The sequence below is a fragment of the Rhodococcus sp. 06-156-4 genome, assembly GCF_002259345.1.
Lineage (GTDB): Bacteria > Actinomycetota > Actinomycetes > Mycobacteriales > Mycobacteriaceae > Rhodococcoides > Rhodococcoides fascians_E.
This window is the reverse complement of sequence record NZ_NPGB01000025.1, coordinates 1-57,671: the sequence shown is the minus strand read 5'-3', so window position 1 is coordinate 57,671 and position 57,671 is coordinate 1. Positions and strand designations below refer to the sequence as shown.

Annotated in this window: 45 protein-coding genes (1 of these 45 running past the window's edge); 17 read left to right on the top strand and 28 right to left on the bottom strand. The window is 64.7% G+C overall.

Translation table 11 applies throughout. From position 1 onward, the window contains the following. Together CH290_RS16020 and CH290_RS16015 are read right to left on the bottom strand one after the other, a co-directional pair. Positions 1–1,269, bottom strand: partial view of an FAD-dependent oxidoreductase gene (locus CH290_RS16020; RefSeq protein WP_033187993.1) — the 5' portion only. It extends 171 nt beyond the left edge of the window; only the first 1,269 of its 1,440 coding nucleotides appear in the window; it begins with the start codon at positions 1,267–1,269; its stop codon lies beyond the left edge, outside the window. Then, on the bottom strand, positions 1,262–2,086 hold the full coding sequence (locus tag CH290_RS16015) for an SDR family NAD(P)-dependent oxidoreductase (RefSeq protein ID WP_033187817.1): 825 nt from the start codon (positions 2,084–2,086) through the stop codon (positions 1,262–1,264). Before CH290_RS16015 ends, CH290_RS16020 begins: the two co-directional genes overlap by 8 nt. A gap of 196 nt (positions 2,087–2,282) precedes the next feature. Here CH290_RS16015 and CH290_RS16010 point away from each other — a divergent pair, with 196 nt between their 5' ends. Beyond that, positions 2,283–2,945 carry an IclR family transcriptional regulator gene (locus tag CH290_RS16010; RefSeq protein WP_052060039.1) on the top strand — a complete coding sequence of 221 codons (663 nt, stop codon included), beginning with the start codon at positions 2,283–2,285 and terminating at the stop codon, positions 2,943–2,945. Here CH290_RS16010 and fahA read toward each other — a convergent pair. The 5 genes from fahA to CH290_RS15985 all read right to left on the bottom strand — a co-directional run bounded on the left by fahA (position 2,942) and on the right by CH290_RS15985 (position 7,219). Next, on the bottom strand, positions 2,942–4,117 hold the full coding sequence (gene fahA, locus CH290_RS16005) for a fumarylacetoacetase (RefSeq protein ID WP_033187815.1): 1,176 nt from the start codon (positions 4,115–4,117) through the stop codon (positions 2,942–2,944). The two genes, CH290_RS16010 and fahA, sit on opposite strands and share 4 nt — an antisense overlap. Before the next feature lie 55 nt (positions 4,118–4,172). Beyond that, the gene (locus CH290_RS16000; RefSeq protein ID WP_033187814.1) at positions 4,173–4,970 is read right to left on the bottom strand and encodes a hypothetical protein; all 798 of its coding nucleotides are present in this window, start codon (positions 4,968–4,970) and stop codon (positions 4,173–4,175) included. Then, the gene (locus CH290_RS15995) at positions 4,967–6,160 is read right to left on the bottom strand and encodes a homogentisate 1,2-dioxygenase (RefSeq protein WP_033187813.1); all 1,194 of its coding nucleotides are present in this window, start codon (positions 6,158–6,160) and stop codon (positions 4,967–4,969) included. The genes CH290_RS16000 and CH290_RS15995 overlap by 4 nt, the downstream gene beginning before the upstream one ends. Positions 6,161–6,235: 75 nt before the next feature. Next, the gene (locus CH290_RS15990) at positions 6,236–6,763 is read right to left on the bottom strand and encodes a MarR family winged helix-turn-helix transcriptional regulator (protein WP_020113024.1); all 528 of its coding nucleotides are present in this window, start codon (positions 6,761–6,763) and stop codon (positions 6,236–6,238) included. Between the two features lie 42 nt (positions 6,764–6,805). Next, positions 6,806–7,219 (bottom strand): nuclear transport factor 2 family protein, encoded by a 414-nt coding sequence (locus CH290_RS15985; protein ID WP_052082938.1) that lies wholly within the window; start codon positions 7,217–7,219, stop codon positions 6,806–6,808. Positions 7,220–7,336: 117 nt separating this feature from the next. Between CH290_RS15985 and recC the strand changes: the two genes are divergently transcribed. Genes recC through recD form a run of 3 tightly spaced genes read left to right on the top strand, consistent with a single transcriptional unit; the run spans position 7,337 to position 15,824 of the window. Then, the gene (gene recC, locus CH290_RS15980; RefSeq protein ID WP_080748561.1) at positions 7,337–10,612 is read left to right on the top strand and encodes an exodeoxyribonuclease V subunit gamma; all 3,276 of its coding nucleotides are present in this window, start codon (positions 7,337–7,339) and stop codon (positions 10,610–10,612) included. Beyond that, positions 10,609–13,929, top strand: a complete 3,321-nt coding sequence (locus CH290_RS15975) for a UvrD-helicase domain-containing protein (RefSeq protein ID WP_033187812.1) — start codon at positions 10,609–10,611, stop codon at positions 13,927–13,929. Before recC ends, CH290_RS15975 begins: the two co-directional genes overlap by 4 nt. After that, the gene (gene recD, locus CH290_RS15970; protein ID WP_033187811.1) at positions 13,926–15,824 is read left to right on the top strand and encodes an exodeoxyribonuclease V subunit alpha; all 1,899 of its coding nucleotides are present in this window, start codon (positions 13,926–13,928) and stop codon (positions 15,822–15,824) included. The genes CH290_RS15975 and recD overlap by 4 nt, the downstream gene beginning before the upstream one ends. On the opposite strand, the gene CH290_RS15965 is transcribed toward recD, so the two are convergent. From CH290_RS15965 to CH290_RS15940, 6 genes are all read right to left on the bottom strand, one after another. Further along, positions 15,786–16,676 (bottom strand): TY-Chap domain-containing protein, encoded by an 891-nt coding sequence (locus CH290_RS15965; protein ID WP_033187810.1) that lies wholly within the window; start codon positions 16,674–16,676, stop codon positions 15,786–15,788. The genes recD and CH290_RS15965 overlap by 39 nt on opposite strands. A gap of 101 nt (positions 16,677–16,777) precedes the next feature. After that, complete coding sequence (locus CH290_RS15960) at positions 16,778–17,833, bottom strand: ChuX/HutX family heme-like substrate-binding protein (RefSeq protein WP_020113030.1); 1,056 nt, start codon at positions 17,831–17,833, stop codon at positions 16,778–16,780. 53 nt (positions 17,834–17,886) lie between these two features. Further along, positions 17,887–19,674: a sulfite reductase subunit alpha gene (locus CH290_RS15955; protein WP_020113031.1), complete on the bottom strand. Its 1,788-nt coding sequence runs from the start codon at positions 19,672–19,674 to the stop codon at positions 17,887–17,889. Positions 19,675–19,694: 20 nt separating this feature from the next. Further along, the gene (locus CH290_RS15950) at positions 19,695–25,163 is read right to left on the bottom strand and encodes a glutamate synthase-related protein (RefSeq protein ID WP_033187809.1); all 5,469 of its coding nucleotides are present in this window, start codon (positions 25,161–25,163) and stop codon (positions 19,695–19,697) included. Positions 25,164–25,341: 178 nt separating this feature from the next. Beyond that, positions 25,342–26,796: a DUF2079 domain-containing protein gene (locus tag CH290_RS15945; RefSeq protein ID WP_020113033.1), complete on the bottom strand. Its 1,455-nt coding sequence runs from the start codon at positions 26,794–26,796 to the stop codon at positions 25,342–25,344. Between the two features lie 77 nt (positions 26,797–26,873). Then, complete coding sequence (locus CH290_RS15940; protein WP_019666676.1) at positions 26,874–27,842, bottom strand: GTP pyrophosphokinase; 969 nt, start codon at positions 27,840–27,842, stop codon at positions 26,874–26,876. A 172-nt stretch (positions 27,843–28,014) separates the two neighbouring features. Here CH290_RS15940 and CH290_RS15935 point away from each other — a divergent pair, with 172 nt between their 5' ends. Next, a complete protein-coding gene (locus CH290_RS15935) occupies positions 28,015–28,989 on the top strand; it encodes a sigma-70 family RNA polymerase sigma factor (protein WP_020113034.1) in 975 nt (324 codons plus the stop codon). A gap of 38 nt (positions 28,990–29,027) precedes the next feature. Here CH290_RS15935 and CH290_RS15930 read toward each other — a convergent pair whose 3' ends face one another. After that, positions 29,028–29,435, bottom strand: a complete 408-nt coding sequence (locus CH290_RS15930; protein ID WP_027499038.1) for a VOC family protein — start codon at positions 29,433–29,435, stop codon at positions 29,028–29,030. A 186-nt stretch (positions 29,436–29,621) separates the two neighbouring features. On the opposite strand from CH290_RS15930, the gene CH290_RS15925 reads away from it, so the two are divergent. Continuing rightward, positions 29,622–30,359 (top strand): SDR family oxidoreductase, encoded by a 738-nt coding sequence (locus tag CH290_RS15925; RefSeq protein ID WP_019666672.1) that lies wholly within the window; start codon positions 29,622–29,624, stop codon positions 30,357–30,359. A gap of 94 nt (positions 30,360–30,453) precedes the next feature. Here CH290_RS15925 and CH290_RS15920 read toward each other — a convergent pair whose 3' ends face one another. The 7 genes from CH290_RS15920 to CH290_RS15890 all read right to left on the bottom strand — a co-directional run bounded on the left by CH290_RS15920 (position 30,454) and on the right by CH290_RS15890 (position 36,483). Next, a complete protein-coding gene (locus CH290_RS15920; protein WP_019666671.1) occupies positions 30,454–30,720 on the bottom strand; it encodes a hypothetical protein in 267 nt (88 codons plus the stop codon). Positions 30,721–31,129: 409 nt separating this feature from the next. Next, complete coding sequence (locus tag CH290_RS15915) at positions 31,130–31,891, bottom strand: HpcH/HpaI aldolase family protein (protein ID WP_020113036.1); 762 nt, start codon at positions 31,889–31,891, stop codon at positions 31,130–31,132. 14 nt (positions 31,892–31,905) lie between these two features. Further along, entirely contained in the window at positions 31,906–32,862 is a 957-nt protein-coding gene (locus CH290_RS15910; protein ID WP_020113037.1) for an aldo/keto reductase, read from the bottom strand. Next, the gene (locus CH290_RS15905; RefSeq protein WP_020113038.1) at positions 32,859–33,698 is read right to left on the bottom strand and encodes an ATP-binding cassette domain-containing protein; all 840 of its coding nucleotides are present in this window, start codon (positions 33,696–33,698) and stop codon (positions 32,859–32,861) included. Before CH290_RS15905 ends, CH290_RS15910 begins: the two co-directional genes overlap by 4 nt. Beyond that, positions 33,695–34,528: an ABC transporter ATP-binding protein gene (locus CH290_RS15900; protein ID WP_052082937.1), complete on the bottom strand. Its 834-nt coding sequence runs from the start codon at positions 34,526–34,528 to the stop codon at positions 33,695–33,697. Before CH290_RS15900 ends, CH290_RS15905 begins: the two co-directional genes overlap by 4 nt. Before the next feature lie 3 nt (positions 34,529–34,531). Beyond that, on the bottom strand, positions 34,532–35,464 hold the full coding sequence (locus CH290_RS15895) for an ABC transporter permease (protein WP_052060042.1): 933 nt from the start codon (positions 35,462–35,464) through the stop codon (positions 34,532–34,534). After that, a complete protein-coding gene (locus CH290_RS15890) occupies positions 35,464–36,483 on the bottom strand; it encodes an ABC transporter permease (protein WP_020113041.1) in 1,020 nt (339 codons plus the stop codon). The genes CH290_RS15895 and CH290_RS15890 overlap by 1 nt, the downstream gene beginning before the upstream one ends. A 284-nt stretch (positions 36,484–36,767) precedes the next feature. Here CH290_RS15890 and CH290_RS15885 point away from each other — a divergent pair, with 284 nt between their 5' ends. The 7 genes from CH290_RS15885 to CH290_RS15855 all read left to right on the top strand — a co-directional run bounded on the left by CH290_RS15885 (position 36,768) and on the right by CH290_RS15855 (position 44,537). Further along, positions 36,768–38,342: an ABC transporter substrate-binding protein gene (locus CH290_RS15885; protein ID WP_020113042.1), complete on the top strand. Its 1,575-nt coding sequence runs from the start codon at positions 36,768–36,770 to the stop codon at positions 38,340–38,342. A 21-nt stretch (positions 38,343–38,363) separates the two neighbouring features. After that, entirely contained in the window at positions 38,364–39,581 is a 1,218-nt protein-coding gene (locus CH290_RS15880) for a sialidase family protein (protein ID WP_033187987.1), read from the top strand. Next, entirely contained in the window at positions 39,578–40,252 is a 675-nt protein-coding gene (locus CH290_RS15875) for an SDR family NAD(P)-dependent oxidoreductase (protein ID WP_033187808.1), read from the top strand. Before CH290_RS15880 ends, CH290_RS15875 begins: the two co-directional genes overlap by 4 nt. A 91-nt stretch (positions 40,253–40,343) precedes the next feature. After that, positions 40,344–41,537 carry a four-carbon acid sugar kinase family protein gene (locus CH290_RS30735; RefSeq protein WP_170947457.1) on the top strand — a complete coding sequence of 398 codons (1,194 nt, stop codon included), beginning with the start codon at positions 40,344–40,346 and terminating at the stop codon, positions 41,535–41,537. After that, the gene (pdxA, locus tag CH290_RS30730) at positions 41,534–42,547 is read left to right on the top strand and encodes a 4-hydroxythreonine-4-phosphate dehydrogenase PdxA (protein WP_033187807.1); all 1,014 of its coding nucleotides are present in this window, start codon (positions 41,534–41,536) and stop codon (positions 42,545–42,547) included. The genes CH290_RS30735 and pdxA overlap by 4 nt, the downstream gene beginning before the upstream one ends. A gap of 16 nt (positions 42,548–42,563) precedes the next feature. Continuing rightward, on the top strand, positions 42,564–43,325 hold the full coding sequence (locus tag CH290_RS15860; protein WP_033187806.1) for a DeoR/GlpR family DNA-binding transcription regulator: 762 nt from the start codon (positions 42,564–42,566) through the stop codon (positions 43,323–43,325). Between the two features lie 51 nt (positions 43,326–43,376). Continuing rightward, the gene (locus tag CH290_RS15855; protein WP_020113046.1) at positions 43,377–44,537 is read left to right on the top strand and encodes an NAD(P)/FAD-dependent oxidoreductase; all 1,161 of its coding nucleotides are present in this window, start codon (positions 43,377–43,379) and stop codon (positions 44,535–44,537) included. Between the two features lies 1 nt (position 44,538). Here CH290_RS15855 and CH290_RS15850 read toward each other — a convergent pair whose 3' ends face one another. After that, a complete protein-coding gene (locus tag CH290_RS15850) occupies positions 44,539–46,206 on the bottom strand; it encodes an alpha-keto acid decarboxylase family protein (protein ID WP_033187805.1) in 1,668 nt (555 codons plus the stop codon). A 170-nt stretch (positions 46,207–46,376) separates the two neighbouring features. Here CH290_RS15850 and CH290_RS15845 point away from each other — a divergent pair, with 170 nt between their 5' ends. After that, positions 46,377–47,468 carry a hypothetical protein gene (locus tag CH290_RS15845; protein WP_020113049.1) on the top strand — a complete coding sequence of 364 codons (1,092 nt, stop codon included), beginning with the start codon at positions 46,377–46,379 and terminating at the stop codon, positions 47,466–47,468. 12 nt (positions 47,469–47,480) lie between these two features. Here the strand turns inward: CH290_RS15845 and CH290_RS15840 are convergent, their stop codons facing one another. From CH290_RS15840 to CH290_RS15825, 4 genes are read right to left on the bottom strand one after another with little or no spacing between them, the layout of a single operon-like run. Then, positions 47,481–48,914 carry a GntP family permease gene (locus tag CH290_RS15840; RefSeq protein ID WP_019666664.1) on the bottom strand — a complete coding sequence of 478 codons (1,434 nt, stop codon included), beginning with the start codon at positions 48,912–48,914 and terminating at the stop codon, positions 47,481–47,483. Beyond that, positions 48,911–49,540 (bottom strand): bifunctional 4-hydroxy-2-oxoglutarate aldolase/2-dehydro-3-deoxy-phosphogluconate aldolase, encoded by a 630-nt coding sequence (locus CH290_RS15835; RefSeq protein ID WP_019666663.1) that lies wholly within the window; start codon positions 49,538–49,540, stop codon positions 48,911–48,913. The genes CH290_RS15840 and CH290_RS15835 overlap by 4 nt, the downstream gene beginning before the upstream one ends. Then, positions 49,537–51,129, bottom strand: a complete 1,593-nt coding sequence (locus tag CH290_RS15830; protein WP_020113050.1) for an N-acyl-D-amino-acid deacylase family protein — start codon at positions 51,127–51,129, stop codon at positions 49,537–49,539. The genes CH290_RS15835 and CH290_RS15830 overlap by 4 nt, the downstream gene beginning before the upstream one ends. 9 nt (positions 51,130–51,138) lie before the next feature. After that, entirely contained in the window at positions 51,139–52,422 is a 1,284-nt protein-coding gene (locus CH290_RS15825) for an alanine racemase (RefSeq protein ID WP_020113051.1), read from the bottom strand. A 103-nt stretch (positions 52,423–52,525) separates the two neighbouring features. On the opposite strand from CH290_RS15825, the gene CH290_RS15820 reads away from it, so the two are divergent. From CH290_RS15820 to CH290_RS15810, 3 genes are read left to right on the top strand one after another with little or no spacing between them, the layout of a single operon-like run. Beyond that, a complete protein-coding gene (locus tag CH290_RS15820; protein WP_080748559.1) occupies positions 52,526–53,524 on the top strand; it encodes a sugar kinase in 999 nt (332 codons plus the stop codon). Next, positions 53,521–54,279 carry an IclR family transcriptional regulator gene (locus CH290_RS15815; protein ID WP_019666659.1) on the top strand — a complete coding sequence of 253 codons (759 nt, stop codon included), beginning with the start codon at positions 53,521–53,523 and terminating at the stop codon, positions 54,277–54,279. The genes CH290_RS15820 and CH290_RS15815 overlap by 4 nt, the downstream gene beginning before the upstream one ends. A gap of 12 nt (positions 54,280–54,291) precedes the next feature. Continuing rightward, a complete protein-coding gene (locus tag CH290_RS15810; protein ID WP_019666658.1) occupies positions 54,292–54,693 on the top strand; it encodes a RidA family protein in 402 nt (133 codons plus the stop codon). Positions 54,694–54,789: 96 nt separating this feature from the next. Here the strand turns inward: CH290_RS15810 and CH290_RS15805 are convergent, their stop codons facing one another. Together CH290_RS15805 and CH290_RS15800 are read right to left on the bottom strand one after the other, a co-directional pair. Beyond that, complete coding sequence (locus CH290_RS15805) at positions 54,790–55,914, bottom strand: T3SS (YopN, CesT) and YbjN peptide-binding chaperone 1 (protein ID WP_033187804.1); 1,125 nt, start codon at positions 55,912–55,914, stop codon at positions 54,790–54,792. 73 nt (positions 55,915–55,987) lie between these two features. Then, complete coding sequence (locus tag CH290_RS15800) at positions 55,988–57,145, bottom strand: alkaline phosphatase family protein (protein ID WP_230620819.1); 1,158 nt, start codon at positions 57,143–57,145, stop codon at positions 55,988–55,990. Positions 57,146–57,671 lie beyond the last annotated feature (526 nt).

Below are 57,671 nucleotides of genomic sequence, written 5' to 3'. Positions count from 1 at the left end.
GGTGTTCAGTACGGCCGAGTTCCGGTCGATCTGCAGTCCTGCGTGTGTGCAGACCAGTTCCGCGGGGAGGATCCGTGCTGCGTAGAACGGGCCCTGGTCGACCGGGTCGGGATTCTCGGTGCTCCCCTTGTTCGACAACGTCCGATGACGCAGGAAGTCGGGGTCCTCGCCGCGCGGCAGGTTCGCATTCCATCGCGCGACGGTAGCGTTCAAGGCCGTCACGGGGACCTGCATCAGGTCGGCAAGCTGATCGAGGGTGTCGGCCCGCAGGGTGCGGCCGGCGTCGGCCTCCTCGGTGACACGATCGGCTGCCCAATCCGCATACCCCACAGGCAGATTCACCCGTGCGTTCTCGTCGAAGACGATCCACGCCGAACCGCCCTGGTGATCGATGATGCCGGTAGAGACGGCGTAGGAAGCGTCCTCGTCCATGAATCGTCGTCCTGCGGCGTTGACGTAGATGCGTGACTTCGGCGGGAATCCGGACTGCCAGTGGTGGTACCGCTGGAAGTAGACAGTGGGAAGCATCAGGCCCCATCCGTCACCGGCGATCGACGCGTCCACCGCCTCGGCGAAGCGAAGATGGTCACCGCGACTGCCTTCGGCGGCAACGACGAACAGCGAGTCGCCTGCCTTGTTCGCGACGGGATAGTGGCGATCGACGAACGTCGGGTCCTGAGCGAAGCCTCCCGACGCGACGACGACAGCGCCTGCACTGAGCTCGACGTCGTCGGCGACGACACCGACGACGCGTCCGTTCTCGGAGAGCAGGGACTGAACGCGGGTATCGAGGACGACGTCGATGCCGTGCTTACGGCGAGCGGCGTCGAGAACCTGCACCAGTCCGTATCCCTGATCCTTCGGTACGTGTCCGCGCCATACGTCTTCGACTCCCGCCTGACTCAGCCCCGGCTGATGAGCGTTGCCGGAGACCCTGACGGGAATCTCGACACCGAGCTCGATGAGCCATTCGAGTGTCGGTCCGGCGTTCTCGCAGAACGCGCGAACGAGTCCGGGCTCCAGCATCCACTGGTTCAGGTCCATGTAGTGCTGGAAGTACTTCTCGGCGCTGTCCTCGATGCCGAGACCGCGCTGGACGGACGTCCCCGCCGCAGTGAACAGGCCGGCGGACAGAGCCGTCGAACCGCCGAGTTCCTTCAACGCCTCGAACAGAATCACCGACGCGCCGTTCTCGGCTGCGGTTACAGCTGCCGCGAGTCCTGCACCGCCACCACCGATCACCACGACGTCGTAATCGTTGTCAGACATGGCGCGAGCCACCGTCGACGGCGATGCTGTGCCCGGTCACGTAGCGTGCGCTGTCCGACAACAGGAACAGGAGTGGACCGAAGACCTCCTCGGGTGCGCCGAGGCGGTGCAGCGGTACGGCGTCGAGCGCCTTTGCGAGGGCTTCGGGGTCTTCTTGGACCCAACGGGTCATCTCGGTGTCGATGTAGCCGGGTGCGATGGAGTTGACGCGAATGCCGATGTCGCCGAATTCCACAGCGAGGGACTCCGTCAGATGTGCGACGGCCGCCTTCGAGGTGCAGTAGGCGCCACGGCCCTTGCGGACACGCAGTGCGGACACCGAGGACATGTTGACGATGGCGCCGCCCTCGCTCACGTGCCTGCCTGCTGCCTGAGAACCGAACAGGACTCCCTCTACGTTGACGCTCAGCGTCGCATTGATCTGCTCCGGCGTGATGTCGGCAGCAAGGGCGAACGGGAAGATGCCCGCGTTGTTGATCCAGAAGTCGATTCGGCCGAACTCTGAAAGAGCGGTCTGCGCCAGGGCTTCGTGATCGTCGGCGACGGTGACGTCGATGCGCGCGCCGACGACCTTTCCGGGCTGGGCGACGAGCTTGTCGGTGGCCAGCTGGCGGTTCAGCTGCTCGGCTGTTTCCTTCATCTGCGCGTCGTTGATGTCGGCGCCTATGACGTTCACACCGCGAGCCGCAAGACCTTTGGCGAACACCGAGCCCATTCCGCGCGCGGCACCGGTGATGACGGCGACCTTGCCCGCGAGTTCCGGGTAGACCGCGGTCATCGTGCGGTCTACGACGCGTCCAGGATTGGTGGTGGTCATGAAATCTCTCCTTGCGAAAAAGTCTCTCGATCGGGCTGACCGGAGCAGAGCTTGCGGTGGCCCGGGAGGTGTGCGATAATCGCACGCAGTGTGCGATACATATCGAACTGTAGGTGGTCCACCTCACAAACGTCAACAGGGGCGACAAGTGACTCATGGTTTCTCGGGTAAAGATGCTGTTCAGCTCGATTCGGGCATGTCGAAAACCCTTCATCACGGCCTGGTGGTTCTGGAGCTTCTGGCCGAGTATCCGAACGGACTGTCCATAACCGAGATCGCCGAAGGCATCGGCGTGCATCGCACTGTCGCGCACCGACTGGTGCGGACCCTGGAGGCGCATCACCTGTGCCGTCGGGACGACTTCAAACGAATTGCACTCGGGGCAGGACTCGTAGCGCTTGCCGAGCCCGTCGAGCAAGATCTCCGAACCGTGGCGCGTCCGGTGTTGGAGGAGCTCGCTGATCAGCTGGGTGCGACGGTGCATCTCGTCGTACGCGAGAACGACCACGAGGTGCGAGCTTTGATGGTCGTCGAACCCCGCGGCGCGAAGGTACACGTCGCCTTTCGCGGCGGACAGGTGGATCCTATCGACCGCGGATCCGCCGGACTTGCAATGCTCGCCGCTCTGCCCGAGGTGGAAGGCGAGCGCGCAGAAGTGACCCGGGCCCGCGCCGTCGGCTATGCGGTCACCCAGGGTGAGGTCATTCCGTCTGTAGGTGGTGTGTCAGCGGTGATTCCAGGCCGCCGCGGTGATGCGCTGGCAAGTCTCGGCGCGTCCGTCTTCGAGATCGACGACGAAAAGCGCCTCGGCGCAGCGGTGGTCGCCGCGGCGGCACAATTGGGTCGGCTGTTGCGTTAGTCGTTCTTTGCCGGGACGATGCGGCCGCGGACGTCGCCGAAACCGATGCGGGTGCCGTTCGGTCCTGGTGCGTTGGCAGCGATGACTACCTCATCGCCGTCTTCGAGGAAAGTTCGAGTCTCGTCGCCCAGTATCGCGGGTTCCGCTCCGCCCCAAGTCAGTTCGATGAACGCCCCGCGCTGGTGCTTCTCCGGCCCGGAGATCGTTCCCGACGCGAACAGATCACCGGTGCGCGAGGTGGCTCCGTTGATGGTCTGGTGAGCGAGCATCTGAGCGGGTGACCAGTACATCTCGCGGTACGGCGGGTACGAGACGTCGTGGCCGTTCCAGGAGACGGTCAGGTCGATATCGAGTGCCCAGGACTGAGTTTCACGCAGATATTCGAGGGGTTGCGGCTCTTGGATCGGGGTGATGGTTCGCGCTGACTCGAGGGCGAGCAGCGGCACTACCCACGGCGAGATCGACGTCGCGAAGCTCTTGCCGAGATTGGGGCCGAGGGGCACGTATTCCCAGGCTTGGATGTCGCGGGCCGACCAGTCGTTGACGACTACGGCACCGAAAACGTGTTCTGCGAATCGGTCCGGTGTGATCGGGTCGTTCGACGGGATTCCGACGACGAAGCCCATCTCTGCCTCGATGTCGAGTCGAGTGCTCGGCCCGAAGGACGGCATCGCCTGATCGGGCGCCTTGCGTTGACCGTTCGGTCGCGCGATGTCCGTTCCGGAGACGACGACGGTACCTGAGCGACCGTGGTATCCGACCGGAAGGTGTTTCCAGTTGGGCAGCAACGGTTCTGCGTCGGGACGAAACAGACGACCGAGATTGGTGGCGTGATGTTCCGAGGCGTAGAAGTCCACGTAATCGGCCACGTCGAACGGCATGTGCATCGTGACGGTGTCGAGCGGGTGAATTGCGTCGGTTGGGACGGAGTCTGTCGTGACGGCCTCGGTGAGCGTGGTGCGGACCTCGATCCAGCGCGCGCGGCCCTGAGCCATGAAGGGGTTGAGAGACGCGTGGTCGAACACGTCGTCGTGCAAAGCTTGCACGAGGTCGACGACGTTGTTGCCGAGCCGGACTCCGACGCGCTTGTCGGTCGTACCGGTCGAAAAGATGCCGTACGGGAGGTTGTCGATCCCGAACTCGGAATTGAAAGGGACGTCGATATGTGTCACGTGGGGCTCCTTCGGAGCTGTGAGCAGAAATGTGCACCCTGGTGCACATTTCTACTCACAAGGGGTTGATGAGTCCTAGCGAAATCAGGTCGTCGAGCGGTTCACTGATACTGCAGGTCCCGAACGACAGGAATGCGCGGTCGGTGTCGATCGCGGCGACTTCTTTCGCCACGACATCGGGATCCCGGATCGCGAGGATGCGTTCGAGATCACGAACTGAACTACCGTCGGCCGCGGCCTGAGCTGCAAGCAGCACATTCAGATAGCCGTGCTGCTCGAAACCGTTGTCCGCGGCGGTGTTCCGGATCGCGTGATGAAGCCCTGCGGTGGCTTTGAACCGAACACCACGACGGGAGGCCTCGGCAATGCCCGCCGCCAGTTCCGCCTCGTCCGGATACAGGTCCGCTGTGACGCCTCCCGTGCGGAACTTCGCCCGGTAACCGCGCCGCTCGACGGCGTCGAAGATGTCGTGTCGGCGATCGTCGCGGGGGATCTCGACGTAGACGTCGACGTTGTCGGCGACGGTGCGCAGTGCAGTCAGGTCGGTGCCGTCCGGAATTGCGACCTCGACGGCTACGACCGAAACGCCTGGGATCGACTGCGCTGCTTCGAGTCCTGCAGCGACGCTCGACGGGCCTCCAGGAGCGGTCAACGACAGGTCGATCTTCTTGGGCGTCAGCTCATGTAGTCGCGGGATCGGGAAGACGAACGGCCCGACGAGATGTGCGTAGGCTGCGTCGCGGTAGCCGAGGTGCTGCGGCACCGCGTGGCCCAGAGGTGCGTTGCCGGGCGGGAACAGGGCTGCGTCGTCGCACAGTCCGTGGAAGAGCTCCGGTATCGAGGATGCGGTCACGACGCAGGTCCTCGCCCAGCCCAGCTCCAGGCATAAGCCGGGTCTTCGCAGGCGAGCGCGCCCTCGCCGAGTTCGAGGGGGCGGAACGTGTCGACCATGACGGCGAGTTCGTCGAAGAACTCGGCGCCGATACTACGTTCGTACGCGCCGGGCTGGGGACCATGAGCATGTCCGCCAGGATGGATGGAGATCGAGCCCTGCCCGATGCCCGAGCCCTTACGGGCTTCGTAGTCGCCGCCGACGTAGAACATGATCTCGTCGGAGTCGACATTGGAGTGGTAGTACGGCACCGGAATCGACAGCGGGTGGTAGTCGACCTTGCGCGGCACGAAGTTGCAGATGACGAAATTGTCGCCCTCGAACGCCTGGTGCGCAGGCGGGGGCTGGTGCACACGACCGGTGATGGGTTCGTAGTCGGAGATGTTGAACGTGTACGGATACAGGCATCCGTCCCAGCCGACGACGTCGAACGGGTGGTTCGGATACACGTAGCGGGTGCCGACGATTCCAGTGGATCCACGGTGTTTGACGAGGACCTCGACATCTGTGCCCTCGGCAAGCAAAGGGGCGGCCGGACCGTGAAGGTCACGCTCGCAGAACGGTGCGTTCTCCAGGAGCTGGCCGAACTTCGACAGGTACCGCTTGGGCGGGACGATGTGGCTGTTCGCCTCCATCGCGTAAGCGCGTATCTCGCCGTCGGGGACCCAGCGATGCGTCGTCGCGCGGGGGATCAGTACGTAGTCGCCTTGGCGTGCCTGCAGTGCGCCGAACACGGTTTCGACTGTAGCGCTGCCGGATTCGACATAGACCATCTCGTCGCCGGTCGAATTACGGTACAGCGGCGACGGCTTCGTGGCGACGACGTACGAGATTCGGACGTCACCGTTTCCGAGGATCAGTCGGCGGCCGTCGACCACGTCGGTCTCTGCGACGACGTCCGGCGGGAACAGATCGTGCAGCTTCAGGTGTCGTGGTTTTAGTGGGTGATTCGGCGTCGTCGACTGGTCGGGTAACTCCCAGACGGTCGCGTCGACGATCGCCGATGGGATGTGGCGGTGATAGAGCAGCGACGAATCCGAGGAGAAGCCCTCCTCGCCCATCAACTCTTCGTAGTACAAGCCTCCGTCGGGTGTCCGGTGCTGAGTGTGACGCTTCGGCGGTACCGAGCCGAGTTGCCGGTAGTAGGCCACGAGATCTCCTAGATGTGTCCTGAGCTGATAGTAAACACATTAACTAGTTTGGAGTGATCTGTGCAACCCTGGCCGTCAATTGCGCCCGCGAACGTCGAACTGGCTGCGGTTGGTGATCAGCTTGTTCAGCAGCATGACGAGAATCCGCTGCTCGGGTTCGGTGAGGACGCTTGCCCACGCCTGTTCGCGCTCGTTCTGTTCGGCGAAGGACTCGACCATGCGGGTGTGTCCGTCGTCGGTGAGGGCGAGTCGGACCGATCGGCCGTCGACCTGGTCGGGTGTCCTGACGAGCAACCCGTCGGCAATGAGTGTCTTGGACAGGTTGGATACCGCGGCTCGGCTCATTCCGCTCAGTTCGGCCGCGCGCTTCGGTTCGATCGGTCCGGCGAGCCAGGTCACGAAGAGCAGGCGGAACGAGGACCACGACCAGCCGCGCGGCCGATGGATCGAGGATTCGAGGTCGTAGGTGACGATGTTCGACGCGCGGTTGAGCGTCAGGAGTACTTCGGTTGCCAGTTGATGTTCGAAGCCGTACTCGCCCGCGAGCTTGGAGTTGGCTGCGGCGATGAACGACCAGAAGTCGGGTTCGTCGGAATCGGTCACGTCAGTAACCCTAACGACCGTGCTAGACAATAAATGTATGTATCAAATATCGTCGCGGGACACCGTTCGGCAGGCGACACGCCAACTGCCGTTCTCGTGGACTACTCGGTCGTGGACCACGGTGAAGCGTACGAGTCGAGTGGCGCCACCTCGAGGAGTCGCCATGATCTGCAGATAGCAGTCCACGTCCAGTGAGCCGTCCTGGCGATCGTCGACGGAGAGATTCGTGATCACATGGCGGCGCTTTTCCCGTGCGGCAGTGGCATCGGCGAAGAACTGCTCCGCAAACGCCGTCAGCGCGGCCGTGCCGACTGCGGGCTGCGGGTAGCTCGGTGAATCGAATACCCCGTCCTGGGTGAACGTGCGCGCCCATTCGTCCGCGCGTCCCGAGTCGATCGCATGACTTTGGCGGCCGTAGAGATGTTGTATCGCAGTAGCAGTCTCCGCGTCGATCATGAAGCTCCCTCAGCCGTGCGATAAACGCACATAATGTGCGATTCGTAGTCGCGAGAGTATGTCGGTCGCTCGAGTAGGGTCAAGTCAGATTTCCGCCGCCGGCGACGAGCAAGGGGAGTGACGTTGACGCTGCTGATCCATCGTGCGACACGCACGAGTGTTCTCGCGTCCGCTCTGGCCGATGTTCTGGCCACGCCGTTGTCGGATCCGTTCGCGGCCGAGGTCGTCTCCGTCCCCGCACGTGGTGTCGAGCGGTGGTTGACGCAGCGGCTGTCGGTTTCCCTCGGCGGTGACGGGGGCGACGGCGTTGCCGCCAACATCGAGTTCCCCTCTCCGGCAAAGCTCGTCGACGAAGCCCTGGCAGATGCTGCGGGCTTCGACCCGGTGGACGACGCGTGGTCGACGGATCGAGTTCTCTGGGCGACCCTCGCGGTCCTCGACGAGTCGATGGACCAGCCGTGGTGCGCGGTGGTGGCGCACCACCTCGGGCACGGTGCCGACGACCATCGCGCCGGACGTCGGTGGTCCACGGCGGCCCATCTGGCGGGTCTGTTTCGCACCTACGGAGCGGACCGGCCGCTCATGCTCGTCGACTGGCAGCGCGGCGTCGACAGTGACGGACTCGGTGGCGACCTGCCGGAGGATCTGCGCTGGCAAGCCGAGCTGTGGCGCGCGGTCCGTGAACGTATCGGCACGCCGAGTCCGGCGGAACGGCTCTCGGAAAGCTGTGACGTCGTGCGGAGCCGTCCCGATCTTCTCCGGCTTCCGGACCGATTGTCGATCTTCGGCGCTACTCGTCTGACGACCGATCAACTGCAGGTGGTCGCAGCCATTTCAGCGCATCGAGACGTGCACTTCTGGCTTCCGCATCCCAGTCGTGCGCTGTGGGACGAGAGGGCGCGGTCGAATTCCATCGTCAAGCGTGCGGACGACCGATCGATCCTGACGATCGATCACCCGCTGCTCGCCAGCCTGTCCCGGGACGTCCGAGAGCTCCAGTCGAGACTCCTTGCTCTGGACGCTAGGATCGTCGATCGCGCCGAGGAAGAATCCTTCGAAGTACCCACCCTGCTCGGACGTGTCCAAGCCGATATCGAAGCTGCACGCGCGCCGGTGCATTCGGCGACACCCGACGGAACCATCGCCGTGCACGCGTGCCATGGCGCGGCCAGGCAGGTGGAGGTCCTCCGCGAGGTGTTGCTCCACGCCTTCGAGGAGGATCCGACACTCGAACCGCGTGACGTGGTGGTGATGTGTCCGGACGTCGAGACCTACGCACCGTTGATCAGAGCGACGTTCGGACTGGGTTCGCTGGATCATCCCGGGCACTCGCTCAGGGTGCGCCTCGCCGACCGCAGTCTCCGTCAGACCAACCCGATGCTGTCCGTCGTGGCGACAGTGCTCGATCTCGCCGTCGGGCGGATCACCGCGAGCGAAGTTCTCGACTTGCTTGCCGCCGAACCCGTTCGACGGCAGTTCTCGCTCACCGACGACGATCTGGAACGACTCCGCGAGTGGACGCAGGTGGCTGGCGCACGTTGGGGCCTGAACTCCCGGCAGCGACGCGACGTCGGCTTGGACGACTTCACCGAGAACACGTTCTTCGCCGCCGTCGATCGACTGCTTCTGGGAGTATCGGCCGACGAAACCGCGCACCACTGGCTCGGACGTGCCCTGCCCGTCGACGACGTCGACGGCAGCGACATCGATCTGACCGGGCGTCTGGCGGAATTCATCGACCGCCTTGCCAGCGTCGTACGCGACATGCAGGGAACCTCCACCACGTCCGAGTGGCGTCGTGCCCTGGTTCGAGCACTCGACCTCCTCGCCGACGTGGCACCGGCCGACGCGTGGCAGCGAGCGCAGGCACTGCGTGAGATCGCGGCCGCCACACGTCACGGCGATGCGGCACCGCTCCGGCTCGCCGACGTCCGGGCCATGCTCGCCCGAGCGCTCGCAGGCCGCCCGTCTCGAACGAATTTCAGGACGGGCGAGCTGACGGTGTGCACCATGGTTCCGATGCGTTCGGTTCCGCATCGGGTGGTAGTACTTCTCGGCCTCGACGACGAAGTGTTCCCCCGCACGGGCGGCATGGACGGGGACGACGTGCTCGCCAGGGATCCAGCACCTGGTGAACGGGACGTCCGCAGCGAGGACCGTCAGTTGCTGCTCGACGCGGTGATGTCCGCCGGGCAGAAATTGTTGCTGTTCTACACCGGCGCCGACCCCGTGAACGGATCCACCAAACCTCCGGCGATACCGCTGAGCGAGCTGCTCGACGTCGTACGCACCACCGCAGGCGCCGACGTGGTCCGCCGACATCCGTTGCAGCCGTTCGATGCGCCAAACTTCGATGCCGAGAATCCGTTCAGCTTCGACGCCGTGTCGTTGAAGGGTGCGCTCGCCGCCCAGAAGGACAGCGTCCCCGCCGACGAGTTCCTGCCGAGTCGCCTGCCGGCCCGCACGCCGACCGATGTCGCGCTCGCCGACCTGGTGTCGTTCTTCGAGAACCCGATTGCGGGTTTCCTGAAGCAACGCCTCGGTGTGCGGATTCCCGAGACCGACGACGACATCGCCGATTCGCTCGACATCACCCTCGACGGCCTTCAGCGGTGGGAAGTCGGGGACCGGATGTTGAACGAGATGCTCTCCGGTACCGAGCTGGACGACTTCCGTGCGGCGGAAATGCGTCGTGGAACGTTGCCGCCCTTCGAATTCGGAGCCCGGTCCCTGAGAGACATCGTCACCGGCGTCGACACTCTCTACGAGGCCTCGCGAGAGATACACCTCGTTCCTCCCCGCGTGGTGGACATCTCGGTGGACCTCGGCGGTGGACGCAGGCTCACCGGGACGGTCACCGGAATTCACGGTGACGTCATCGCGCGCACGTCGTACTCCAAGCTCGCTCCCAAGCACCGGATCGCTGCGTGGATCAGACTTCTGGCCGTTGCTGCGCAGGACGGTTCGCGTCCCTGGCTGGCCGTGACGACAGGCCGCGGGATGGGATATCACCCGATGCGATCGACGATGAACGCGCCGACCGACGCTCTCGCGGTGTTGGCGGAGTTGGTTGCGCTGCGCGACACGGGCCTCGACGCACCACTGCCGATCGGGCCCATCGCGTCGTCGGTCTACGCGGAGAGGAGAACGGCGGGACTGCCTGCCGAGGACGCGTGGAAGGACGCGAGCGACAAATGGTCCGACAGGTTCGGTGACCACACCGACCGCAGTATCGCGTACGTACTGGGCCCCTCCGCGCCCCTCGCGGCTCTGACCCGAGGCCACTGGAACGAGTTCCCCTCCGGCGCAGGTGCCGAGAAGACGATGTTCGAATCGCTCGCCGGGGTGGTCTGGCGCCCACTACTGGCGAACGAGGAGGTACGGCGACCATGACGGACTTCGACCTCTACGGTCCGCTCCCCACCGGCACCACAGTGCTGGAAGCCAGTGCGGGCACCGGAAAGACCTACGCGATAGTCGGATTGGCCACGCGCTACGTCGCCGAGGGCTTGTGCGACATCTCGCAACTGCTACTCGTCACGTTCTCCCGAGCCGCCACGCGGGAACTGCGTGATCGAACCCGCGCGCGGTTCGCCTCGGTGGCAGCACAACTCGCGTTGCCCGGTCCGCACGACGACGGCCTGGTGGCCTTTCTGGCCGACACCACCGACGAGGAAGTTCTGGCGAGACGGCAGCGTCTGCTGCAGGCACTGTCCGAGTTCGACTCCGGCACCATTGCGACGACGCACAGCTTCTGCCAGCGGATGCTCGACAGTCTGGGCATCGCGGGGGAGAACGAGCCGGACGCCGTGCTGGTGGAGAACGTCGAGGACCTGACGATGGAGGTCGTCGACGACACCTTCCTTCGTCGCTACGCCAAGGTCGCGGACCGTGATCCGCCGATGACGCTCACGGAGGCACGCGAGCTTGCGCGAAAGGCCATCGCCGACAGGCAGTCTGTCCTGGCACCCGAGACGGATGTCGATCCTGCCGTCGGACATCGAGTGTCGTTCGCCGAGGAGGTACGCACCGAGGTCGGCCGACGCAAGCGGATCGCAGGAATCCGAGACTTCGACGATCTGCTGGAGCTACTGCACGGGGTCTTGGCGGATCCTGAGCTCGGCGAATTCGCGTGCGCACGTGTCCGTGAACAGTTTCAGGTCGTCCTCGTGGACGAATTCCAGGACACCGACCCGTGGCAGTGGGGAATCCTGGCCCGCGCCTTCCACGGAAACTCGACGCTGCTTCTCGTCGGAGACCCGAAACAAGCGATCTATGCGTTCCGCGGCGCCGAGGTGTTCAGTTACCTGGACGCGGTGTCCGTTGCCGATCACCGGCTCGAGCTGACCACCAACTGGCGAAGCGACGCGGGCCTGCTCGCGGCACTGGAACACGTGTACGGCGGCGCTGCGCTGGGCCACGAGGGCATCGTCGCTCACCGGGTCGGCGCCACGCACGAGTACTCCAGGCTCAGCCACGGCGAGCCGCTCCAGGTGAGGTACCTCCCACGCACGGGTGCGGGCCCGTTGAACCGGTCCGGATTCCCTGCTGTCGACAGAGTGCGAGGCATCGTCGCCGCCGATCTCGCCGCGGACATCGCCGAGTTGATCGCCGGCGGCACGACCATTCGACTGAACGGCGTGGAACGGCAGGTCGAACCAGGAGACATCGCGGTCCTCGTCCGATACAACGCGCAAGTTCCGCTCGTTCGTGACGCTCTCGATCGGGTAGGCGTTCCGTCGGTGCTGACCGGGGGATCCTCGGTGTTCGAAACGCCCGCGGCAACGCAGTGGCTGTGGCTGCTTCAAGCGATGGAACAACCTCACCGAGCCGATCGCGTCCGGATGGCTGCGCTCACACCGTTGCTGGGTCGTACGGCAGAGCAGCTCGACGCCGGTGCCGACGACATCGTCGCCGGGCTGAGCAGCAGCCTACGAGAATACGGAAACCTCTTCGGTCGAGCGGGATTCGCGGCCATGTTCGAGAAGCTGAGCGGAGACACGGCATTGGAGGCGCGCCTCCTGGCACTCGATTCGGGGGAGCGCGCGCTGACCGACATTCGCCACGTCGCACAGCTGTTGAACAAGGCGGCCGTCGAAGACCTGCTCGGCGCAACCGAACTCGTCCGGTGGCTGACCGAGCGCATCAGCCATCCGCATGCGGTGAACACCGGTGAACGCAGCCGCCGACTGGACAGCGAGGCTGCAGCAGTGCAGATCGCAACGATCCACGCGACCAAGGGACTGGAGTTTCCGGTCGTGTACGTGCCGTTCGCGTGGCACGCGACATCGCCGCAGAAGCCCGCGACGCTGGTCTACCACGACGACGAACACCGACGAATCCTCGACGTCGGTGGTGGGCGCGGTCAGGGGTGGGGTGCGAGAAAAGCACTGTCCGACAAGGAACAGGCAGGCGAGGAGCTACGCCTGCTGTACGTGGCGCTCACGAGAGCCCAGTGCCGAGTCGTCCTGTGGTGGGCGCCTGCGATCACGACGGCCGGGTCACCGCTGCACCGAGTGCTGTTCGGCCGAATGCCGGGAACGGCGGAACTGGAGCCGAGACCGAAGGTGCTCGACGACGCTGCCGCCGCGAACCGGCTGGAATCATGGGCAGGGGCCGCGAACGGGACAGTCGCGGTCGAACCGGCCGAACGCCGCGATGCGCGTGCGCCGGTCGACTCGACGCCCCGTGTGCAGCCGGCGCTCGGCGCAGCGGTCTTCGGACGCTCGCTCGACATGCTCTGGCGCCGCACGTCCTACTCCGCCATGACCGCGGCGGCCCACGAGGGGCCAGGAGTGCGCAGCGAGCCCGAGCAACCGGGGATCGAAGACGAACCCGACGAGCCTGCGTCGGGTCCGGTGGTCGGACCAGACGACGACATGCAGGGCATCCCGTCCCCGATGAACGGTTTGCCCGCCGGAGCGGCATTCGGAACCCTGGTGCACGAGATTCTCGAGCACCTGGACACGTCCGCCAATGACGTGGAGGCCGAGCTGCTGAGCCGATGCACCGACGCGATCGAGGAGAACGTCGCGGACATCGAGCCGCAGGCGCTGGCCGACGCGTTGCTACCGGTATTGCGCACACCCCTGGGTTTCGGAACCCTGGAGGATATTGCACCGTCGGATCACTTGGCGGAGCTGAACTTCGAACTTCCTCTCGCGGGCGGTGACAACCCGACCGCGCAGGTCGTGACCATCCGGGGCATCGCTCGGCTCCTTCGCAGCCATCTGCCCGCGGACGACGTCCTGGCCTCGTATGCCGACCGTCTCGAAGCCCTCGAATCACCGCCGCTGCGGGGGTATCTGACCGGAAGCATCGACTCGGTCCTGCGTGTTCACGAAGCAGACCGGACGCGCTACGTCGTCGTCGACTACAAGACCAACAGAATCACCAGTGGTGACCTCACCGTCGAACACTTCACTCGCGAGCGCATGGCCCAGGAGATGATGCGCTCGCACTACCCGCTGCAGGCATTGTTGTATGCCGTTGCGCTGCACCGGTATTTGCGCTGGCGTCAACCGAACTACGACCCCCGCACCCACCTCGGCGGTGTGCAGTATCTTTTCGTGCGCGGCATGGCAGGCCCGCACACACCGGCCGGCTGCGGAGTCTTCGACTGGTACCCGCCACCGGCACTGGTCACCGACGTGTCCGATCTTCTCGCGGGACACGATCCGAGATCCGGTCGACCAGGAGGTCCGTTGTGACCGATGCGTCGTTGGTGAAGCGAGCGGACGGGCTGCTGAAGACGTTCAACGAGGTCGGCGTTCTGGCTCCGGCCGATGTTCACGTCGCCCTCCGGCTCGGTGCGCTCGGCGGAGAATCCGATCCGAATGTTCTGTTCGCCGCTGCTCTTGCGGTCCGGGCTGTGCGGTCGGGGTCGGTGTGTCTGGATCTGCGGAGGTTGAGGGACGTGACCGTCGACGAGGAGTCCGACGTCGACCTCGGTTCGTTGCCGTGGCCGGAGCTCGGGGATGTGTTGGCTGCGTTGCGGGCCAGTCCGTTGGTGACGGGAGGAGATCGCGGGCCGTTGGTCCCACTGCGTCTCGTCGACACCGACGACGGTGAACTGCTGTACCTGGATCGGTATCACCTGCAGGAGCGCACGATTCGGACGGTTCTGGAGACACGCGAATCGTCGAGGCCCGATGTGGACGTCGACGAGGTGAGGTCGCTGCTGCACGAGCTGTTCCTCGACGAGAACGGGCAGCCGACGATGGCCCCGGATCGGCAGAGGATCGCGGCGGCACTGGCTGCCACACAGTGGACAACAGTCATCGCGGGTGGCCCCGGCACGGGCAAGACGCACACGGTGGCCCGGGTGCTGGCGATGTTCTCTCGACAGTTCGGTCCGGGGATTCGGATCGGCCTCGCTGCTCCCACCGGCAAAGCGGCGGCGCGGCTCCAGGAATCGGTGACCGAACAGTCTGCAGCCCTCGGGCTTCCGCCGGGAATCACTGCCATGACGGTGCACCGGTTGCTGGGTTGGCAGCGGGGGAGCAAGAGCAGGTTTCGTCACAACGCAACCAATCGCCTGCCGTACGACGTCATCGTCGTCGACGAGACGTCGATGGTGTCGCTGACCATGATGTGCAGGCTGCTCGAAGCCGTTCGTCCGGAGACCCGGCTCGTGCTCGTCGGTGACCCGGATCAGCTGACGTCCGTCGATGCCGGTGCCGTCCTCGCGGACCTGGTGGCTCGTCCGATCCGAAGCATTGCTGCTGCCGACGGCGGACATTCGGACGGACGGCACGCCTCGCCGCTGACCGCGTTGATCGAGGACGACCTCGACGCCGTCAGCGATCCGCACGAGGCCGCGTTGTCGGCGAAGGAACGGGCCCGTCTGGCAGGCGGGGTCGTGCGGTTGAGCCGAGGCCGACGGTTCGGCGGTGCCATCGCGGAACTTGCCGTCGATGTTCGCGACGGGCGAGCGGACGACGCAATCGCGTTGCTGAAGGACAGACCGGACGAGCTCTCCTTTCATTCACCGTCGGAGCTGTCCGAACTTCAGGCGGATGTTCTGTCCACCGCCGCGTCGGTGACGGACGCAGCCCGCGCCGGTGACGCATCCACGGCCTTGGCGGAGCTGGAATCGCACCGACTTCTGTGCGCACACCGTCAGGGCCCGTACGGGGTGCAGACGTGGGCGCGCCGAGCAATGGACTGGGTGGGCGAGTCGTCCGGCACCTTTCTCGATCCTTCGCGCTGGTACCCGGGCCAGCCGTTGCTCGTCACCGCGAACGACCACGACGCACGCATCTACAACGGCGACACGGGAGTGGTGATCGATACCGGAGGGGGCGCGTTGATGGCCGCGTTCCAGCGGGGACGCACGCCTCTGTTGGTGCATCCGAATGTGCTGTCGTCGGTGCAAACGGTGTACGCGATGACCATTCACCGCAGCCAGGGCAGCCAGTACGACACCGTGTCCGTGCTGTTGCCCGCGGAAGCCTCGTCACTGCTGACGCGTGAACTGCTGTACACGGCCATCACGCGAGCACGGAAACATGTGCGGATCATCGGTACCGAGGACGCATTGCGCGCCGGCGTGGAACGTCAGGTGCTACGAGCCAGCGGACTTCGCCGGACGATCGTCGAGTGACGACGCGGAGCCGAGGTGGCGACGCAGACTGACTGCGGTGTCCGACCACGACCGCGCCTGTTGTTCCCAGACGCGCGCCCGAGCCGGCGTACCCCGGCGACGGAGCTCGAACGCCCGAGCGGTTGCCCGGTCGGCGTGCACGCCCGCAGTGGCAGCCAGTTCGTCCAACCGGTCGGCGCCGCAGAGGGACGCCACCGTCACACTGTCCAACGGACCGCCGGCGAGCTCGCAGAACGTGTGCAGTGATCGGAGGCCCTCCGGCACTTCGGTGGACGCCTGCCGTTCGGTGGATGCTGCCGCGACGGGGTGTGGCTCGTGAGCAAGCGCTACCGGTCCGCCGGCGCCGTCGGCCAGACCGACCGTCCACGCACTGAGGAACGACGGATGGGGCACGTCCCACACTTCGCGGAACGTGGCAACCGCGACCGTGGCGAGCAGATCCGCCTCGTCCCGCGGTCCGTCGACGGTGAAGTCCATCACCGTGCCGTCGAGCATCGGCTTCCCGGCCTCCGACCAGCCGAGACCGTGCAGGCGCCGATCGGCGGCCGTCATGTCGACGTCGTCGGGGTACAGGTAGGACGGCAACGACGCGACGCCGACGATGACGTCTCCGTCGATCGCCACGAGGTCCACATACGGCCGCTGGCCTCGTTGTCCATGAGATGCCTGGGCCGAGGTGATGGTGACGTAGCTTCCCGTGGGCATCGCCGCGACATGAGCGGTGAGGTTCTTCTCGAACCGCTGCCACGCACCCGCGACATCGGCATCGAACACCCCGGCATCGAACACCCCGGCATCGAAAGCACCGGCATCGAACGGACCGTGCTCGATACCACCCTGCTCGGTAGACACATGCGCTCCTTCGTCGAACCGGATTCTCGAAGTTTCACCCGGCTGTAACCGCCGCCCTCGAAAGATATCGGCTGGGTCCGACAAAGTTGGTGAGGCACGAGTCAGAGAGAGTGAACGATCTCCTGCCACACGCCTGCTACCACGGAGTCCGTCGCGCCGGTCTGGGTGAACAGCACGGGGCAGTGGCCTCGTCGGTCGTAGAGTTCGATGGACGCTGTCGGGCCGCGTACGCCGGAGGTGACGGTGGCCCAGCATTCGGTGACGTGGGTCAGGTCCACCATCATGCGGCACAGTCCGGACGCGAGTGTCAGGTTGCCGCCGGTCATGCGTGCGGCGATGAGATGATCGTGATGTATCTGCATGCATCCCGCGCCCGCGGTGACCATCGTCATGGGAAGTTCGAGGTAGGCGAGGTGCTCGAGCGCGCCCGCGATTGCCGTCGGATCGATCTGCCGCGTGCCGAGCGAGGCCAACGCCGGAAGCGCAGCCTGCCGAGCCACGCCGCCGTCGGCGAGGATCGAGTCGAACTGTTGAATCTGGTCGGCGCCCTCCCACTCGGCGAGAGCGTCCGCGTCGGAGACAGGGGTGCGGGGTCGTGGCACCACCGCGTACGACGGCCGCGTGCGCACCGATCTCAGTGCCTCGAACGCCAACCTGTCCGATCGGGGCGTCAGATAGCTTGCGTGCGCCGCGAACCCGGTGGTGTCGAACATCCTCAAGGTCGGAGGGAGGTACTGATCGGGGTCGGTGGCAACCGCGGCGTGGAGGCGAGACATGTTCATACGCAGCGAGATTCGATTTTTCGCAGTTCGGATCGGTCCGCCGATCTCGGTGGGGACGTCGTAATGACCGACGTCGTTCATCACCGCCGGTCCCGAGACCGTGATGGCCACGGTCTCGTCGAGCAGGGGCAAGAACTCGGCAACTCCTGCGGCGCCGCCGCCGATCTGCTCGCCCGAGAAGTCCGGCTTGGTCAGCAGTGCGTCAAGGTCACTGATGGCGGCCGAGTCACCCGCGTCGGTGGGTGCTGCAGCCGCGCAACGGCATTCACTGTGGCGGCCGCAGGGTCTGCGTGAGCCGCTTGGCAGAGCCGGCGGGCCGGGGGTGGATGTGGGATCGTCGGACCGATCCCCATCCGAACTGGATGGCGCGGACATGGTGATACTCCTGAGGAAGTACTGCTGTGACGATTTTTTCGGCCCGCGAGGGGTCAGTAGACGTCGCGCAGGTAGCGCTTGGCGCGCTTGAGCTCGGACACGTAGTCCTCGGCCTGATCCGCGGAGCGTCCCCCGTGTTCGGCAATGACGTCGTGCAGCGCGGCGTCGACGTCCTTGGCCATACGAGTGGCGTCACCGCACACGTAGAAGTGACCGCCCTCCTCCAGCCACGCGTACAGCTCCTTGCCGTTCTCTCGCATGCGGTTCTGCACGTAGACCTTCTCGGTCTGATCGCGCGAGAAAGCCAGGTCGAGACGGGACAACACGCCGTCGCGAGACAGCGCGTTCAATTCGTCCTCGTAGATGAAATCCGACGCGCGGTGCTGATCACCGAAGAAGAGCCAGTTGCGGCCCGATGCGTTGCGCGCGCGCCGTTCGTGAAGGAACGCACGGAACGGCGCGATACCGGTACCGGGTCCGACCATGATGACCGGCGCGTCGTCGTCCGACGGTAGCCGGAACGATTTGTTCGCAGAGAGAAACACCCCCGCGCCGTCGCCCTCTCCGACACGGTCCGCGAGGAACGTCGAGCACACACCGCCGCGGTCACGTTCTGCGGAGCGGTACCGAACGCTGGCGACCGTCAGGTGGACGGTGCCCTCGTGCGCCAGCGGCGACGACGAGATCGAGTAGACACGATGCTGCAACGGGCGGAGCAGTTCGAGCAGCTCGGCGGGCTCGATCGTCAGCGCCGGATCGAGCGCGAGAACGTCGAGGACATCTTTGCCCCAGGTCCAGGCGTCGAGAGACTCGCGGTCACCCGTCTGGAGGACGTGCTGGAGTTCGTCGTCGCCCGATCGTTCGGCGATGGCCTCGATGAGGTCCATCGACGGCACGCCGATCTCGTAGGAATGCGTCAAGAGTTCGTCGAGACGCTGCTCGGAGCCCTTGACCGTGACCGTCGTGTCCGGGTCCACGCTGAGCCGCCCGATCAGTGCGTCGACGAGTTCCGGGTGGTTGACCGGCTTGACGCCCAGTCCGTCGCCTGCCTCGTACGTCAGGCCGCTGTCACCCAACGAGAACGCGTAGTGACGGACTTCCTTCGACGACTGCGGCCCGGAGAGAACGCGATTGGCGAGGACGGTGGCGCGGTACGGGTTCTTCCGGTTCCACGGTGACCGCTTGGAGGCACTTTTCGCGGGCTTCGCTGCAGGTGCTTCGGGCGGTGCAGATGCAGGAGCTCCGCCGCCGTCGACCGATGCGATGGAGGGGACTGCGCCGGCCAGCCATGCTGCGGCCGCGTCCTCGTAGTCGACGTCGCAATCCAGACGGTCGGCCGTCCGGGTCGCCCCGAGTGCTTCCAGTCGTGAGTCGATGTCTCGTCCCGCCTTACAGTATCCGTCGTAGCTCGTGTCGCCCAGTGCGAGGACCGCGAAGTACAGCCCTTCCAGTCTAGGTGCACTGTCGGCGGCAACAGCATCCCAGAATAGCTGGGCGTTGTCCGGCATCTCGCCTTCGCCGTATGTAGATGTCACAACGATCAGGCGACGCATGGCCGCCAACGCGTTCATGTCCACCGCGTCCAGCGACGCGACATGAGGGTCGAGCCCGTGCTGTCGGGCCAGGTCGGCGGCGTCCTGAGCGAGCGCTTCGGCGTTTCCGGTCTGGCTGCCGTACAGAATCTGCAGCGGGACCGCAGCGGCTACCGAGCCAGTGTCCGGCTGCACGGCGGAACCGGTGGGCATCGCCAGTCGTGAGTGGAGTCCCGCCAGAAAACCGGACAACCAGGCGCGCTGATCTCCGGTGAACGGCGCGTCCTCGGGAATGTAGGGAATGAGCACTGAACTTTCCGTCTCTCTCGTCAGGACACCAGGTCGGGGACGGATCGCACGGCGAACAATTCGTCGAAGTTCGGTAGCGATCCGAGCTTGGCGCGGTTCTTGGCGTCCTGGTAGATGATCCAGCCGTAGGTGGCCGGGCTGTCGGAACCGCGCACGTTTCTCGCGGTCAGGGCCTGCTTGTAGTCGTCGACGCGCTTGTGACCGACGAGGGCAGCCAACTGCTCGTCCTCGTACCCACCCAGCACGTCCTTCGCGTAGGCGGTCAGCCGGTGAACGAGCGCGAAGTCCTCGGTCAGCACGAGGTTTCGTGCTGCCTTGTGCACGGCCGGGTCGTCGATCGCGCTGGAACCGGGCACTCGGGTGAGCGCGACCTCGTGCGCGTAGTGCATCACCGTGTACTGGTTCAACAGCGCGTACACGGTGTCGGTATCGGTTTCGCCGTATCCCGGCACCGATCCGCCGAGCACCGGAGTGCCCTCTCGCAGGCTGAGCTTGTAGGACCGGACCTGCTGGGTTGCCAGCGAGCCCGCGAGCTCGTCGAGCAGCTCCTTCCGGGTTTTCGCGGCAAGGATCGCGTCGCTGTCCTGGTAGAGCAACAGCGCCCGCGGCGTCGCGTAGACGAAGCGATGCTGCTCCACCTCCCAGTTCTGCAGCAACCGTGTCGCGGAAGCCGACCCGGTGGCCTCGACGTGCCACTCGAGCAGCATTCGAACGGCGACGGTGTGAATGGCTGCCTGCTCGTCGTCCGCCGTGATGGATCCGAGGATCACCGAGTCGGCACTCGCACGGAGAGGCAACAGACGGTTTGGGTCGTACTGATAGAAGAATCCGCCGCTCATGCCGTTGCAGACACCCTTGCCGAACCCGCCGAGATTCAGAATGGCGCCGCCGGTCATGTACTCGGCCGCGAAGTCACCCACGCCTTCGACGACGGCGGTGGCTCCGGAGTTCCGCACGCCGAAGCGGTCGCCCGATTCACCTTCCACGAATGCGCGTCCACCGGTCGCGCCGAAGAGCGCGAAGTTTCCGATGAGAACGTTGCCGCCCGCTTCGGGTGATCCGCCGCCGGGCGAGCGGACGATCACCGTGCCGCCGTTCATGGACTTGCCGACTCCGTCGTTGCAGGTGCCGGTGTGATCCATGACGACTCCGTCGTTGCAGAAGGCGGCGAAGGAGAGGCCCGCCGCGCCGTACGTGGACACCAGGGCCGTGCCCGGCGCCAGGTATCGCCGGCCGCGGTCGTCGACGAGCACCGACGGCATGGCGTCGGTCACCGACGTCGGGAGTTCGTGGTTGAGAAGGCGTTCGATGTCGATGGACAGTTGCCCGCCGACGCTCTTGTTCAGGTTGCCCAGGTGCGTTCGGCCGCCGGGCGCGACCGTGCGTGCGCGGTCGTCGATCAGGGCGGTGCGGACTTCGGCCATCAGCATGTCGTCGATGCCGTATTCGCGTTCGAGGTAGACGGGGTCGGTGACGACGGATTCGGGAACGACGGTCAGCATCGAGTGCAGGTCCAGCTCACCCACCGTTGCCGCATGGTCGACGAGGTGCAGAAGATCGGTGCGGCCGCGGGCGTGCCGCAACGACGGCATACCCAGCTCGGCGAGCAACTCTCGGACTTCGTGCGCGATGTTGAGCAGGTACTGCGCCATCGATCGAGGGTCACCGTCGAACACCTCGGGATTGGTCGTCAATCCTGCTGGGCACTTGACGTTGCAATTCTTCGCCATGACGCAGCCCATCATCATCAGCGCCGTGGTGCCGAACTCGAAGCTGTCGCCACCGAGCAGCGCCGAGGTGACGACGTCACGACCGGTCTGGTGGGCTCCCGAACATCGGAGGATCACTTTCTGGCGAAGTCCGTTGGCGCACAGAGCCTGGTGCACTTCCGCGAGGCCGATCTCCGCGGCGCGTCCGGCGTACTTCAGGCTCGTGACGGATGCCGCCCCGGTTCCGCCGGTGTTGCCGGCGATGTTGATGACGTCCGCACCTGCTTTCGCCACGCCGACGGCGATGGTGCCGATCCCCTCGGACGAGACGAGCTTCACGATCACGCGTACGCGCGCGGCCTTGCAGTCGTGGATCAACTGCGCGAGGTCCTCGATCGAATACGTGTCGTGATGCGGTGGGGGAGACACAAGTTCGACGCCGGGTGTGCCGCTGCGGGCCGCGGCGATGTCGACGGTGACCTTGGGGGCAGGCAGCTGTCCGCCCTCGCCGGGTTTGGCGCCCTGACCGATCTTGATCTCGATTTCCTCGAGCATCGGATCGGCCAGATAGCCGGCCCAGATGCCGAAGCGTCCCGAGGCGAATTGTTTGATGCGAGAGGCGCGGACGGTCCCGTAGCGCGACAGATGCTCTCCGCCTTCGCCGCTGTTGGACATCGCGCCGACCATGTTGGTTCCGTGCGCGACGGCTTCGTGCGCATTGGCGTTGAGAGCCCCGTGACTCATCGCGCCCGACGCGAGCAACGGTGTGATCGCACTTGCCTTCTGCACCTCGGACAAGGGGATCGACGCAGGCGCCGCACCCAGTTTTCCGAGGAACAGCGACGCTCGGCCGCGGGAGGTCACGATCACCGTGTCCCCGTCGATGCGACTCGTGGCCTCGTCGCCGAAGAGAAGACCGAGACCATCACCGAGCAGATGCGCACGCGCAGGGTCGGTGCACGCAGGGTCGGTCCGCAGCGTCAGTGCGAACTCGGTGTCCGACACGGCGTCGACCTGCAGGCCGCGGACGGCAATGCCCGTGTTGCCCTCGATGTCGAAGCGGCCGAGCTCGAGCGCGAACTCCTGCGCCGACGAACAGTCCGACACGTCGGCCGGCGTGGCCAACACGTCGCGCAGTGCTGCCGGTCGACGCGAGCGCTCGTCGTGCATCGACCGTACGAACGACCGGTAGTCGCCCGTCACCTCGAACGCGTCGATCTGTTCGTCGGTCAACCGGTCGAAACTCGTCGACGCGTACGCCTCGGCGCCGAGACCGAACGCGTCACCCAGCCTGGTGATGGTCAGCAGCCGCAGTGCATCGGTCTGCGTCGCATCGGCTTCGGTACCGGCGAAGGCGATCTTCTCCTTGGTCATGTCGACGAACCCACGAACCGACGTGGCCCCGAACGAATGGCCTGCGCCGTCGGCGCGTTCCTTGAACAACCCCAGGTTCGGCAGGTCGCTCTCGCTCGCCGCGCTACGGGCGTGGGCATGCCAGTGCGCGACACCCGCGGCGATCGCGCGGAACCCGACGCCGCCCACCGGGGACTTCATGTTCGGGAACCACTGCGACAGAACGGGATCCGATGTGTCGAGGAAGTTCGGTTCGAAGAACTCACCGCCGATGTAGCTCTCCACGGTGCACAGTCCGACGCGTCCCATCGTCTTCATCAACGACTTCTCGGCCGCCTTCACGAACTTGGCGAACGCCACGTCCGGGTCGGCACCGAACTTGTCCTCGGCTCGCAACCGCACCGTCAGTGGATGAACCGCGGCAGCGCCGAACCCCAGCACGAGTGCGACATGGTGAGACGAGGAGATCTGGCCGCTCTCCACCACCAGCGACACCCGTAATCGGACACCCGCTGCGATCAACCGTTCGTTGACGAACGCCACGACGGCAATCACCGGGAGTGCAGCGTTGTCCCGAGTGATGTCTCGGTCGCTGAGCACGGCGATACCGCCGTCACGGGCGAACCGAACGACCGAATCGGCCAGCGAGTTCACGGCCTCCACGAGCGCGCGTTCGTTGGCCTCGCTGTCGGTGTCGATCGACCGGTACGTCAGGTCGAACCGTGCGACCGGGGTGTGCGGCTGTTCGGTGATCCGGCGCAGATCCGTGTGCGAGAGCAGGGGACTGGGCACGACGACCTGGCGGGAAACGGGGCCGCCGACATTAGGTTTCGGCCCCAGCGACACCCGAAGCGTCATTCCGTCGGCCTCGCGAATGCTGTCGAGCGGAGGGTTGGTCACCTGCGCGAATCGCTGCGAGAAGTACTTCGCCATCCCGCCTTCGCGGTCGGTGAGAGCGTTGATCGCGTTGCCGTATCCCATCGCCGAGACGCGTTCGACGCCGCTCGCCAGCATCGGATCCATCAGGAACTTGAAGCTTTCCTGATCCAGCGAATACGCGACGTAACGCTGATGACGTTCCAGATCGCCCGCATAGGCGTCGGCGACGGAGTCGGCGGCGTCCAGATCGTCGATGCCGACGCGCGCGGCTGCGAGCAGGGCGGTGTAATCGCGATCGGCAGCGAGCTTTTCGAAGGCTTCGCGGGTGTAGTAGGTGTGCTTGTCGCGGTGATCGAAGTAGATCATTCCGCCGGCTTCGACGCGACCACGATGCGTGATGGTCTCGGGTGGGAACCGAACCTGGCCGGCTTCGGAGAAGGCGCACAGGTAGTCGTTCGTTTCCACCGTCCGGAGGGGACGAAGTCCCAAGCGGTCCAGACGTGCGCCGATCACCGTGCCGTCGCCGAACACCACCGCAGCCGGTCCGTCGTTCTTCTCCTCGTACAGCGAGAAGTACTCGAACATCGCTCGGACCCGAGGCGAGAGCGTGTAGTCGTTCTCCCACGCCGGAGGCATCATCGACACGACGGCCGTGACCAGTTCCACGTTGTCCTCGACGACGCGGGCCTGCACGGTCTGGTCCAGGCGGCAACTGTCGGACTGGCCGGGCGGGCGCACGATGGCGCGACGCTTGGCGCTTGCCACCGCTGCTTCCGCGAGGCGATTCTTCTTGTCGGTGTTCAACTCTCCGTTGTGCGCCATGAACCGGAACGGCTGCGCCATGGTCGGATGTGGATCGGTGTTGGTGGAGAACCGGGTGTGGAAGAAGATCGTGTGGACCGAATGCTCCGGGTCGACGAGGTCGCAGAAATAAGGAATGACCTCGTCGGAGTTCAGCCGACCTTTGAGTACCTGCGTCCGGGCGCTGAGCGACAGCGGATACAGCCCGGCCAGTGTCGGGGTGGTGTACGCGATCGATTCGATGTGCAGCAGTGCCTCGTGAATCAGCCGATCGATGGCTGCGGGTTCGGGCCGGGGCCGAGGTACCTCCCAGATCCACTGACGAACGGGGCGTTGATATTTCACGGCCGCGGGACGAATGGCGTCGTTGTTCACCGGAACATCGCGGACAGTGAGCGGGGTGAATCCGCGATCGATCATGGCGCGGTGGATCAGTTCGACCGCTCGTGCATGCTGCGACTCGTCGTCGGGGAGAAAGAAGTTGCCCACAGCGAATCGGCCGAGTTCGAGAGTCGGACGGTCGGTGACGCGTCGAAAGAAGTCGACGGACAAGTCGAGGGACACACCGCCACCGTCGCCGACACCCTCGGCGGACATGCCACCTCGGTGCGGCACCGAGCACAGCGCCTCACGGGCCTTGATCAGCACGTCGTGGGACTGAACGCCGTCCTTGCGCGTGATGAAGCCGACCCCGCAGCTGTCGGAATCCAGCGACGGATCGTACAGACCGATGGACTTCTCGTGCATCTATCGACCCTCTCCCTGTCCGGGCGCAGGCGGGCGAAGAGTCGGATCCGCCGTGCGCAGAATCGACGGCGTGACGCCGTCAGGGCAGGGCGTCGCTGCTTCGATGAAGCGGCACCCGGAGAGGTCAGACTACTAAGATAAGGCTAGCCTTTGTCAATTCGCCTGGACAGCTCGATCATCACGGCCGCTCGAACGCTTCGATTCCGGCGTCGACGAATCGAAGCACGTAGCCCGACGCCACCGCGTCGGCGACCGCCTTGTCGTCGCCCGCACCGTCCGTCGGCCATCCGGCAGGATCGCTGCGGTTGACGACGATCCAGTCCGGTGCCTCGGTGTTCGTCGCGCGTTGCGGAAACACGGAGACGTCGTGCGTGGCGACGAACTGTGGAACCAGATTGTTCGACGCCGCGATCGTCCGATCTGCGGGAATGGCGTCGGAGATGGCGTGGGACGCGGTCACCTGTGGATCGGTCGACCACCCGTCGGCTGTCGCCAGGCGAGCCATGGGAAGAAACGGAAGGGCGACGATCGCGAACGCAGCCACGGCCGTGAAGATCGTGCGTTGCCCGCGCTCGGTGAGTTGCTCGTGCCTGCGGCACCGCACGACGGCGTCGATCAGGGCCGCGAAGACGACGACCATCAGGATCGCGTTGTAATGGAATATCGGCTTCCAGAAGTTGGTGTTGTCGCTGAGGAATCGCCACGCGACGGTGGGGACCGCGACCAGCAGGAGCGGCGAGCGCAGCGCAACGAACGCGGTCACGGCAAGGAGGAGGAAGGCAGTCGCTGCGCGTGAGTCACCTGCGACGACACCGTGGGCGGTATCGGCAATGCCCGACCCGAGGGGAGGCAACTTCGATCCCTGACCGTACGAGTCGTCGGCACTGAGCAGCGGGATGATCACCTTGACGGCGAGGACGACCCAGCCGAGGCCCCAGACGGCTGTGAGAGCTCCGAGCGCGCGGGTGCGTCCGGTGGTCCAGAATGCGACCAGACTGCCGATGACGGCAACCGTCAGACCCATGTCCTCCTTGACGAACACCAGCGGGAGCGCCCACGCCAAGGCCGGTAGCCATCGACGATTGCCCAGGGCGACGAGAGACATGGCCATCAGTGGCACGGCGAACGCGATTTCGTGGAAGTCGAAGTTCAGGGCGGCCTGCACACCCCAGGACAGGCCGTAGGCGAACGCCACCGCGATGCCTGTCGCCGTGCCGAACTCACGGACCGCCCACCTGGACAGCGGAACGACTGCCAGCGCGAACAGAACCGCCTGCGCGATCAGCAACGTCTCCGGCGACGGGAACAGGCGATAGACCGGTGCCAGCAGTGCGGTGATCGGGGAGAAGTGGTCGCCCAGGGTGTTGTAACCGGTGCCCAGGAGATCGGACGTCGGCGCCCGAAACTCGGCGTACGACGAGATCTGTTGCACGAAGATTCCGAGATCGAATCCGGACGTGCGGAGCTGTCGGTGGCCGAGCACGGACAACAGCGAGTACAGCGTCGCGAGTACCGCGAACGCCGTCACCGGGACGACGACGTCGGCTGTGGGCCGTGCACGCCGGATTCGCGTGTCCCGGGGTTCCTCGACCGATTCGGCCGCAGTGGGCGGGGAGATCTCGGTTGCAGTCACAGGAAATGCTGTCTACCCGACATTTCTTGGATCAACCTGAGAAGTGCAGGTGACAGCGCTCGGGCACGGTCGTTCGGTCACACTCGCCGTTTGCGCGGACGATTCGACGGGGGTTGAGAGGACAAGTGGTAGTACAGAGCGTCGGCGGTGTCCTCCACGACGACCTCCACGACGTCACCGACTTCGAGATAGTCGTCGACGGCAATGCGGTCCTTGGCGCCGATCACCGCCTTGACCGAACGCGCGGGGATGAGTCCCCGGCGACCGTCCGGTCCGACGGCCAACGCATACCTCGGACCGGTACGGGTGACTCGAGCAGAGATGATGGCCGAGTCCCTCGGGACCGGTTCGACGACGGCGCCCTTCGCGACGGCCGTCTGTGAATCGAGCTGCGCCGCGAGGTCGTCCGCCATCAAGTCGACCTGGAGGAGAAGCTCTGCCATCTGCCGGGCGTACTCGGTGTGCGCCTCCGTCGGCTTGAGAGCCTCACCTGGCTTGTACATGTCCTCGTGGGTGAGTTCACCCCAGGCGTCCTGCAGCCTCGTCTTGACCTGGACTTCGACGTTCACGATCAGATCACCCTGGTGGGTGGCGACGCGGATGACCAGAATCGCGTGGTAGGCGCGGTATCCACTCGGTTTGGGGAACGCGACGTAGTCGGTCGGGTTCCGGGCGAAGCGCACCGAGCATTCCGGGTCGGTGCACGCGCGTTCCAACGCGTCCACGAAGGCGTGAAGATCCCGCGGGCTCTTGCACAGAACCTTGATGCCGATCAGATCCGGCAGGGATTCCACGACCTCGTCGATGGTCCTCGGCTCGACGATCCGGCCTTCCGTGATCTTCCGCCGCAGTTTGTCGGCTGCCCGCACCGGATCCTTGATTCGGGCGGTCTGCGCATTGAGCCGATCTCGGTCGACGTTGTCGAGGATCTCGTCCGCGATGGTCTCCAGAAAATTCTGGGCCGTCACCAGCGCGGCCTGCCATGCCCGACGACGTTCGGCGTAGGCCTCGTCGACCAGATCGTCGATGTTCGTCGACGCTGTCACCGTCCGCGCCTCCGATCATGCCCCACGGGCTTTCCACACTTTATCTGCTTCTACAGGGGAACGAGCCGACCGACGCCGTCGTCGGCGCGCCCTGCGTGATCGGCCGCGTCGGCACAACTATTCGTCCGATCGGTCGGGCGTTCGTCGGACTGTGGGATTAGTCTCTTCACTCATGACGGCCACGGTCGCAGAGGGCGACGCATTCGTAGCGCAGTTCGATCCGTATCGTCGTGAGCTGCTCGCTCATTGCTACCGCATGACGGGCTCGATTCACGACGCCGAGGATCTCGTGCAGGAAACGTACATCCGCGCGTGGAAGGGCTACTCCAAGTTCGAGGGGCGCTCGTCGATGCGGACCTGGCTGTATCGCATCGCCACCAACACCTGCCTCACGGCGCTCGACGGCAAGTCCAAGCGTCCGCTGCCGACGGGGCTCGGCGCACCGAGTTCGGACCCCACCGACGACCTGGTGGCGACGCACGAAATTGCGTGGCTCGAGCCCATCGCGGATTCCGAGCTCGCGGATTCGGACGATCCCGCATCGATCGTCGTCGGCAGGGACACCATCAGACTGGCGTTCATCGCTGCCCTGCAGCACCTCTCGGCACGTCAACGAGCAGCATTGCTGATGCGTGAGGTGCTGCAGTGGAAGGCGTCCGAAGTAGCGGAAGCCCTGGCGACCACCACGACCGCGGTGAACAGTCTGCTTCAACGCGCACGAGCGCAACTCGACGAGGTCATGCCGTCGGAAAACGATGTCGTCGAGCCGGCAGCCGCCGAGACCAGGGAATTGCTGGCCAAGTACGTCGACAGTTTCGAACGCTACGACATCGACCAGCTCGTGACTCTGTTCACCCAGGACGCAGTGTGGGAGATGCCGCCGTTCGAAGGGTGGTACCAAGGGGCCGAGAACATCGGCACCCTCATCCGTGGAAACTGTCCGGCGCAGCGAGCGGGCGACATGCGGATGGTCGCGACGTCGGCCAACGGTCAGCCCGCCTACGGGCTGTACATGCGGAACGAGGACGGAATCCACCTGCCGTTCCAACTCCACGTCGTCGACATCGAGGCGGGCAGAGTGGGCCACGTGGCGTGCTTCTTCGACCTGACTCTGTTCGAGAAATTCGGTCTACCCGAGCGCCTCTGACAGGGAGGTCGAGATAGCCCCACCTGGCCCGTCCCCGACTATTCGGACGGCACGGCGCTGGGGTCCATCCACATGACTTCCCACACGTGGTTGTCGAGATCACGGAACGCACGCCCGTACATGAACCCGTGATCCTGAGGCTCCATCCAACTCGACCCTCCGGCGGTGATCGCCGCGTCGACGAGTGAGTCGACCTCGTTGCGACTGTCGGCGCTGATACACATCAGCACCTCTCGCGACTGCGTCGTGTCGGTGATCGCGTCGGAGATGAAGTCCTTGAAGCGAGGTTCCGCCAGGAACATCACCGTCGCCTGCTCGCTCACGACCATCGATACACAGTTCTCGTCACTGAACACGTCGTTGAACTCGAAGCCCAGTCCGCCGAAGAAAGCGCGGGTGGCAGTGACGTCCTTGACGGGCATGTTGGCGAACAGCATTCGGGACATTGGGGTCTCCATTCATTCGGCGTGGAAGTCTCGTGTGTATCGACAACGGACGAATCGTGAATTCATCGCGGATCCGACATCGACTTTCTACCGCATTCGGGGGGACGACTCGCCTGTAGCAAGATGGGAACACGTCATGCAAGCCGGAAGCGGCGCGTCGACGCTGTTCGAACAAGAGGAGAGTTCATGGATTTGGGTCTGTCGGGTAAAGCGTTCGTCGTCACCGGAGGAACCGAAGGGCTGGGATTCGCGTCCGCGCGTGAGCTGCTTCGTGAGGGAGCGAAGGTGACGGTGGCCTCCCGGTCACAGACCAAGGTCGACGAGGCAGTGACCGAACTGGGCGCGCACCGACCCAACGCGGTGCACGGAATGGTCGCCGACAACGGCCATCCCGCGAGCGCACAGTTGCTCGTCGAGTCGGCCATCGCGCACTGGGGCAAGCTGGACGGTCTCGTCGTGAGTGTCGGTGGACCTCCGCCGAGCACCGCCCTCGATGCCGCCGACGAGGATTGGACTGCGTCGTTCGAGTCCGTGTTCCTCGGGGCGGTGCGACTGGCCCGCGAAGCGGCGAAGGTCATGACCGACGGAAGTGCCATCGTGTTCGTGCTGTCGACATCGGTGAAGTCGCCGTTGACGGGCCTCGGCGTGTCCAACGGACTGCGCCCCGGCTTGGCGATGGTGGCCAAGGACATCGCCGACGAGCTCGGGCCACGAGGAATCAGGGTCGTGAGCGTCCTTCCCGGGCGATTCGACACGTCCCGGGGCGGCGCCGTGTCCGACGACGCGTTGGCTCGGATCCCGCTCGGTCGTATCGGCGATCCGGAGGAGTTCGGACGTACCGTCGCGTTCCTGGCGTCGCCGGCCGCGTCGTACATCACCGGCTCGACGGTCACTGTCGACGGCGGTGCCGTGCGCGCGCTCTAGTCGGTCCGGTCACCCTGACCGCACAGACGACGAGGCCCCGAGCAGCAGTGCTGCTCGGGGCCTCGTGGCAAACAAGGAGGGGGATGTAACGGTTCTAGCGGGTCACCGAGGCGATGCGGGCGAGCATCCGCGACAGGGCCGAACCGTCGGAACCCAGCTCGTCGAAAGTCGACGTGGTGGTCGATACGGCTGCGTCGCTTGTGGCTGCAGCCAGTTTGCGCACCAGTTCGGTGCGGAGCTCGATAGCGCCCAGGATATCGGCGTCGAGCGTCTCGACCTGCTCGTGGAGCTGGTCGATCTGTACGTCGTGCGTTGGTGCTTCGTCGGCGCTGATAGCGAGCGAATCGATCTGCAAAGTCACATCGTCTCCTTTTGTTCGCGTCCTGAGGAATGATTCGTTTCGCTCCTCGGAACTGTTACACGGTCGCTCTATGTGTCAACGATGTTTCGTGGCCCCTACCAAGATGCCCAGTCTTGTGGGCTGGGCCAACCATCTGAAGCTGTGATGCTGCCAACAATCCGCAGCCACCCGGTGCCTGCCACCCGTCGAAGCAACACCGCGAGCGAGCGCGGTGTTCCTGACAGCGGCGGTCGATGTTCGTCCCACATTGAGTCTTCGTAGCCGTGAGCCTTGCGTACTGGATGAACTTTGCGATGAGCGCCGATTTCCACGTCCGCTGCTGGTCACACACGAGCGCCCCCGGTGTCACGAAGGCGTGTCACCAGGGGCGAAGCGCCATGTCGATGTGGTCGGTCAGCGGCGTGCTCGGTCAGCCGCGGGCGGCCTTCAGATGATCGGCGGACACAGCTTTGAGATGTGTCAGGTCCGACGCGACGGTCGCCAGTGTGTACCCCTCGTCCAAGCGCTTGGCTGCCACAGCGCCGGACGGTGTGTGGATGCCGGCCGTGATGCCTGCTGCGGCCGCGGCTCGGCACACCCGAACGAGCGCAGCCTCGAACTGCTCGTCCACGGAGGCGTCGGTCGGTGACGATCCACCCACCGCGAGTCGCAGATCGGACGGGCCGACGTAGACACCGTCGAGACCTGGAACGGCACAGATCTCCTCGACGTTGGCCAGGCCCTGAGGCGTCTCGATCATCGCCAGCACAACGGTGTCACGGTCGGCATCGGCAGGGTTGGGTCCGATTCGAAGCTGCGAGCGCATCGGACCGTAGGACCGAATGCCGGTGGGGGGATACGTTGCCGCCGAGACCGCCGCCGCTGCGTCTGCTGCCGTGTCGACGAGCGGAACGATGACGCCCGCCGCACCTGCGTCCAGCGCACGCCCGATGACCGTCGCGTTGTTCGCTTCGACCCTGATCAGTCCGGCGGGGCCGTTGGCTGCATCGATGGCGGTGAGCCCGGCGAGCATTCCGGAGTATCCGATCAATCCGTGCTGCAGGTCGAGTGCGATGTAGTCCCAGCCGACATGGGCGAGCCACTCCGTGGAGACCGGGCTGTCGATGACGGACCAGTAGCCGAGGATGCGCTCCCGGTTTCTGACGCGAGCGGCGAATTCCTGTGCAGACATGTGTAGAGGGCCTTTCAGCGGTTGTAGTTCGGCATCGGTCCACGCAGCGCGGAGCCGACGTCGTCACACGCATCCACGACGTCGGAGCCGAGTGGGCCTTTCGCGATCGCGGCGATGTTCGACTGCAGGTGCTCGACCTTGGATCCACCCAGCAGGATGGGGCCTGCGGCAGCCTTGGACGCCAGCCACCGCAGGGCAAGTTCGGTCAGCGGCACGCCCGCGTCGCCGGCGATCGTGGTGAGCTGCGCGACAGCGTCGAAAATTGCTGTGTTCCAGTACCGTTCGCGGTACATGGCAGCCAGGCGTGAGTCTCCGAATCGGCCGTCGGTCGGTGTCGCGTCCAGGGAATGTTTGCCGGTGAGCAACCCGCCACCGAGCGGGTTGTACACCATCGTGATCAATCCGGTCACGTCGGCGAACTCGACGTATTCCTCTTCGATCCTCCGGGCGAGGAGGTTGTACAGCTGCTGCGCAACCATCGGTCGCGGCGCGCCGACCTCGTCGGCTACCCGATTTGCCTCGGCAATCTGCCACGCCGCGAAGTTCGAGACGCCCAGAGCACGAATCTTGCCCTCATGCACCAGTTCGGCGACGGTTGCCAGGGTGTCGGCGATCGGTGTCGCGCGATCCGGCTGGTGCAGATAGAACAGGTCGACGTAGTCCGTCTTCAGTCGAGCCAGGCTTGCCTCCACGCTCAGACGAAGACCCTTCGGTGACAACGGGCTGTTGTCCCCGGCGTCAGGGTTGGGCATTCCCGCTTTCGTCGCGAGGGTCACCCGATCGCGACGCGTTGCGAGCAGGTCCGCCAGTATCCGCTCGGACTCACCTCCTGCGTACCCGTTCGCGGTGTCGATGTGGGTGATGCCTGCGTCGACTGCTGCATCGAACATCTTCGCAGAACCGGCGGCGTCGACGGTGTCGCCGAACGTCATGGTGCCCAGTACGAGTGGGGAAATGTCGAGCGAGGTCATACAGGAGCTCCTACGGAAGGGGTGGACAGGCGAGACACGATGTGACGAGGCTTGATTCCGACCATTGTCGCCGGGTCGAGGGCAGCTGCGCGCAGCGCCCGGGTGTAGGGCTCCTTGGGGCGTGCGAGCACCTCCTCGGTGTCGCCTCCTTCGACGATGCGGCCCTTGCTCATCACGACGACGGTTTCACTGATCTCGCGGACGACACCCAGATTGTGCGAGATGAAGACGTAGGTGAGGCCGGTGTCCTGCTGGATTTCCCGCAACAGGTTCAGGACCTGCGCCTGCACGGACACATCGAGGGCGCTCGTCGCCTCGTCGCACACCAGAATTTCCGGCCCGGACGCGAGTGCGCGGGCGATGCCGATGCGTTGACGTTGGCCACCCGAGAATTCGACCGGTCGACGGTTCAGTGCAGTGCTCGGCAGGCCTACCTGGTCGATGAGTCTCGCGGCCTTCCTGGCTCGATCGGACTTGCGACGAATTCCTTTCAGCCGCAGTGGTTCACCGACGATGTCCACTGCGGTCAGGTGAGGATCGAGGGATCCGTACGGATCCTGGAACACCATCTGTACGCGAGATCGGAACGGGCGCAGGGACTTCTCGGACAGTCCGGCGATGTCCGTTCCGTCGACGACGATGCGGCCCGAGGTGGGGGTGAGCAGACGGACGATGGATTTCGCGATCGTCGACTTTCCGCAGCCCGATTCACCGACAACGGCCAGCGTCTTGCCTTTGTCGACCGCGAAGCTCACCGAATCGACAGCTCGGAACACGCCGTCGGCGACGGGGTACTCGACGACGAGATTCTCCACCGACAGCAATGGAGTGGTCATACCGTTACCTCGACTCGTTCTGGTTGGCCGGCACTCTGGTTCCACGTCCCGAGGTGCGGGATCGCGTCGAGCAGCTTCTTGGTGTACGGATTCCGGGGCGCTCCGACGAGTTCTTCCGCGCCGCCGTCCTCGACGAAGACACCGCTCTTCATGACGTAGATGCGGTCCGACACCAACCGTGCCACACCGAGATCGTGGGTGATGACCAGCATCCCGATGCCGGTTCGTTCCTGCAGCTCCATCAGCAGGTCGAGAATGCTGGCCTGCACCGTGACATCGAGGGCGCTGGTGGGCTCGTCGGCGACGATCAATTCCGGGCTCGACGCAAGAGCACTGGCGATCAGCACACGCTGAAGCATGCCGCCCGACATCTGATGGGGATACTTGCCCAACTGGATTTTCGGGTCGGGGATGCGAACCTGTTCGAGGAGCTCGATGCAGCGAGCGGTCTGCTTGGACTTTCCCGTTACTCCGCTGTGCCGGACAGCTTCCTTCAATTGGTTGCCGATGGTGTGAACCGGGGACAGCGCCGTCATCGGATCCTGCGGAATCAGTGCAATGTGCTTCCCGCGAATCTTGCTCAGCTGCTTGTCCTTACCGAGGATCTCGGTGTCCTTGAAGGTCACCGATCCTGACATCACCGCGAGATCCGACGGCAACAGCCCCAGCAGGCCCATTGCCGTCGCCGACTTACCGGAGCCGGATTCACCGATGATCGTGACGGTTTCACCGGCGTCGATGCAGAACGACACACCGTCGACGGCCCGGATGACGCCCTTGTCGGTGACGAGTTCGATCTGGAGTTCGTCCACCTTCAGTAGGTTTCCCATGACTTACGCACCCTTTCCGAATCGGGGGAAGAGACCGAAGCGGCCGAAGCCGGCCGGTCGATCACGGAGACCGTCGCCGAGGAGGTTGACTCCGACCACCAGGAGCACGATGACGAGGCCGGGCAGGGTGACGAGCCACCACGATGTGGTGATGTAGTCCTGACCGTCGGAGATGATCCGGCCCCACGTCGCGAACGGTCGCTGCGGACCTGCACCGAGGTAGCTCAACGCACTTTCCAGCAGGACGGCCTGTGCCAGAAGCAGGAGTACGACGAGCGAGGCCTGCTTGAAGATGTTCGGCACGACGTGTCGGAGGAGAATCGCGATCCGGCCGAGTCCGAGCACCCGAGCAGCGGCGACGTAGGGCTTCTCGCGTTCGACCAGCACCAGGGATCTTGTCAGACGTGCGATTTCCGGCCATTGCGCGATGGCGATGACGAACGTGATGACCGGGATGGAAGGGCCGAACAGTGCTACGACGAGGAGCAGCATCATCAGCAGCGGCAGGGACAACTGTGCCTCGAGCAAGCGGGAGACCACGGTGTCGACCCAGCCGCCGAGGAAACCGGCGAGCGATCCGAGAACGAGACCGATGATGCCGGAGACCACGACTGCGAGAATTCCGACGGTCAGGGATACCTGTCCGCCGTAGAGCACGCGGGAGAGAAGATCGCGGCCGAGTTGGTCCGTGCCGAACAGATGTCCGTCGGTCAGCGGCGGCAACCTGCGTTGGGCGAGGTCGGTGGCGTCGGGCGACGCCAGTGGCAGTACTCGTGCCAGGGCGACCGGAAGGATGACGGTCAGGGCGCAGACTGTGCCGATCCAGATCTTCACACGGCTGTCGCGTGCGCGTCGGGTTGCGCCCGCGGCGGCGAAATCCTTGGCGGTGACGGCGCTGGGACGCGTTGGCTTGTCGGATGGGGCGACGACGGTCATCAGTGGGCTGCCTTCCCGAGACGGACACGGGGGTCGAGGAGCGGATAGCAGAGGTCGACGGCGAGTTGCACGAGCACCGCGAGAACTGCGGTCACGAGAACTGTTGCTTGGATCAGCGGGTAGTCGCGGGTTTCGAGTGCTCGCACGACCAGCGAACCGACACCGGGCCAGGCGAACACGACCTCGACGACGACGACACCGTTGAGCATCGACGCGAAGCGGGTGCCCAGTGCGGTCACGACAGGAATCGACGAGTTGCGGAGCGCGTATCGCCACGTGATCTCCCGTTCGGACACTCCGCGAGATCGAGCGACTGTGACATAGGGAGACGAGTAGGCGTTGACCATCTCTCGTCGAACCATGCGTGAGATCAATGCGATCTGCAGGACGGCGACGGTCAGTGCGGGGAGCAGCAGACTCGACCACGTCGTGAAGCCGGCGGCGGGGAGCACCGGGACCAGCACAGCGAAGAAAGTGAGCAGCATCAACCCGGTCCAGAAGTCCGGCATCGACTGTCCCGCGATCGTGACGACGTTGGCGCCGAGCTCGCGCCGGGTGTCGGCGCGCTTCGCCATCCAGATACCGAGTGGGATCGAGACAAGGGTCGTCAACAAGATCGCTGCGAGAGCCAGCGTGACCGTGTACGGAATGCGCTGCAGCACAACTTCGAGCGCGGGGGCTTGGAAGGAGTAGGACGTGCCCAGATCGAGAGTGAACAGTCCCTTCAAATACAGCAGGTACTGGGTGACGACTGACTGATCCAGGCCGAGATTCACGCGAATCTGCGCGAGATCCTCCGTGGAGGCCAAGGGGCCCGCCATCGAGTACGCGGGGTCACCCGGTGCCATGCGTATCAGTACGAAAACGGTGGTGAGAGTCAAGAAGATGGTGAGGAGGCTCTGTCCGAGCCGGCGAACCACGTACCTGGTGGTCGGCGCGGTGAGGAACGCCGGAAGCGGAGAGTCCTTGCGGGACTTGGCCGCAGGAACGCTCGGGGGAGCGGCGGTCAGCTGCGTCATCTCCCCACCCCCGTTCCTCGAGTTGCCTGGGTCATCGTCGACCTTTCGATAACACTGCTGCGTTCGATGCGGGCCCGGTTGCACACACGTCCGGCAACGGCCCGTTGTTACTCAGCTCACAATGGCACTACTGCGCGAATTGCGCAAGCAGAAAATTATTCCTGCGTATTTCGAGCAACTCCGTGTACAGTCCCGAGTGTGTTCACGATCACTTCTGTCGAGTGCGGCGCCCCGGCCCTGACTCGGCACACGCATATCGATGTGACAGTAACGAGGGGTCAACGATGACCGAAAGCTTTGTCAGCCAGCCGTTCTCACGCCGAAACCTGTTCCGTGGCGGCTTGATCCTCGGCGCAGGACTGTCCCTGGGCGGAGTGACAGCATGCGCTACCCCGACCGGTAAGCCCGGACCGGACACGGTCAGCCTGGCGATGAACCGATCGATGGTCAGCCTCGACAACAAGCTCCTGCAGTTCGACGCCGCCCTGACCGTCCAACGTGCCGTCCGCGAGGCGCTGACGACCATCGATACGAACCTGAAGGTGCAGTTGGTTCTGGCCGACAGCTTCGAACTGGTGGCCCCGACGCGCTGGCTCGTTCACCTGCGTCCCGGTGTCACCTACTCCGACGGCAGTCCGGTCAGAGTCGAGGACGTCGATACCGCCCTGCGTATGTACCCCCAGGTCAGCGGTTCGTTCGTCGGCGGATTCTTTCCGGAATGGCCGACCGTCGGCAAGATCGACGAGTCGACGTTCACCCTCGACACCGAACGCCCGGTGCCGGTGCTCGACTATCTGATGTCCAACATCCTCATCACGCCCGCGGCGCAGAATGTGCCCGAAGACTTGCAGGGCGGAGTCGGAACGGGGCCCTATGTCGTGACGGAGTCCGATCGCGGGACGGGAAACTATTCGCTGGCGCGGAATCCGACCTACTGGGGAGCCGCGCCGTCGGTCGAATCGGTGAACATTCGTTTTGTTCCCGACGAGTCGAATCGCGTCGTGTCGTTGCGCAGTGGCGAGGTGGACGTCATCGATGCGATCACGCCGGATGCTGCCGATCAGCTCGCCGGATTGGCGGGCGTCACCGTCGAGCGGGTCGACGGAGTGCGGCTCAATCAGCTGTTCTACAACTTCCGCAAGCCTGCTGGGCATCCGCTCGCGGACCCTCGGGTGCGACGTGCGCTCAGCTACGCGATCAACGGAAATGCGCTCATCGACCAGGTCATGCAGGGTGCGGCGACACCGTCGCGTGGTGTCGTTCCAGGAATTCTCGACGGTGCGATCGAAACGGGAGAATACGAATACGATCCTGCCCGCGCGCGCGCCGAACTCGACGCGCTGGGCGTGTCGGATCTGGAGCTCAAGATCATATGGGAAACGGGAGAATTCGCCGCGGACACCGACATCATGGAATCGGTGTTGCAGATGCTGTCGGCAGTGGGAGTGCGTGCGACACTTCAGCAGTTCGAGCCCGGCGGCGACATCTCGACTTGGCGACAGGGCAAAGCCGGTGACTGGGACATCCTCGGCAACGGTTATCCCAGCCCCACGGGATTGGCCGTCACGATCATGCAAGGTATGTACGCAGGTACCGCGGCGAAGGAAGAAACCCGAGATACATACCATGGCTACATCTTTCCCGAAATCGCCGGCCTGATCGCGAAGGCATCCGAGGATACGGATCCGGTGAGCCGGAAAGAAACGCTCGCCGACGCGCAGCGCCGCATCTGGGACACCTGGCCATGTCTGTGGTCCTTCGTGCCGAAGACGGTCATCGCGCGGCGCAACCGAATCGACGGCATCGGTCTGAGGCCGACCAACTCGTACGACATGGCCGCGGTCACCCTCCGATCCTGAGTGGGAAGAGAAAAGGACAACATGAGCAACACAAGTTTCCTCACCCCGGGCGATCTTCTCGCCGACGGTGTGGTTCGTTCCACGGACGCCGCCGGACGCGCCGACGCGTTCCTGCCCGCACCCCAGGTGCAAAACCACGCCGCCAATCTGGCGGTGCTGCCGGACGGAGCGCTCGGCTGCGTGTGGTTCGCTGGAACCCAGGAGGGTGTACCGGATATCAGCGTGTGGTTTTCCCGACTCGAGGTGGGTTCGCAGATGTGGACCACCCCGGTGCAGCTTTCCGACGATCCGACCAGATCCGAGCAGAATCCGGTTCTCTTCGTTCGCGATTCGGGTGTGATCTGGTTGCTGTGGACATCACAGCATGCCGGTAACCAGGACACCGCACGAGTGCTGAGGCGCATCTCGAACGACGGCGGGGTCACCTGGGGCGACGCGCATGTCCTGATTCCCGAATCCGATGCGGGCGGGGTGTTCGTTCGTCAGCCGGTCGTCGAGACGGCGTCGGGACGATTGCTGCTTCCGGTGTTCCACTGCGTGAAGATCGAGGGACGGAAGTGGGTCGGCGACCGTGACTACAGCGGTGTCATGATCTCGGACGACGACGGCGCCACGTGGCGCGAGGCCGTCGTTCCGGAGAGTGTCGGGTGTGTGCACATGGACGTGGTGGTGAGACCCGACGCGTCGTTGGTCGCGCTGTATCGCAGCCGCTGGGCCGATTTCGTGTATCGCAGCATCTCTACCGACGACGGCGAGACGTGGACTGCGCCGGTACCCACCGAACTTCCCAACAACAACTCTTCGGTCCAAGCGGTCGGTCTCGCGGACGGAGGGGTGGCCCTTGTCTACAACCACTCGTCGGCGTTGGACGCGACTTCGCGGCGCACCTCGTTGTACGACGAGATCGACGACGACGGGTTGGCCGACGGTTCCGATGTCACGGTCGAGGCACCTGTCGACGACGGCGACGCACGCTCCGCGTTCTGGGGTGCGCCGCGGGCGCCGATGACTCTCGCTGTCTCGCGCGACGGCGGTCTCACGTGGCCGATTCGACGCAACCTCGACGAGGGCGACGGCTACTGCCTGACCAACAATTCGCGTGACGGGTCCAATCGTGAATTCTCGTATCCGTCGATCGCAGAGACGGCAGACGGGCGGATCCATGTCGTCTACACCTATTTTCGTCAGGCGATCAAGTACGTTCGGCTCGAGCGAGCGTGGATCGGTGAGTCGCAGTGACTCCGCACGCCATCGTCACAGGAGTGAGCAGTGGCATCGGCGCGTCCGTTGCCGGGACGCTCCTCGATCGAGGGTGGCGCGTGACCGGTCTCAGTCGCTCACGGCCGCGTGGGAAGTTCGGCGGAGAGTGGGTCGGTATCGACCTGGCCGACACGGCGGCGGTGTCCGAGGTCGTCGGGACTCTGGATGATCCGACGGCAGTGGTCCATGCGGCCGGGGTCCAGCATTCGGGCCGCCTGGGAGCTCTCGATCCTGCGCACAGCGAGCAGATGTGGCGCGTGCATGTCGCGGCAGCCGAGGTACTCGTCGACGGGCTGTCGGCCCGGATAGCGACAGGCGGGCGAGTCGTGCTGATCGGAAGCCGCACCATGACCGGTGTAGCGGGCAAGAGTCAGTACGTCGCGACCAAGTCGGCTCTGGTGGGGATGGCACGGTCCTGGGCGATGGAGTTGGTGGAGCGGGGAATCACGGTGAATGTCGTTGCGCCGGGCCCGACCGACACCCCGATGCTCAACGACCCCGGCCGCAGTAGTACTCCGCCGATCACACCCCCTCTCGGTCATCTGATCGATCCCGCGGAGATTGCCGAACTCGTTGCGTTTCTGTTGTCGCCGAGCGGTCGAAGCATCACGGGTCAGACGATCGTGCAATGCGCCGGGACTTCGTTGTGAAAACGTCTCATGCGAAATTACTGCGCGAAACGCGCGGAAGTGTTACGTTGAGATGCGCGAAAAGCGCAATATGGACTGGGAGGTTCGATCGATGAACGCTCGACCAGACCTTCTCGTGCTTGCCGACGATCTGTCCGGTGCCGCTGAAAGCGCGGCGGCGTTCCTGGGACGCGATGTCGCCATCGCCATCGACGTCGCCGGTGCCACCACTGGCGTGGTCCCGTCGACGGCCGAGGTTCGTGTCGTCGATCTCGGTACGAGGGTGATGTCTTCCGCAGACGCAGCAGCGAAGCTGAACGCCGCGGTCTCGGAGCTCCCGTCCAGCGTCCAGGTGATCAAGAAGATCGACTCCATGCTTCGCGGCAACATCGCAGCCGAGATGGGAGTACTCGCCGCAACCGGCCCTGTCGTGATCGCCGCAGCTCTCCCTGCACTCGACCGGATCACCGTGAACGGTGTTCTGCACATCGACGGAGTTCCGTTGCACCTCAGCGGCCGATGGAACATGGAAGACGCTGTGCCCCCTGCATCGATCGGCGCCATGCTCGGTGCTGCCCCGCACGTTCTCGTGGGCGCAGGCGTCGACAGTTCCGACCTGATTACCGCGCTCGACGCTGGGATCGCCGTCTGCGATGCCGCGACCGACGCGGACCTCGATGCAGTGGTGGCCGCGGCAGCAGCGATTCCGGGTGTTCGTCTCGTGGGTACGTCGGCGCTCGCAGCAGCCGTGGCGCGCACACTTCCCGCGGCTCGGGTCGACAGCGGCAATCTCGAGCCGGTACCTGCTCTGATAGTGGTGGGCACCGCAGAAACCGTTGCTGCCGAACAGGTTCGACATGCCGTGGCCGCCGGTGCGCGCCCGGTACAGATCGATGTCGACGACTTGGTGAACGGGCGTGCGAACCCTGACACCGTCCGATCCGCGCTGGCCGGCGGCGTCGCCGTTCTCACGGTCGCCGGGCCCGTCGATCCGAGACTGGCGGGCTCGGTGTCGCACGCTCTGGGGGAGTTGGTCGCATCGGTGGTGCGCGGCCGAGCGATCGGCCTCGTTCTCACCGGAGGTGAGACCGCCCGACGCGTAGTCGACGCTCTCGGGATCACCACACTCGTACCGATCACCGAAGTGCACGACGGGGCGGTGGTCTCCCGCACCGAGGACGGGTCGTGGATCGCCACCAGACCCGGAAGCTTCGGTGGTCACGACAGCTTGATCTCGATGAGCAACTACCTGCGCGGCATCGACGACACTTCCCATTTTCTCTCTCACAGTGAGGCATCGGCATGACTTCAGCACTCCCTCCCTACATCGCGGTGACCATGGGCGACGGCGCCGGCATCGGCCCGGAGGTCATCGTTCCCGCCATGATCGATCCGTCGACGCTCGAGCGGTGCCGACCGGTCGTCGTCGGCGACGCCAAGAGACTGGCGCTCGCCGCGGACGTTCTCGGCATCGAGGTCGACATCGTCGTGGTCGACGCAGTCACCGATGCCGAGTTCACACCGGCGCGCATCAACGTGATCGACCTGAACCTGCTCCCCGAAGATCTGCCGTGGGGGCAACTTTCCGCGGTCGCCGGTGACGCCGCCTACCAATACATCCGAGTGGCAAGCGAACTCGCGGTTCGGGGCGAAGTGCAGTCGATCTGTACAGCTCCGCTCAACAAGGAAGCGCTGCACGCTGCGGGGCACATCTTTCCGGGCCACACAGAACTGCTCGCGCACCTGACCGGCACCGATGAGGTGTCGATGATGTTGTCGACACCGAAACTCAAGGTCATTCACGTGACAACGCACATCGGTCTGCTCGACGCTGTCGCCAAGATTGAACCTGGACTGGTCGAACGCACGATCAAGCGGGGACACGAGGCGCTGGTACGTTCCGGCAATCACAACCCGAAGATCGGGGTCTGCGGCATCAACCCGCACGCTGGGGAGAACGGCCTCTTCGGATACGGCGAAGAAGACCTGAAGATCGTCCCGGCTGTCGAGAAGCTGAAATCCGAAGGGATCGATGCGGTCGGCCCCCTGCCCGCGGACACCGCATTCTTTCTTGCAGGTCGCGGTGACTACGACCTGATCGTTGCGATGTACCACGATCAGGGACACGGACCGGTGAAGGTTCTCGGCATCGAGGCCGGCGTCAACATCACCGTGGGGCTTCCGGTCATCCGGACGTCCGTGGATCATGGAACCGCATTCGATATCGCAGGTAAAGGAATCGCCGAGGCCGGTAGCATGGTCGAGGCGTTACGGCAGGCGGCCGAATTGGCAACCAGCCCAGCACTACTGAGCTGAAAAAGGGGGCGGGTCATTGCGCGAATCGGAGATCCGGCGTAGCGAAATCGTTCGGCTGGCAAAATCGGGCGCACTCACGAGCGTCGACGAGTTGTCCTCGCTGTTCGAGGTGACTGCGTCGACAATTCGTCGTGACCTGAACCATCTGACCGAACGCGGACTGCTCGCACGGACGTACGGCGGAGCCATTGCGCTGAGCGGCCACCGCGAACCGTCGATCAAACAGCGCTCGCTCGAGGGGTACGACGCCAAGCGCGAGATCTCGGCGTGGGCGGCCGAGCAAGTCGAGCCGGGGGAGACCATCCTTCTCGACGCAGGAACGACCGTCGGCGCGATGGGTGAATTTCTTCGATCGGCGACGGACTTGACGGTGATCGCAGCCGGTCTGACTGCGCTGGAGTCGTTGGCCGACGCAGACTCGGTCCACGTCGAGTGCATCGGCGGGACGCTGCGTCACCTCAGCCAGGGTTTCGTGGGTCCGTTGGCCGAGGCGTCGCTACAGCGTGTCTCGTTCGACCGAGCGTTTCTCGGGGCGGACGCGGTCACAGCGGAATTCGGTATCTGCGAAGCCGGGTACGAGCAGACACGGCTGAAGGAACTGATGATGGAGCGCGCCGGACGTACGTATGTACTTGCGCACTCGGCCAAGCTGGGGCAGAAGCCGTTCCACGCCTGGGCGCCCATTCCTCCCGGTACGACGCTCGTCACGGATTCGTCCGCGACTCGGGAGCAGATCGAGCCGTTCGAGAGAGCGTCGATCGACGTCGTGATTGTCTGACGAGCATCCGGGGTAGACGACCCGACAGTTGTCTACTGCAAGGAGTGCATTGTGCGCTACGACTATCTGATCGTCGGCGGCGGAATGGTCGCCGACAACGCTGCACGTGGAATTCGAGAGCTGGACAAGACAGGTTCCATCGGAATTCTGGGCGCCGACAGCGACGAGCCCTACACCAGGCCCGCGCTGTCGAAGAAACTGTGGACCGACAAGGATTTCGGCCGTGACCAGGTCCCGCTGAACACGGCGTCGGAGACCGGCGCGGAGATACACACCACCACTCGGGTGGTGTCCGTCGACCGCGCGAAGCGGACCGTCGCCACCGATTCGGGTGACGAATTCGAGTACGGCGAACTGCTGCTGGCTACGGGTGGCTCGCCCCGACAGATCGACCTCGCGCCGAGTCCTCGGGTGATCTACTTCCGGACGTTCGCCGATTACCGGGCGCTCCGTGAGCAGTTGCAGACGGCGACACACATCGCCGTGGTCGGCGGTGGGTACATCGGCGCCGAGATCGCGTCGGCCCTGGTTCAGAACGGCGTCGAGGTCACGTTGGTGACGTCCGACGCCAAGGTCGGTGCGCACATGTTCCCGGACGCCCTGGCGACGGCGTTCGATCAGGGCTTCGTCGACCACGGTGTGACGGTGCGCCGAGGAGTGAAGGTGACGTCGGGCGCCGAGGCGTCGGCGCGGGTTCAGCTACAACTCGACGACGGGTCCGCTCTCGAAGCCGATGCAGTGGTGTTCGGGCTCGGTGTCACCCCGAACTCCGACCTCGCCGAGGCAGCGGGGCTCAAAACCGACAACGGCATCGTCGTCGACGAGTTCTTGCGGACCGACGACGAGCACATCCACGCGGCGGGAGACGTTGCGAACTACCCCGACGCGATCCTGGGTCGTAGACGCATCGAGCACGTCGACAACGCCAACGAGATGGGTAAGGCGGTCGGTCGAATCATGGCGGGCGGCACCGACCCGTACACCTACACCCCGTACTTCTACTCCGACGTGTTCGACGACGGATATCAGGCCGTCGGCACGGTGTCGACGTCGTTGAAGACGGTGGAGGACTGGAAGACGAAGCCCAGCGAGGGCATCGTCTACTACGTCGACGAGTCCGATGCAGTGAAAGGTGTGCTGTTCTGGAACGTCTGGGAAGGCCTGGACGACGGGAAACAGCTCATCGCCGACGCGTCGGCCCCGCCCGTGTGAATCAGGACTTGTTCGCCGCGCTCGCTGCCGTCGCCAGCTGAGTCAACAGTGGAGGCACGTCCATCCGCGGTACGACGGCCTCGATCACGACCATCCGGTCTCGTTGTGCCGCTGCGTCGTTCAGTGCATCGCGGAGTTCGCCGACTGTCGTGACCCGCCGAACGATGGGCTCGGTACCGACGCCGAGCGCGGCGGGGATCGCTGTCCAATCCCAGGACACGATGTCGTTGTACTCGGCCGTCTCACCGTGAATGGCGCGCTCGACGGTGTAGCCGTCGTTGTTGACCACGATGATGACGGGGGCGAGCTTCTCGCGTGCGAGTGTGCCGATTTCCTGGACCGTCAGCTGCGCGGCGCCGTCGCCGATCAACAGAACCGTGCGGCGGTTCGGTTCTGCCAGAGCGGCGCCGAGCGTAGCCGGGAGCGTGTATCCGATCGATGCCCACAGCGGCTGTCCGATGAACGTCACTCCAGCCGGCAGTCGGTGCGACGCCATGCCGTAGAACGACGTCCCCTGGTCGGCGAGAACGATGTTTCCGTCCTCGAGCGCGCCGGAGACCGTGTTCCACAATGTGTGCTGAGTCAGCGCCGTCGAGGTATCGTGCACTTCGGGTGCCGAGTTGTGCTGTGTCCGTGCCTTCGTCGGTGCCGAGTGCGCGCGAGACCGAAGGATGTCGGTCAGGGCTCCGAGCGCCGCGTGCAGTTCCATCGGTGCATACACCTGCCCGCCGACCGAGGACTGATGAACCGCCACATCGATGTTGCGTTTCGGGTCGATCTGCTGACTGAAGAATCCGCTCACCATGTCGGTGAACTGGACGCCCGCCGTGACCAGCACGTCGGCATCCTCGACCCCTGCGCGAACGGATTCATCGCTGGCCGCACCGGCATAGATGCCGAGGAAGTTGGACGAGCTCTCGTCGACGAGGCTCTTGCCCCACATCAGCGTCGCGTAGGGGATGTCGTCGGCCGCGAGCAGCGCGTCGAGCTGGGGTACCGCTCCGAGCCGATGGACCTGCAAGTCGGCCAGGACCGTCACCTGCCGGTCGTCGATCACTGCTGCGGCGGCGGCGGTGAACGCCTCGAGCGCGGCAGGACTGGTCGCGTCGTCGTAGGAGCGCAGCGGCGCCGACGGCGGGAAAGTGGGCACGCGCGCGACGTCGGTCGAGAGCAGGATGTAGCCGGGCCGCCGTTGCTGACGAACCTCCATCAGCACACGGTCGATTTCCAGTGTGGCTGTCGCCGGAGTCAGATTCGCTTGTGCACACGTGATTTCGCGGCTCATGCGCAGAAAGTGCTCGAAATCTCCGTCGCCGAGCGAATGGTGAACCAGGCGTCGTGCAGCCTGAGCGTCCTTGGACGGCGCACCGACGATGTGGACGACGGGAACATGCTCGGCATAGCTGCCGGCCACTGCGTTCAGAGCGGAGAGCTCACCGACACCGAAAGTGGTGACCAGCGCGGACATTCCGCGGAGTCGTCCGTACCCGTCCGCCGCATAACCTGCGTTCAACTCGTTGGCGTTGCCCACCCATCTCAGGGTCTCGTGAGACTCGACGTGGTCGAGAAATTCGAGGTTGAAGTCGCCCGGTACACCGAACACTTCGGTGACGCCCAGCTCGGCCAGTCGATCCAGTAGATAGTCGCCGACGGTATAGGTCTCGCTCATGGAATTTTCACGTCCTTGTCCGTGCCTTGTGGGCACCTAGGTCATCGAGAACGCCTGGTAAGGCCCTCGCCGAGAAACTGTACCGACGGCCTCGGTGTGACGGGGCTCCCGCCGCATCGATCGAAGAATTCTGGAACAGTGGATATCGACACACGGCAGAGGAGTCCAGAATGCCCGCACACCCGGAGATCGGAACCGAGCGCGAACGCGTCGAGGAACGAGTGCGGCGCTGGTGCGAGAACGCACGGCTCGAGGGCCGCCGTCCGTTGTTGTCCGACGCCTCCGCCCTGGCGATAGCGTCCGGAAGGCTCGACGAGGCGACGCGCGAGGTGCTGTCGGCCAGGCGTCGAGCAGGTAGGTCGATGCCGAGCGTCGGCGGGTTCGGTGCGGTGCGTGTGCTGGCGGACGAGCGTGATCGCTGGTTGTCGAAGGACACGAAGAACAAGCCTGGGTCGGCGATGGTGTACCGCCTGCGCGCCGCAGAACTGGCGAAACGACTGGACCACCTGCGGGCGGAGTTCACGCTCTCCAGCACGCACTACGCGCACGGCGTGCGGGCGGTCCGTCGGGATCGACGTGACGGTCTGCACCTCGATCTCGACCAGCGTGACCTGCTGTTCGACGCGACGATGCACACCCCTGTTCCTCGACGCGAACAGGGAACGACGCTGGAACGCACCGGGTTGGCTTTGCTCGAGACCGCGGCGGAACGAATGTCCGAGGCGGCCAGGAACACGCGGTTCGCTGAGCTCGGGGACAAGGCAGCGAGCGTGGTCGTCGACTACGCGGACCGACGGGACGACGCGTTCCTGGACAAATTCGAAGCCCTGTTGTTCCTCGCCGGTCACTCGGTGGACCGAATCCACACCTCACCGGCGTGGCGGTCCGATCATTTTCTCGTCCAGCGCACGCAACTCGACCTGATCGACGAGCTGACCCAGATTTCCGTCGACGTGCATTCGTTGCGGGGGATCGGTGACGAACTCGACGGCATCGCCGCGATGATGTTCGACGACGCCACCCGCGCCCAAGTGTCGACCAGGCGTACTGCCCTCGGCACCGTGTGGTCTCAGCTCATCGACCGTGTCGCAGCGCTGGTGCGCGTCGCGGATCTCGTGACCCACGCGGAGGGCAACCTGCGGACCATGGACGTGATGCAGAAAGCGCAGAGCCTCGACAGCAGAATCGATGCACTCGTGGCTCGCGCGGGCCAGCGCGAACTGTCCGCCGACAACACTCACTTCGTCGGCGACCAGTTCTAGCGCCGCGACGGGTCAGGCGATGATGGCGAAGAGCACTGCCGCCACCGCGAAACTGACCACCGACAGAATCGTTTCCAACACTGTCCATGTCTGCAGTGTCTGCTTGACCGTCATGTTGAAGAACTTCGCGATGATCCAGAAGCCACCGTCGTTGACGTGACTGAGAATGATGGAGCCCGCTGCGATCGACATCGCGACGAGCGCGGTGGCCATCGGTGAGTAGTCCTGCGCCGCAACGAGAGGTCCGACGATTCCGCCGGTCGTCACGATCGCGACGGTGGCCGAGCCCTGAGCGATACGCAGCGCGCAGCTGATGACGTACGCGAGGACGATGATCGGCAACCCGGCGGCGGCCATGGCGTCGGCGAGGGCGGTGCCGATTCCCGTGGCCGAGATGACCTTTCCGAAGAAGGCGCCTGCACCGACCACCAGAAGCAACATGCCGACCGGACGCAGGGATTCTCCGGTCAACGTGCTCAGTTCCTGAACCGTCGAACCGCGTCGGATCCCCAGAACGTAGAACGCGATCAACACGGCGATGAGCAGTGCGACGGCCGGTGTGCCGAGGAAAGTCAGCACCTCGAGCAGATTGCCCGGGTCGAGGAGGATGCTGCCGAACGTGGCGCCGAGGATGAGGACGAGCGGGACCGCGATGATCGCACCGATGAGTCCGACCGACGGGGGAGTGGTGACGACGGGACGCTTGGTCGCGACGCCGATGCCGCCCGTCGGCTCGGCGTCGTCGCCTTCGTTCACGAAGTCCTCGGGCACATCGACGATGACGCGTTTGCCGATCCAGTTGCCCCAGACGAGGCCTGCAGCGATGAATCCCGGTATACCGCAGACGAATCCCATGAGGATGAGCCAGCCGAGGTTGACCTCGAGCAGTCCGCCGAGAGCGACCGGTCCGGGGTGAGGCGGTAGGAATGCGTGGGTCATCGAGAGGCCAGCGAGCATCGGAAGTGCATACAGCACCAACGATTTACCGCCCTGGCGAGCTGCCACGTAGACCAACGGCGCGAGAACGAAGATGCCGATGTCGAAGAACACCGGGATGCCGAAGATGAGACCCAGTAGGCCCATCGCGATCGGCGCACCGCGGTCCCCGAACACCCCGAGGAGCTTGGAGGTCAAAGCCTGTGCTCCACCGGATCGTTCGAGGATGGCGCCCAGTACGGTGCCGAGTCCGATGATGACCGCGATGTGCCCGAGAATGCCACCGAACCCGGTTTCCAGCAGTGACTCGTTGCTCTTGATCGCTGTACCCACGATCTCCGACACCGGCAGGCCTGCGGCCAGCGCGAGACCGAGTCCGACGATCAGCAGGGCAACGAACGGTTCGAGCTTGACCCTGATGATGACGAAGAGAAGTACGGCGATGGCCAGGCCACACAGTACGAGAAGGCCAGGGGTGGATGTCCTGAGCCAGTCGACGGCGGTACTCATGAAGTGCCTTTCGGTGAAAGAGAAGTGACGAAACGTTGTGCGCGTTCGGCGATACCGTCCCAGTCGTCGGATGCGACGGCGGCGGGCGAGACGACGTCGGTTCCCGCGGTGACGGCGACTGCGCCGACGGCGAGGAAGTCCGCGGCATTGGAGGCGTTGACGCCGCCGGACGGGACGAGCTTGGCGTCCGGCAACGGCCCGAGCAGGTCTTTGAAGTGCGCGGGACCGAGGGCTCGTGCCGGGAAGATCTTCACGGCCGCAGCACCCATGTCGATCGCGTCCATCACCTCGCTGGGAGTCAGAGCACCCATCATCAGCGGAACACCGCGTGCCGAGGCGACTTCGGCGACGGCCGGTCGGAGCCCGGGGGTGACGAGGAATTGCGCGCCGGAGTCGATCGCTGCCCGGGTCTGTTCGGACGTCAGAACCGTGCCGGCCCCGATCACCGCACCCGCGTCGGCGGCCACACGCAGCAGGTCGAGCACGCCAGGCGTCGTGAACGTCAGCTCGACGGCGCGGATACCGCCCCTGGCCAATGCCTCGGCGAGTGCCTGCGGATCGGAGATCGAGGGTGCTCGCACCACGGCGAGGGCACGGTCGTCGAGAATGGTCTGCAGTGCGTTCATCGTTCCGCTCTCAGAGAATGTCCGGCAAGAATGCCAGTGGGTTGTCCGTCGTCGATGGCGAGGCGGCCGTTCACGATCACATGGCCGATACCGACGGCTTGTTGCTTCGGTTGCTCGAAAGTCGCAGTGTCGCGGACTGTATCGGGATCGAAGAGGACCAGGTCCGCAGCGTTGCCGACTGCGATGGTTCCTCGGTCGGTGAGTCCGAGCCGCTCCGCCGGTCGTCCGGTCAAGTGGTTGACGCAGTCCTCCAGGTCGAGGAGCTTCTCCTCGCGCACGTAGTGGCCCAGGTAGCGCGGAAATGTTCCCCACGCCCGTGGATGCGGGCGTTCGCCGACGAGAATGGCGTCGCTTCCGCCCATGTGCCGAGGATGCGCCATGATCGCGCGCACGTTCTCCTCGTGCCCGACATGCTGCAGAATCGTCGTCGCCAGTTGGTCGCGTACAAGGATGTCGAAGAACGAGTCCACCGGCGATTCGCCCCGTTCGGCGGCGATGTCCACCATCGTCTTGCCCACCAGCGAGTCCAGTTCCGAATTCGCGACACCACTGATCTGAATGGTCTCCCACTCGACCGTCACACCGTGGCAGCCGTCGGATCCGTTCACGTTCACGTCCTCGGTGATGCGAGCGCGCATCTCCGGGTCGCCGAAACGGGCAAGCGCCTGATCCGGCCCACCGGACATGGCCCAGCTCGGAAGCAATGCGGACAGCGTCGTGGCTCCGGGCAGGTACGGGTAGGTGTCCAGCGTGACGTCGCAGCCGTCGGCGATGGCAGAATCCACCTTGTCGAGGAATTCGCCCGCCCGGCCGCGGTTCACGCCGAAGTTCATGGTCGCGTGGGTGAGGTGCAGCGCGCATCCGGTCGCCCGCGCAAGATCCAGCATCTCCTGATACGCCTCCAGCGCACCTGCGCCGTACGATCGCGTGTGCGGAGCGTAGAAGCCTCCGAAATCGGCGACGACCTCGCACAATGCGCGGAGTTCGCTTGTATCGGCGTACATCCCGGGTGTGTACGTCAACCCGCTCGACATCCCGACGGCACCCTCGCTCAGGCCCTGGGCAAGCAGTTCCTGCATGTGGGAGATCTCGCGAGGCGTCGCCGGACGCTGATCGCCGCCGACGGCCAGATACCGGAGCGTGCCCTGAGGTACGAGGTACGCCGCGTTCGGTGTGATGCCCTGATCGAGCCGCGTCAGGTACTCGGCCACCGACCGCCAGGAAAAATCGAGGTCCGACGGGTTGCCGTTCCAGCCGGCGATCTGACGACGTACGACGTCGAGGGTGGCGTCGTCGATCGGGGCGTAGGCGATACCGTCCTGGCCGATGACCTCGGTGGTCACGCCCTGACTGATTTTCGGGAAATGCCCTGGATCGGTCAGCAACCGAAGATCGGAATGTGCGTGCATGTCGATGAAGCCGGGGGCGAGCACATGCCCTGCTTCGGCCTCGATGACCCTGTCCGCGCCGGTCGTGACGCCGGGTTCGGTGATGGCCGCGATGATGCCCCCGTCGACGAGGACGTCACGACGCACGCGCGGTGATCCGGTTCCGTCGACGACGTCGGCTCCGCGAATCAGCAATGTCATTCGTGGCTCCTAGAAGAAGGTGTGGACTAGGTCGACGACGCGCGGATCGTCGCTGCCTGCATCGTCGACGAGAGGGATCAGCCGCCATTTGTCGAAGGCTGTGCACGGATGCGAAAGACCCAGGCGAACAACGCTTCCGATCGGAGCCGCGCTGGCGTCCGGGGCGAACCGAAGGAAGGCGTGCTGATCGTTGAGGGCGGTGATCTCGCCGTCGACCGACTGCGGAGTGGGCAAACCCTCGTCGTAGGGGAGGTCCCGCTTGCCGGCATCGAGCAGCGCGAGGCCCGGCTCCGGGCGCGACACGACGCGCGCCCAGCCGTGCATCGCAGCTTCGAGTGGATGGTCCGAACGGCTCGGGATCATCGGTGAGATCTGTGAGTAGAACCCGTCGTCGTGGATGATGTATGCCCCCGACCGGAGCACCACCGTGGTCGCGACGCCGCGTGCGCCGTCCTCGTCGGCCAGTGGCGCCAGGTGCGCGGCCACGATGTCCTGATACGCGCTTCCGCCCGCGGTGACCACGGCGTGCTCGGCGTAGAGACCTGCTGCGTCGAGTTCTCGATGGAGAGTTGCGACGGCATCGAGGTAGTCGGCGACGGCCTTCAGGCCGGCCTCGGACCGATCGTGGCTGAGTGCGCCCTCGTATCCTCCGACACCCGCGAGTGCCAGACGAGGCGACGCGGCGACGGCGTCGGCGACCGCACGAGCTTCGTCGATCGTGCGCGCACCGGTTCTGCCGTGCTCGCCGCCCAGCTCGACGACGACGTGCACCGGCCTGGTTGCGCCTGCGTCGGACAGGGCTGCGTTCATTGCCTCGACGGTGCCGAGTCCGTCTGCCCAGCAGTAGAATTCGAACTCGGGATGTTCGACGAGTTCCCGTGCCAGCCAGGCGAGACCGACGGGGTCGACGAGGGCGTTGGCCAGCATGATGCGTTGGACGCCGAACGTCCTCGCCAACTGCACCTGCCAGATGGTCGCCAATGTGATTGCCCACGAACCGGAATCGAGCTGGCGTTTCCAGAGAGCCGGAGCCATCGTCGTCTTGCCGTGCGGCGCGAGTTTCACACCCGCCTCGGCAGCCCAGGCGGCCATGACCTCGATGTTGTGAGTGATTCGTTTGTCGTCGAGCGTCAACAGCGGCGTCTGGAAGGACGTCGCCGATGGTCCTTCCCGGACGAACTCCTCGATCGAACGTCCCCAGGCGTGGGGTGGAACCGATTTGTGTTCGGGTCCGATCTTTCGCGCTCGTAGGGCGTTGACGGCGTGCGTGTCGATCAAGGTGGAGACCTCCAAGCCGGTGCCGTTGCGTAATTTGCAACGACTGTTGCGCAAAATGTTTGTGATTAGTAGTGTGCATCCAACAGGGGCCGGCCCGCAAGCATTCGAAGGAGATCTCTTGCTTTCATCGCCTCGCGCGGTATGCGTCGGAGAAGGACTCGTGGTTCTCGTTGCCGAGCCCGGTGCCCTCGAAGACTCGGATTCGTTTCGACGTTCGGCAGGTGGGGCCGAAGCCAACGTGGCACGCGTCCTCGTCCAGCTGGGTGTGTCCACGTCCTGGTTGTCACGGGTCGGAGACGATGGATTCGGCCGATACCTGCTACGCCAACTCAGCGAATCAGGTGTCGACGTATCTGCCGTGTCGGTCGACCCTGCACGTCCGACGGGGATCTACGTCAAGGAACGCGGAGCCGGCACCGGCGTCGGACACGATCTGCCGCGCGGCGAGAGTCGCATGACGTACTTCCGGACAGGATCGGCTGCCAGCGCTCTGTCTGCCGAAGACCTGGTTCCCACCGTGATCGAGGGGGCCGCCATCGTCCACCTCTCCGGAATCACCGTCGCGTTGTCGGCCTCGGCCGAGTCGATGTCGAGGGCACTGCTGGCGTCCGCGGCGACCGTCAGCTTCGACCTGAACTTTCGGCCCGCGCTGTGGGGCTCGAGAATCTCCGACGCATCCTCCGTGCTGGCTGACCATGTCCGCGGCAGCGACGTGGTGCTGATGGGTGCCGACGAGGCGCACGAGGTCTTCGGGATCGACGATCCCGCAGCGTTGCGCGCGGAGTTCCCGGAACCGCGTCACCTGGTGGTCAAGAACGACGCGCACGTCGTGACCGCGTTCGACGGATCGTCGCGCGTCGACGTTCCTGCCCTCACACTCGACGTCGTGGAAAAAATCGGCGCGGGCGACGCGTTCGCAGGCGGATTTCTTGCCGGTTTGCTGACCGGGCGCTCGGCTGTGGACAGGGTCCGGCTCGGCCACCTCTGCGCGGCAGGAGCCTTGACCGCACACGGTGACGCGGCCGAAGTCGCTGATCCCTCTCGGCTCGCCGCGGCGCTGGCCCTCCCCGACGCGGAGTGGAACTCGGCACGATTCGCTGATCTGGTGGCGCAATGAGCCAAAGCCTGTCCCGAGCATTGACCATCCTCGGCCTCCTGGGGGAGGAGACGAGGTCGCTCGACCAACTAGCCCGAGAACTGGACGTGCACAAGACAACCGTGCTGCGACTGCTGCGCACGATGGAGTCGGACCGCTTCGTCCAGCACGACGCCGACCACCGATACGTGCTCGGGTCACGATTCTTCGAACTCGCCAACCGCGCACTCGAACAGAGGGATGTGCGCACGGTAGCGAGGCCGCACCTCGCTGCGCTCAACGCCGCAACCGGACAGACGATCCACCTGGCAACCCTCGAGGGTGGCGAGGCGGTGTACATCGACAAATTCGATGCGACGCAGAGCGTCCGGATGTACTCGCGTATCGGAAGACCCGCCCCGTTGCACTGCACGGCCGTGGGAAAGGTGCTGGTCTCCGCACTCCCACGTGCCGAGCAGCGGCAGATCGCGCAACGCATCGAATACGCGCGGTTCACCGACCGGACCATAGATTCCGCCGAGCGGTACCTCGCTGAACTGGACCTCGTAGCCGAGCAGGGCTACGCCGAGGACCACGAGGAACACGAGACGTTCGTCAACTGCGTGGGTGTACCGATCCTCGACGGCACCGGACGAACCGTTGCGGCAGTGTCGATGTCGGTACCGGACATGCTCCTCGACCACGGACAAGTCCTCGGGAAACTACCCGAAATTCTGGCTGTCGCCGAAGCCATTTCGGCCGATCTCGGCTGGAAGCCGACCGAGAAGACCTCGTAAGAAAGGAAAGTAATGAGCGAGAAGATCGCAGTTCGAACCGATGGGGCACCGGCACCCGCACACACGTTCTCCCAAGGGGTGCGCAAGGGCCCGTTCGTGCAGGTCTCCGGGCAGGGACCGGTCGATCCGAAGACCAGCGAGTACCTGTACCCGGGCGACGTCGCCGCCCAGACCACGAGAACGCTCGAGAACGTGCGCGCGATCGTCGAAGCGAGCGGCGCAACGTTCGACGACGTCGTCATGCTTCGCGTCTACCTCACCAAGCGCGAGGACTTCGCCATCATGAACGACGCATACGGCGAGTTCGTCCAGAAGTACACCACCGGAGATGTCCTGCCCAGTCGGACAACGGTATTCACCGGTTTACCTCGCGAAGAGATGCTCGTCGAGATCGACGCCGTCGCGATCGTCTGACGCCGGGTCCGACAACCGGCCGGGCTCCTCTCGTGTCATGGCGGCATTCGCCGTGGGGAGCACGGCCGGGCGACGGATGCACGCCAACCGGCGAGCTCAGACGTTGTCGAGATTCTTGATCGCCACCAGCGCGCTGCGCAGTGCTCGGACAACTCGGTCCCACGGAACCGCCTCCAGCGCACACTCCTCGGCCGCCGCGGATTCTCCACGGAGCATGGCTTCCTGCGCGTACTCGCGCCAAGACTCTGCCTGTTCGGTGCAGAACGCCTCGAAACGTCCGATCTTCGCGCGGTCAGGTCCGCAGACCGACACGATGTCGTCGGCGTCGACCTTCCCACCGGACTCCGCATCCATCTCCAGCAACGTCATCAGTTGCGGCGGAAGCTCCTCGTCGCTGGGGTCCGCGGACCCGTCGACCTGTTCGGTCGCGTCGTGGGTGGGAACAACACCCCCGACGTGATCGGCGAACTCCTCGTCGACCGTCGCCGCGAACTTCGCCAGGCGGCCTGCGGCATTCACCACGTGCTGTGGGACGAACGGATCGGCGTCGATCGTGCACGCGACATGGACACGGTCCTCGACCAACAAGAACTTCAGCCGCGGATGCCGGCGATTGAGATCCGCGACGACCTCCGCAGCCCGTGTTCGCCCGGCAATACGCTCGACGACGAGCGCATGAATGCGGATCTCGTCTACGCCCGCAGCAGTGACGTATGCGATGACCGGCCCGATGGCGATGCTGACGACTCCGTCGGGCGTGACCGACACCCGATCCCCGAAGGTCTCCAGCAACGGACCCGCCACATCCGGGGGACAAGCCGACTCGTCGGGTGTCGGTGCGGTCGGTGCCTTCGCCCCAGGCCGGAAGAGGAACGAGGGATGCGGGATGTTCCACGCGCATCGGATCTGCTCGACGACCGTCGAACACAACCGGTCGACCCACGCGGCGCCGTCCTCGACGACGAAAATTCCGTCGGCCTCGGCCGGTTGCCAGGGAGGCGGGGGAGAACCGAGCCCCGACGATGCACACACGAGCGTCCCCTCCGCTGTCAGGCGAAGAAGCATTGCTCGCCGCGGTGAGCCCTCGGGCTCGAAGTCGGGAGATATCGACAGCTCCGCACCTGGTTCCAGCGACGCCAGATGATCAGCCAGTTCGGTCGTGAACCTCGTCCAGTCGGACTGCGTTGCAGCGTCAAGGTCTGGACAGTTGTGCTTCGGCATGTTTCTCCCCGTTCCACCAAACTTCGAACATTCGATCGAACAGGAGCTATCGCGGGGTACCGACAAGAACCGGTCAGCGGCGGCTGTCCGCTCGGACGACCGTCGCTAGAACGAGTAGCTCGGCAGGCGTCAGCGACCCGTGGTGCCCCTCGAGTGCCGACGCGTTCGCTTCCGCCTGCGTTCTCACCACGGCCGATTCGTCCTGCGCGAGGGCCAGCAGGTCTCCGATTCGTTCGGCGGACGCAGTGGACACCGCCGGGCCGAACCACCCTCGCGACAGTGCGTCCTCGCGGGTGACGACGAGGAAGTGCTCCCCGAGTGACTCCTGCCAGGTCACCTGCACGTCACTACTACTTCCGGTCCGTGTGTAGAGGTAGCGCATCCGGGGTTCTCCGCCCAGGAGCCTGACGCCGTCCCTCAGCTCCGGGGTCGAGTCGTAGTCGAACCTCCGGTCGATGCCAACCATTCCGTGGTCGGCGACGACGATCAGCGCGCCGTCGGGTGGAAGACCGTCGGCGATCGACTCGGCGAGTAGGTCGACATGGCGAAGATGCAGGCGCCATGCGTGCGACTTCGGTCCTCGGACGTGGCCCACCAGGTCGAGGTCACCGTGATAGGCGTAGACCAGCGTCGGGCCGGGAGCATCGAGTGCGTCGAGTGTTCCGGCCGCGAGATCGGCAAGGGAAACCGAGTTGCGGAACTGCGCGCCGCGAAGAGAAGCACGAGTCAGTCCTGAGCTCGCCTGCATCGACGGACCGACGTGAACGACGCGGACACCGTCGTCACGCGCACGTTCGAACGCGGTCGGTAGCGGTTGGAAGTGCTCCGGAACCACATCGGCCGGTAGCCCCTCGGACGCGGACGTCCCGTGGAGTTTCCACTGAAGACTGTTCATGAGGCGTTTGTGGCCCGGAAGCGCGACGAGATATCCGACGACACCGTGCTCTCCGGGAGTGAGCCCCGTGCCAAGTGAGCTGAGGCTCGTCGCCGTCGTGCTCGGAAATCCTGCGGTGATCGATCGGGTGGTGTGTGCAGTGAGGAAGGGCGCGTCGTCCGAATGATCGGCAAGTTGTTCGCTGCCGAGTCCATCGACCATCAGGACACACGCTCGTCGGACACCGTGGAGATCGAGACCGAGTCTGTCGGCAGACGAACTGCCCGTCAGATGCGCGACCACGGACGGCACTACATCGGACAGGGACCCCGTTCCATAGCGCGGTGAAAGCAGCATGACGCAACCGTATGCGCCGCGCCGGCACCGCGCAGCCTCTGTTGTTAACTCGTACAAGCGCCTGACCAGGCGATTTGCGAAGGAGTTCTTCTTGGCGTAACTTTTGTCCAGTCAGAGCGACACGGACACCGACCCGGACCGAAAGGTGCGGGACACGAGGTTGGACGCAGATCGAACTGGCAGCCCCTTACGAGGTAAGAGTTTACATCGTGAGGGACATGAGCGTGTAAGCCCCGAAGTCGAAGCGAAAGCTGACGCAACGGTGTGTGCGTGTTCTTTGAGAACTCAACAGTGTGTCGATGAATGTCAGTGCCGAATGTTTTAGACGCTCATGCTTTTTGGTGTGAGTGTGTCGGCCGCGGTCCTTCTTCCCGTCGGATTGTGGTTGACGAAAATTTAGTGCTAGTTGAGTTTTTTGCTAGTGATGTGGACTTGATGTCATTTGACTGATTGCACTGTCTTCTTTTGGGGGATGGTGGGATTGCAAGTCTTTTACGGAGAGTTTGATCCTGGCTCAGGACGAACG

What these genes read in the sequence shown, in the direction of transcription:
- CH290_RS16015 (WP_033187817.1), bottom strand. Translation starts at nt 2,086, where the DNA reads ATGACCACCACCAATCCTGGACGCGTCGTAGACCGCACGATGACCGCG.
- CH290_RS16010 (WP_052060039.1), top strand. Translation starts at nt 2,283, where the DNA reads ATGTCGAAAACCCTTCATCACGGCCTGGTGGTTCTGGAGCTTCTGGCC.
- CH290_RS15985 (WP_052082938.1), bottom strand. Translation starts at nt 7,219, where the DNA reads ATGATCGACGCGGAGACTGCTACTGCGATACAACATCTCTACGGCCGC.
- CH290_RS15975 (WP_033187812.1), top strand. Translation starts at nt 10,609, where the DNA reads ATGACGGACTTCGACCTCTACGGTCCGCTCCCCACCGGCACCACAGTG.
- CH290_RS15960 (WP_020113030.1), bottom strand. Translation starts at nt 17,833, where the DNA reads ATGTCCGCGCCATCCAGTTCGGATGGGGATCGGTCCGACGATCCCACA.
- CH290_RS15950 (WP_033187809.1), bottom strand. Translation starts at nt 25,163, where the DNA reads ATGCACGAGAAGTCCATCGGTCTGTACGATCCGTCGCTGGATTCCGAC.
- CH290_RS15935 (WP_020113034.1), top strand. Translation starts at nt 28,015, where the DNA reads ATGACGGCCACGGTCGCAGAGGGCGACGCATTCGTAGCGCAGTTCGAT.
- CH290_RS15930 (WP_027499038.1), bottom strand. Translation starts at nt 29,435, where the DNA reads ATGTCCCGAATGCTGTTCGCCAACATGCCCGTCAAGGACGTCACTGCC.
- CH290_RS15925 (WP_019666672.1), top strand. Translation starts at nt 29,622, where the DNA reads ATGGATTTGGGTCTGTCGGGTAAAGCGTTCGTCGTCACCGGAGGAACC.
- CH290_RS15915 (WP_020113036.1), bottom strand. Translation starts at nt 31,891, where the DNA reads ATGTCTGCACAGGAATTCGCCGCTCGCGTCAGAAACCGGGAGCGCATC.
- CH290_RS15910 (WP_020113037.1), bottom strand. Translation starts at nt 32,862, where the DNA reads ATGACCTCGCTCGACATTTCCCCACTCGTACTGGGCACCATGACGTTC.
- CH290_RS15905 (WP_020113038.1), bottom strand. Translation starts at nt 33,698, where the DNA reads ATGACCACTCCATTGCTGTCGGTGGAGAATCTCGTCGTCGAGTACCCC.
- CH290_RS15900 (WP_052082937.1), bottom strand. Translation starts at nt 34,528, where the DNA reads ATGGGAAACCTACTGAAGGTGGACGAACTCCAGATCGAACTCGTCACC.
- CH290_RS15895 (WP_052060042.1), bottom strand. Translation starts at nt 35,464, where the DNA reads ATGACCGTCGTCGCCCCATCCGACAAGCCAACGCGTCCCAGCGCCGTC.
- CH290_RS15890 (WP_020113041.1), bottom strand. Translation starts at nt 36,483, where the DNA reads ATGACGCAGCTGACCGCCGCTCCCCCGAGCGTTCCTGCGGCCAAGTCC.
- CH290_RS15885 (WP_020113042.1), top strand. Translation starts at nt 36,768, where the DNA reads ATGACCGAAAGCTTTGTCAGCCAGCCGTTCTCACGCCGAAACCTGTTC.
- CH290_RS15880 (WP_033187987.1), top strand. Translation starts at nt 38,364, where the DNA reads ATGAGCAACACAAGTTTCCTCACCCCGGGCGATCTTCTCGCCGACGGT.
- CH290_RS30735 (WP_170947457.1), top strand. Translation starts at nt 40,344, where the DNA reads ATGAACGCTCGACCAGACCTTCTCGTGCTTGCCGACGATCTGTCCGGT.
- pdxA (WP_033187807.1), top strand. Translation starts at nt 41,534, where the DNA reads ATGACTTCAGCACTCCCTCCCTACATCGCGGTGACCATGGGCGACGGC.
- CH290_RS15850 (WP_033187805.1), bottom strand. Translation starts at nt 46,206, where the DNA reads ATGAGCGAGACCTATACCGTCGGCGACTATCTACTGGATCGACTGGCC.
- CH290_RS15845 (WP_020113049.1), top strand. Translation starts at nt 46,377, where the DNA reads ATGCCCGCACACCCGGAGATCGGAACCGAGCGCGAACGCGTCGAGGAA.
- CH290_RS15840 (WP_019666664.1), bottom strand. Translation starts at nt 48,914, where the DNA reads ATGAGTACCGCCGTCGACTGGCTCAGGACATCCACCCCTGGCCTTCTC.
- CH290_RS15835 (WP_019666663.1), bottom strand. Translation starts at nt 49,540, where the DNA reads ATGAACGCACTGCAGACCATTCTCGACGACCGTGCCCTCGCCGTGGTG.
- CH290_RS15830 (WP_020113050.1), bottom strand. Translation starts at nt 51,129, where the DNA reads ATGACATTGCTGATTCGCGGAGCCGACGTCGTCGACGGAACCGGATCA.
- CH290_RS15815 (WP_019666659.1), top strand. Translation starts at nt 53,521, where the DNA reads ATGAGCCAAAGCCTGTCCCGAGCATTGACCATCCTCGGCCTCCTGGGG.
- CH290_RS15810 (WP_019666658.1), top strand. Translation starts at nt 54,292, where the DNA reads ATGAGCGAGAAGATCGCAGTTCGAACCGATGGGGCACCGGCACCCGCA.
- CH290_RS15805 (WP_033187804.1), bottom strand. Translation starts at nt 55,914, where the DNA reads ATGCCGAAGCACAACTGTCCAGACCTTGACGCTGCAACGCAGTCCGAC.
- CH290_RS15800 (WP_230620819.1), bottom strand. Translation starts at nt 57,145, where the DNA reads ATGCTGCTTTCACCGCGCTATGGAACGGGGTCCCTGTCCGATGTAGTG.